Annotated in this window: 54 protein-coding genes, 2 tRNA genes, 1 other RNA gene and 1 pseudogene (1 of these 58 only partly in view); 37 read left to right on the plus strand and 21 right to left on the minus strand. The window is 70.7% G+C overall.

Features of this window, described 5'->3' with window-relative positions:
- Positions 1–107: 107 nt before the first annotated feature.
- The 4 genes from AB0I18_RS07460 to ffs all read right to left on the minus strand — a co-directional run bounded on the left by AB0I18_RS07460 (position 108) and on the right by ffs (position 6,683).
- The gene (locus tag AB0I18_RS07460; protein WP_363104566.1) at positions 108–2,000 is read right to left on the minus strand and encodes a hypothetical protein; all 1,893 of its coding nucleotides are present in this window, start codon (positions 1,998–2,000) and stop codon (positions 108–110) included.
- Positions 2,001–2,326: 326 nt separating this feature from the next.
- Positions 2,327–3,586 (minus strand): phosphoribosylamine--glycine ligase, encoded by a 1,260-nt coding sequence (gene purD, locus AB0I18_RS07465; RefSeq protein ID WP_363104429.1) that lies wholly within the window; start codon positions 3,584–3,586, stop codon positions 2,327–2,329.
- A gap of 582 nt (positions 3,587–4,168) precedes the next feature.
- Positions 4,169–6,490, minus strand: coding sequence for a DNA polymerase III subunit gamma and tau (locus tag AB0I18_RS07470; RefSeq protein WP_363104430.1), 2,322 nt, complete (start codon positions 6,488–6,490; stop codon positions 4,169–4,171).
- 94 nt (positions 6,491–6,584) lie between these two features.
- Positions 6,585–6,683, minus strand: an RNA gene (gene ffs, locus AB0I18_RS07475) — signal recognition particle sRNA small type.
- A 71-nt stretch (positions 6,684–6,754) separates the two neighbouring features.
- On the opposite strand from ffs, the gene AB0I18_RS07480 reads away from it, so the two are divergent.
- From AB0I18_RS07480 to AB0I18_RS07490, 3 genes are all read left to right on the plus strand, one after another.
- Positions 6,755–6,842: transfer RNA gene (locus AB0I18_RS07480), tRNA-Ser, on the plus strand.
- An 816-nt stretch (positions 6,843–7,658) separates the two neighbouring features.
- Positions 7,659–7,874: a type II toxin-antitoxin system VapB family antitoxin gene (locus AB0I18_RS07485; RefSeq protein ID WP_363104431.1), complete on the plus strand. Its 216-nt coding sequence runs from the start codon at positions 7,659–7,661 to the stop codon at positions 7,872–7,874.
- Positions 7,871–8,293 carry a PIN domain nuclease gene (locus tag AB0I18_RS07490; RefSeq protein ID WP_363104432.1) on the plus strand — a complete coding sequence of 141 codons (423 nt, stop codon included), beginning with the start codon at positions 7,871–7,873 and terminating at the stop codon, positions 8,291–8,293. Before AB0I18_RS07485 ends, AB0I18_RS07490 begins: the two co-directional genes overlap by 4 nt.
- 555 nt (positions 8,294–8,848) lie before the next feature.
- On the opposite strand, the gene AB0I18_RS07495 is transcribed toward AB0I18_RS07490, so the two are convergent.
- Complete coding sequence (locus AB0I18_RS07495) at positions 8,849–10,444, minus strand: NAD(P)/FAD-dependent oxidoreductase (protein ID WP_363104434.1); 1,596 nt, start codon at positions 10,442–10,444, stop codon at positions 8,849–8,851.
- A gap of 99 nt (positions 10,445–10,543) precedes the next feature.
- Between AB0I18_RS07495 and AB0I18_RS07500 the strand changes: the two genes are divergently transcribed.
- The 9 genes from AB0I18_RS07500 (at position 10,544) to AB0I18_RS07540 (ending at position 19,892) form a co-directional block, all read left to right on the plus strand.
- On the plus strand, positions 10,544–11,065 hold the full coding sequence (locus AB0I18_RS07500; protein ID WP_363104436.1) for a helix-turn-helix domain-containing protein: 522 nt from the start codon (positions 10,544–10,546) through the stop codon (positions 11,063–11,065).
- Between the two features lie 236 nt (positions 11,066–11,301).
- Positions 11,302–12,306, plus strand: coding sequence for a helix-turn-helix domain-containing protein (locus tag AB0I18_RS07505; protein WP_363104437.1), 1,005 nt, complete (start codon positions 11,302–11,304; stop codon positions 12,304–12,306).
- 76 nt (positions 12,307–12,382) lie between these two features.
- On the plus strand, positions 12,383–12,748 hold the full coding sequence (locus tag AB0I18_RS07510; RefSeq protein WP_363104438.1) for a hypothetical protein: 366 nt from the start codon (positions 12,383–12,385) through the stop codon (positions 12,746–12,748).
- A gap of 311 nt (positions 12,749–13,059) precedes the next feature.
- The gene (locus tag AB0I18_RS07515; RefSeq protein WP_363104439.1) at positions 13,060–13,599 is read left to right on the plus strand and encodes a DUF3592 domain-containing protein; all 540 of its coding nucleotides are present in this window, start codon (positions 13,060–13,062) and stop codon (positions 13,597–13,599) included.
- 286 nt (positions 13,600–13,885) lie between these two features.
- On the plus strand, positions 13,886–14,485 hold the full coding sequence (locus AB0I18_RS07520) for a hypothetical protein (RefSeq protein WP_363104440.1): 600 nt from the start codon (positions 13,886–13,888) through the stop codon (positions 14,483–14,485).
- A 137-nt stretch (positions 14,486–14,622) separates the two neighbouring features.
- On the plus strand, positions 14,623–15,864 hold the full coding sequence (locus tag AB0I18_RS07525; RefSeq protein WP_363104441.1) for a peptidoglycan-binding domain-containing protein: 1,242 nt from the start codon (positions 14,623–14,625) through the stop codon (positions 15,862–15,864).
- 32 nt (positions 15,865–15,896) lie between these two features.
- A complete protein-coding gene (locus AB0I18_RS07530; protein WP_363104567.1) occupies positions 15,897–16,652 on the plus strand; it encodes an ABC transporter ATP-binding protein in 756 nt (251 codons plus the stop codon).
- Between the two features lie 196 nt (positions 16,653–16,848).
- A complete protein-coding gene (locus AB0I18_RS07535; RefSeq protein WP_363104568.1) occupies positions 16,849–17,976 on the plus strand; it encodes an ABC transporter permease in 1,128 nt (375 codons plus the stop codon).
- A gap of 206 nt (positions 17,977–18,182) precedes the next feature.
- Positions 18,183–19,892: an ATP-binding protein gene (locus AB0I18_RS07540; RefSeq protein ID WP_363104442.1), complete on the plus strand. Its 1,710-nt coding sequence runs from the start codon at positions 18,183–18,185 to the stop codon at positions 19,890–19,892.
- Here the strand turns inward: AB0I18_RS07540 and AB0I18_RS07545 are convergent.
- On the minus strand, positions 19,878–20,603 hold the full coding sequence (locus AB0I18_RS07545; RefSeq protein ID WP_363104443.1) for a response regulator transcription factor: 726 nt from the start codon (positions 20,601–20,603) through the stop codon (positions 19,878–19,880). The genes AB0I18_RS07540 and AB0I18_RS07545 overlap by 15 nt on opposite strands.
- Before the next feature lie 161 nt (positions 20,604–20,764).
- On the opposite strand from AB0I18_RS07545, the gene AB0I18_RS07550 reads away from it, so the two are divergent.
- Positions 20,765–21,592, plus strand: coding sequence for an MOSC N-terminal beta barrel domain-containing protein (locus AB0I18_RS07550; RefSeq protein WP_363104444.1), 828 nt, complete (start codon positions 20,765–20,767; stop codon positions 21,590–21,592).
- 54 nt (positions 21,593–21,646) lie between these two features.
- Here AB0I18_RS07550 and AB0I18_RS07555 read toward each other — a convergent pair whose 3' ends face one another.
- Positions 21,647–22,579 (minus strand): AraC family transcriptional regulator, encoded by a 933-nt coding sequence (locus AB0I18_RS07555; protein WP_363104445.1) that lies wholly within the window; start codon positions 22,577–22,579, stop codon positions 21,647–21,649.
- A 112-nt stretch (positions 22,580–22,691) separates the two neighbouring features.
- On the opposite strand from AB0I18_RS07555, the gene AB0I18_RS07560 reads away from it, so the two are divergent.
- Entirely contained in the window at positions 22,692–23,741 is a 1,050-nt protein-coding gene (locus tag AB0I18_RS07560) for an aldo/keto reductase (protein WP_363104569.1), read from the plus strand.
- A gap of 35 nt (positions 23,742–23,776) precedes the next feature.
- Here AB0I18_RS07560 and AB0I18_RS07565 read toward each other — a convergent pair whose 3' ends face one another.
- From AB0I18_RS07565 to AB0I18_RS07575, 3 genes are all read right to left on the minus strand, one after another.
- Entirely contained in the window at positions 23,777–25,726 is a 1,950-nt protein-coding gene (locus AB0I18_RS07565; protein WP_363104446.1) for a copper resistance protein CopC, read from the minus strand.
- A 145-nt stretch (positions 25,727–25,871) separates the two neighbouring features.
- Positions 25,872–26,735 carry an SDR family oxidoreductase gene (locus AB0I18_RS07570; protein ID WP_363104447.1) on the minus strand — a complete coding sequence of 288 codons (864 nt, stop codon included), beginning with the start codon at positions 26,733–26,735 and terminating at the stop codon, positions 25,872–25,874.
- Positions 26,732–27,211, minus strand: coding sequence for a cupin domain-containing protein (locus tag AB0I18_RS07575; RefSeq protein WP_363104570.1), 480 nt, complete (start codon positions 27,209–27,211; stop codon positions 26,732–26,734). The genes AB0I18_RS07570 and AB0I18_RS07575 overlap by 4 nt, the downstream gene beginning before the upstream one ends.
- A 173-nt stretch (positions 27,212–27,384) precedes the next feature.
- On the opposite strand from AB0I18_RS07575, the gene AB0I18_RS07580 reads away from it, so the two are divergent.
- The 5 genes from AB0I18_RS07580 (at position 27,385) to AB0I18_RS07600 (ending at position 31,160) form a co-directional block, all read left to right on the plus strand.
- Positions 27,385–28,131, plus strand: coding sequence for a siderophore-interacting protein (locus AB0I18_RS07580; protein WP_363104448.1), 747 nt, complete (start codon positions 27,385–27,387; stop codon positions 28,129–28,131).
- Between the two features lie 78 nt (positions 28,132–28,209).
- Positions 28,210–28,803 carry an HhH-GPD-type base excision DNA repair protein gene (locus AB0I18_RS07585; RefSeq protein ID WP_363104449.1) on the plus strand — a complete coding sequence of 198 codons (594 nt, stop codon included), beginning with the start codon at positions 28,210–28,212 and terminating at the stop codon, positions 28,801–28,803.
- A 77-nt stretch (positions 28,804–28,880) separates the two neighbouring features.
- A complete protein-coding gene (locus tag AB0I18_RS07590; RefSeq protein ID WP_363104450.1) occupies positions 28,881–29,552 on the plus strand; it encodes an HdeD family acid-resistance protein in 672 nt (223 codons plus the stop codon).
- A gap of 525 nt (positions 29,553–30,077) precedes the next feature.
- Positions 30,078–30,374 carry a type II toxin-antitoxin system VapB family antitoxin gene (locus AB0I18_RS07595; RefSeq protein ID WP_003999914.1) on the plus strand — a complete coding sequence of 99 codons (297 nt, stop codon included), beginning with the start codon at positions 30,078–30,080 and terminating at the stop codon, positions 30,372–30,374.
- A gap of 132 nt (positions 30,375–30,506) precedes the next feature.
- Positions 30,507–31,160: a LytR C-terminal domain-containing protein gene (locus tag AB0I18_RS07600; protein WP_363104451.1), complete on the plus strand. Its 654-nt coding sequence runs from the start codon at positions 30,507–30,509 to the stop codon at positions 31,158–31,160.
- 77 nt (positions 31,161–31,237) lie between these two features.
- On the opposite strand, the gene upp is transcribed toward AB0I18_RS07600, so the two are convergent.
- Positions 31,238–31,873, minus strand: a complete 636-nt coding sequence (gene upp / locus AB0I18_RS07605) for a uracil phosphoribosyltransferase (protein WP_363104452.1) — start codon at positions 31,871–31,873, stop codon at positions 31,238–31,240.
- A gap of 192 nt (positions 31,874–32,065) precedes the next feature.
- Between upp and AB0I18_RS07610 the strand changes: the two genes are divergently transcribed.
- The 5 genes from AB0I18_RS07610 to AB0I18_RS07630 all read left to right on the plus strand — a co-directional run bounded on the left by AB0I18_RS07610 (position 32,066) and on the right by AB0I18_RS07630 (position 34,312).
- On the plus strand, positions 32,066–32,368 hold the full coding sequence (locus AB0I18_RS07610; RefSeq protein ID WP_363104453.1) for a hypothetical protein: 303 nt from the start codon (positions 32,066–32,068) through the stop codon (positions 32,366–32,368).
- A gap of 368 nt (positions 32,369–32,736) precedes the next feature.
- A complete protein-coding gene (locus AB0I18_RS07615) occupies positions 32,737–33,303 on the plus strand; it encodes a hypothetical protein (protein ID WP_363104454.1) in 567 nt (188 codons plus the stop codon).
- A gap of 113 nt (positions 33,304–33,416) precedes the next feature.
- Positions 33,417–33,848 carry a tRNA adenosine(34) deaminase TadA gene (gene tadA, locus AB0I18_RS07620; RefSeq protein WP_363104455.1) on the plus strand — a complete coding sequence of 144 codons (432 nt, stop codon included), beginning with the start codon at positions 33,417–33,419 and terminating at the stop codon, positions 33,846–33,848.
- Positions 33,849–33,933: 85 nt separating this feature from the next.
- A tRNA-Ser gene (locus AB0I18_RS07625) sits at positions 33,934–34,021 on the plus strand.
- Between the two features lie 165 nt (positions 34,022–34,186).
- A complete protein-coding gene (locus tag AB0I18_RS07630; protein ID WP_363104456.1) occupies positions 34,187–34,312 on the plus strand; it encodes a hypothetical protein in 126 nt (41 codons plus the stop codon).
- Between the two features lie 2 nt (positions 34,313–34,314).
- Here AB0I18_RS07630 and AB0I18_RS07635 read toward each other — a convergent pair whose 3' ends face one another.
- Together AB0I18_RS07635 and AB0I18_RS07640 are read right to left on the minus strand one after the other, a co-directional pair.
- Positions 34,315–35,184 carry a DUF2690 domain-containing protein gene (locus AB0I18_RS07635; RefSeq protein ID WP_363104457.1) on the minus strand — a complete coding sequence of 290 codons (870 nt, stop codon included), beginning with the start codon at positions 35,182–35,184 and terminating at the stop codon, positions 34,315–34,317.
- Positions 35,181–35,987, minus strand: a complete 807-nt coding sequence (locus tag AB0I18_RS07640; RefSeq protein ID WP_363104458.1) for a peptidoglycan-binding protein — start codon at positions 35,985–35,987, stop codon at positions 35,181–35,183. The genes AB0I18_RS07635 and AB0I18_RS07640 overlap by 4 nt, the downstream gene beginning before the upstream one ends.
- A 313-nt stretch (positions 35,988–36,300) precedes the next feature.
- Between AB0I18_RS07640 and AB0I18_RS07645 the strand changes: the two genes are divergently transcribed.
- The 7 genes from AB0I18_RS07645 (at position 36,301) to AB0I18_RS07675 (ending at position 41,191) form a co-directional block, all read left to right on the plus strand.
- The gene (locus tag AB0I18_RS07645) at positions 36,301–36,771 is read left to right on the plus strand and encodes a peptidoglycan-binding domain-containing protein (RefSeq protein WP_363104459.1); all 471 of its coding nucleotides are present in this window, start codon (positions 36,301–36,303) and stop codon (positions 36,769–36,771) included.
- Positions 36,772–36,882: 111 nt separating this feature from the next.
- Positions 36,883–37,308, plus strand: a complete 426-nt coding sequence (locus AB0I18_RS07650; RefSeq protein WP_363104460.1) for a peptidoglycan-binding domain-containing protein — start codon at positions 36,883–36,885, stop codon at positions 37,306–37,308.
- A 224-nt stretch (positions 37,309–37,532) separates the two neighbouring features.
- A complete protein-coding gene (locus AB0I18_RS07655) occupies positions 37,533–37,712 on the plus strand; it encodes a hypothetical protein (protein WP_363104461.1) in 180 nt (59 codons plus the stop codon).
- Positions 37,713–37,806: 94 nt separating this feature from the next.
- Complete coding sequence (locus tag AB0I18_RS07660; RefSeq protein WP_363104462.1) at positions 37,807–38,100, plus strand: Dabb family protein; 294 nt, start codon at positions 37,807–37,809, stop codon at positions 38,098–38,100.
- 239 nt (positions 38,101–38,339) lie between these two features.
- A complete protein-coding gene (locus AB0I18_RS07665; protein ID WP_363104463.1) occupies positions 38,340–39,209 on the plus strand; it encodes an RNA polymerase sigma factor SigF in 870 nt (289 codons plus the stop codon).
- Between the two features lie 244 nt (positions 39,210–39,453).
- Positions 39,454–40,353, plus strand: a complete 900-nt coding sequence (locus AB0I18_RS07670) for an RNA polymerase sigma factor SigF (RefSeq protein WP_363104464.1) — start codon at positions 39,454–39,456, stop codon at positions 40,351–40,353.
- Positions 40,354–40,468: 115 nt separating this feature from the next.
- On the plus strand, positions 40,469–41,191 hold the full coding sequence (locus AB0I18_RS07675; RefSeq protein WP_363104465.1) for a hypothetical protein: 723 nt from the start codon (positions 40,469–40,471) through the stop codon (positions 41,189–41,191).
- Positions 41,192–41,228: 37 nt separating this feature from the next.
- Here the strand turns inward: AB0I18_RS07675 and AB0I18_RS07680 are convergent.
- Positions 41,229–41,336: pseudogene (locus AB0I18_RS07680) on the minus strand (DUF397 domain-containing protein); the annotation flags it as partial.
- A 104-nt stretch (positions 41,337–41,440) separates the two neighbouring features.
- Between AB0I18_RS07680 and AB0I18_RS07685 the strand changes: the two are divergent.
- On the plus strand, positions 41,441–41,827 hold the full coding sequence (locus tag AB0I18_RS07685) for a hypothetical protein (protein ID WP_363104466.1): 387 nt from the start codon (positions 41,441–41,443) through the stop codon (positions 41,825–41,827).
- A 123-nt stretch (positions 41,828–41,950) separates the two neighbouring features.
- Here the strand turns inward: AB0I18_RS07685 and AB0I18_RS07690 are convergent, their stop codons facing one another.
- A complete protein-coding gene (locus AB0I18_RS07690) occupies positions 41,951–42,142 on the minus strand; it encodes a hypothetical protein (protein WP_363104467.1) in 192 nt (63 codons plus the stop codon).
- Positions 42,143–42,467: 325 nt separating this feature from the next.
- On the opposite strand from AB0I18_RS07690, the gene AB0I18_RS07695 reads away from it, so the two are divergent.
- The 4 genes from AB0I18_RS07695 (at position 42,468) to AB0I18_RS07710 (ending at position 47,076) form a co-directional block, all read left to right on the plus strand.
- The gene (locus tag AB0I18_RS07695) at positions 42,468–42,980 is read left to right on the plus strand and encodes a MarR family transcriptional regulator (protein ID WP_363104468.1); all 513 of its coding nucleotides are present in this window, start codon (positions 42,468–42,470) and stop codon (positions 42,978–42,980) included.
- Positions 42,981–43,003: 23 nt separating this feature from the next.
- Positions 43,004–45,601 carry an MFS transporter gene (locus tag AB0I18_RS07700; protein WP_363104469.1) on the plus strand — a complete coding sequence of 866 codons (2,598 nt, stop codon included), beginning with the start codon at positions 43,004–43,006 and terminating at the stop codon, positions 45,599–45,601.
- Between the two features lie 106 nt (positions 45,602–45,707).
- Positions 45,708–46,529: a YceI family protein gene (locus tag AB0I18_RS07705; RefSeq protein WP_363104470.1), complete on the plus strand. Its 822-nt coding sequence runs from the start codon at positions 45,708–45,710 to the stop codon at positions 46,527–46,529.
- A 76-nt stretch (positions 46,530–46,605) separates the two neighbouring features.
- The gene (locus AB0I18_RS07710; RefSeq protein ID WP_363104471.1) at positions 46,606–47,076 is read left to right on the plus strand and encodes a PPOX class F420-dependent oxidoreductase; all 471 of its coding nucleotides are present in this window, start codon (positions 46,606–46,608) and stop codon (positions 47,074–47,076) included.
- Between the two features lie 74 nt (positions 47,077–47,150).
- Here the strand turns inward: AB0I18_RS07710 and AB0I18_RS07715 are convergent, their stop codons facing one another.
- The 6 genes from AB0I18_RS07715 to AB0I18_RS07740 all read right to left on the minus strand — a co-directional run bounded on the left by AB0I18_RS07715 (position 47,151) and on the right by AB0I18_RS07740 (position 55,895).
- The gene (locus AB0I18_RS07715) at positions 47,151–47,951 is read right to left on the minus strand and encodes a TetR/AcrR family transcriptional regulator (protein ID WP_363104472.1); all 801 of its coding nucleotides are present in this window, start codon (positions 47,949–47,951) and stop codon (positions 47,151–47,153) included.
- 80 nt (positions 47,952–48,031) lie between these two features.
- Positions 48,032–49,564, minus strand: coding sequence for an MFS transporter (locus tag AB0I18_RS07720; RefSeq protein ID WP_363104571.1), 1,533 nt, complete (start codon positions 49,562–49,564; stop codon positions 48,032–48,034).
- A 115-nt stretch (positions 49,565–49,679) separates the two neighbouring features.
- Positions 49,680–51,938 (minus strand): glycosyltransferase family 39 protein, encoded by a 2,259-nt coding sequence (locus tag AB0I18_RS07725; protein WP_363104473.1) that lies wholly within the window; start codon positions 51,936–51,938, stop codon positions 49,680–49,682.
- A complete protein-coding gene (locus AB0I18_RS07730) occupies positions 51,935–53,461 on the minus strand; it encodes a bifunctional glycosyltransferase family 2/GtrA family protein (protein ID WP_363104474.1) in 1,527 nt (508 codons plus the stop codon). The genes AB0I18_RS07725 and AB0I18_RS07730 overlap by 4 nt, the downstream gene beginning before the upstream one ends.
- Before the next feature lie 80 nt (positions 53,462–53,541).
- A complete protein-coding gene (locus AB0I18_RS07735; protein WP_363104475.1) occupies positions 53,542–55,158 on the minus strand; it encodes a HAMP domain-containing sensor histidine kinase in 1,617 nt (538 codons plus the stop codon).
- On the minus strand, positions 55,155–55,895 hold the full coding sequence (locus AB0I18_RS07740) for a response regulator transcription factor (RefSeq protein WP_363104476.1): 741 nt from the start codon (positions 55,893–55,895) through the stop codon (positions 55,155–55,157). Before AB0I18_RS07740 ends, AB0I18_RS07735 begins: the two co-directional genes overlap by 4 nt.
- Positions 55,896–56,191: 296 nt before the next feature.
- On the opposite strand from AB0I18_RS07740, the gene AB0I18_RS07745 reads away from it, so the two are divergent.
- Positions 56,192–56,544, plus strand: the start of a protein-coding gene (locus AB0I18_RS07745) for a PQQ-binding-like beta-propeller repeat protein (RefSeq protein WP_363104477.1). 1,036 nt of this gene lie beyond the right edge of the window; 353 of the gene's 1,389 nt are visible here — the first part of the coding sequence; the start codon lies at positions 56,192–56,194; the stop codon falls past the right edge of the window.

Here is a 56,544-nt window from a genome sequence, read left to right on the forward strand (position 1 = left end):
CGTCCGGCGTTTGAGGACGAGGCCGTTCAGGCCGATAGGCGGGGGTCTGGGGGCGCAGCCCCCAGGGATGGGACGGGTAGGGGCGGCGGGGGCGAAGGGAGCCCGTGTCAGACGAGGCGTACTGGCTTTTCGGGGCGTATGCCCAGGTGGCGGAGCCAGGCTCGGAGGGGGGTGGGGTCGCCGTCCTCGATGAGGCTCAGTACTCGCGGGCCCAGGTCGACGGAGCGTTCGCCGTCGATCAGGAGGGACGGGCCGTCGAGCCAGTCGAGCCCCGGAGTCGCGCCCGCCGTGTCCATCGCCGCACAGCAGACCATCGCCGTCACATGGTCGGCCAGCAACTCGCGTCCGGTGCGCGGCGGTTGCAGAGGGAAGAGCGGCAACGTGCCGTCGTCCCAGAGAGCGGTGTCGGGACCACCCTGACCGGCGGACCCGGGCGGCGGCGTCGACGGCTCGGCCGGCACCGCGGCCTCCTCGCGCGCCAGCTCCGCACTGAGCCCGGCCGCCAACGCCGCACTCCGCTCGGTCTCGCGCCCACCGTCTTCCTCGTACTCGACCTCGGCCCCAGCCATGACCAGGGCGGCATCGGCGGCCGCAGCATCAGCCGTGACGGCAGCGGCAGCGGCAGCGGGGTCATCGTTCGCGGTCGAAGCTTCCCGGGCTTCCTCGTCCTCCCGGTCCGCCGGTTCGGCGCTCCCGTGGTCCCCCGGTCCCGTCAGGTGATCCAGTACCCGGGCCAGCGTCGGCCCGACCCGGTCCGAGTCCTCCCGGCCGGAACCGGAGGAACGGCTCACGCCCAGCGCGTCCAGCACCCGATGGAGCCGGGCCGCGTCCGTACGCCACTTCCGGTCGACGACCTCGTCCGGATACTCGTCCCAGTCGACCGGAGCCCAGTCGGGCCCGGACTCGGCCGGCCCGCCGTGGAAGAGGCGGGCCGCCAGCAGGGAGGCCGCTTCGTCGACCGCGCCGGGCTCCTCCAGGAGGTCGCAGGCGGGACGCTCGCCGAGCCGGGAGGCGAAGCCCTCGGCGAGGCGGTCGCGGCGGGAGAGTTCCGTGAGGGCCGCGACGACACCCGCGTCGAGGCGCGACGGCCACCGGCCCATCCGCCACGCGGGCAGCGCGACCCGGGTGAGGAGCCGGTCCCAGCCCGCGTACGCCAGCCCGACCTGCTCCTGGGCGACGATCCGCAGGCCGTAGTCCACAGCCTGTGCACGCTCCGCCGCCGCGGCGGCCACTCCCCGCTCCATCTCCGCCGCATGCCCCCGGCAGCTGCGCAGCAGGAGTCGCGCGACCCAGCCGACGGCTCCGAGCACCGTGCGGACCGGGCGACCGCGGGTGGGCGCCGACGTCACCGCCACCGCCGCGTCGAGCCCCCGTACGAAACGCCGGGCCGCGGCTATGTCGGGGTGCGCGGAGGGCCCCGTACCGGCGACGACCGGGGCGAGAACCGCGCGCAGTTCGCCGACCCGCATCCACCACAGGAAGGGCGAGCCGATGACGAGGACGGGCGCGGCGGGCGTACGACGGTGGGCCGGTCGCAGGCCCCGTACGCCCTGTACGCCCTCTATCTCGTCGCGGGACTCCGTCCGGGGCGGGCCGTGGGCCGGATGGGTGCGGTCCTCCAGCCAGCTGTCACAGTCCGGGGTGAGCGCTATCGCGGAGGGCGCGGGCACCTCCAGGCGGTCGGCCAGGTCCCGCACCATGCGGTACAGGTCCGGTGCCGACTCCTCGGCGATCGGGACCGTCGGGCTCAGCGCGGGCCGGGCGCGGGCCACCACCAGGGCGATGGCGGCCGCGAAGACGAGGACGAGCAGGGCGAAACCGGTCACGAATCTGCGTACGAGATCCCAGCTCCCGCCGTCGATCTGGCCCGTGGATCCGCCGACGAGCAGCACGACGGCGACGGCCGCGGGCAGCAGGGCGACGGCCAGCGCCCTGCTGCGGATGCGCAGCACGGCGAGAGCCCGGGAGCGCGCGGACTGCGCGCCCACCTCCACACCCATACCTGACACGACCGGTGCCACCCCCTTATTGCCCGCCCGGCGCGTGCATACCCAGCCACCGCCGGCAGACGTCCATGGCGTTGCTCACTCCCCCACTGTGGCACCCATGACTGACATCGCAATGCCGGTGGGCCAAGTGCCGGAACGCTTGCGCCGCACCCTAGTTGGGGCCCCGGCCGTCGTCAGCCGGATGGGGGATCGGTCACTCGATGGAATGGCTTTGGGGAGAGCTGGCTGACGAAAAGGCCCCGAATCCTGTGCTGGATTCGGGGCCCGAGGGTGCCGCGTGGTGGACGATGGCGCAGGTGGCGTGGCGTAACCGAGGGTTACGCCTGGGCTGCCTCCGCGACCTTGGCCGCGATGTCCGTACGGTGCTGGGAGCCGTCGAGGCGGATGCGGTTGACGGCCGTGTAGGCGCGTGCGCGGGCCTGGGTGAGATCCGTACCGCTGGCCGTGACGGAGAGTACGCGGCCGCCCGCGCTGACGATCGCGTCGCCGTCCCGCCTGGTGCCCGCGTGCAGGACGTACGTGTGCGGGGCGTCCTTCTCGGCCACCTTGTCGAGACCCTCGATGGGGTCTCCGGTGCGCGGGGTGCCGGGGTAGTTGTGCGAGGCGATGACCACCGTGACGGCCGCGTCGTCGCTCCAGCGGAGCGGTTCGAGGTGGGCGAGGGTGCCGTCCGCCGCCGCGAGGAGGAGGCCGGAGAGGGGGGTCTTCAGGCGGGCGAGGACGACCTGGGTCTCGGGGTCGCCGAAGCGGGCGTTGAACTCGATGACCCGTACGCCGCGCGAGGTGATCGCGAGACCGGCGTAGAGGAGGCCGGAGAAGGGGGTGCCGCGGCGGCGCATCTCGTCGACGGTCGGCTGGAGGACGGTCTGCATGACCTCCTCGACCAGCTTCGGGTCCGCCCACGGGAGGGGCGAGTACGCGCCCATGCCGCCGGTGTTCGGGCCCTCGTCGCCGTCGAGCGCCCGCTTGAAGTCCTGGGCGGGCTGCAGCGGGACGACCGTCACGCCGTCGGTGATCGCGAAGAGGGAGACCTCGGGGCCGTCGAGGAACTCCTCGATGACCACGCGGTCGCAGGCGTTGGCGTGGGCCCGCGCCGCTTCGAGGTCGCCGGTGACGACGACGCCCTTGCCTGCGGCGAGGCCGTCGTCCTTCACCACGTACGGGGCACCGAAGGCGTCGAGTGCCTCTTCGACCTCGGCGGGGGTCGTGCAGACGTATGAGCGGGAGGTGGGTACGCCCGCTGCCGCCATGACTTCCTTGGCGAAGGCCTTGGAGCCCTCCAGCTCGGCGGCCTCCTTCGACGGGCCGAACACCGGGATGCCCGCTTCGCGGACGGCGTCGGCAACGCCGGCGACGAGGGGGGCCTCCGGGCCGACGATCACCAGCTCGGCGCCGAGGTCCGTGGCCATGGCGGCCACCGCCTTGCCGTCGAGGGCGTCGACCTGGTGCAGCTCGGCGACCTCCGCGATTCCCGCGTTGCCTGGGGCACAGTGCAGCGCGGTGACGTCGGGGTCGAGGGAGAGGGAGCGGCACAGGGCGTGTTCGCGGGCACCGCTGCCGATGACGAGGACGTTCACGGGGGTCAGCCTAGCTTGGGGGTGCCTTTGGTGGTTGGGCGGCTGTTGGGTGCGGGGGTCTCCGGGGTTGAGCCGTTGTCGGGTGCGCGTTCGGTGGGGGCTGGGCCGTTGTTCAGTGCGGGTTCGGTGGGGGCTGGTCGCGCAGTTCCTCGCGCCCCTTAAAAGTGCGCCTGCCGGTTTGTGGGTGGGTGCGGGTTCGGTGGGGGTTGAGCGCGCCGTTCCTCGCGCCCCTTGAAGGTGCGGCTGCGGGTGGTGGGTGGGTGCGGGTTTGTGGGGGTTGAGCGCGCCGTTCCTCGCGCCCCTTTAAAGCGCGCCTGTCGGTTTGTGGGTGGGGCGGGGCCGCGACGGGACATCCGATCGCCGCTCTCGGGTCGTTGGGTGGGGGCAGCTTGCCGCGGCGATCGGACATCCCGACACGGCCCCTCGCGCCGGACCGCGGGTGCGGGTGGTGGGGGGGTTCGGTTGTGGGGTGGCGTACGGAGGGGGCCCGGCGTGTGGGCTGCCGCGTGTCGGGGCGCTCGAGGGCACCTCGCAAGGGGGGACCTCGCATGGGGGGACCTCGCATGGGGTGCGGCAGCTTCGCTACTCGTTTGAGAACTCCTCCAGCACCGTTGCTCCCAGTTCGCGGACGATCAGTTCGTGGCCCGAGAGTGCTGACTCGTCGAGGTCGGGGTCGTCGTCCTCCGGGGTGTCGTCCTCGGGGGAGATCGGGGGCGGTTCGGGAGCTGCGGGGCGGGGTGGGGGTGAGGGGGCCTGGGAGGAGGTGGGCGCGGGACCGTTCTGAGGGGTGGTGGCAGTGGACCGGGGGGCCGGAGCCGCGGGTTGCTGCGGGGCGGGGCGCGGGGCGGGCGGAGCGGCGGCGCCCCCCGTGCCGTAACCGCCCCCGAAGCCGGTCGTGGGCGGCGGTGCCGAACCGCCACCCGACGCGTCGACGATCGCCTCGACCTTCCACTGCACGTTGAACTGCTCGGACAGTGCCTGCCGCAGTACTTCCTCGCTGCCGCTGCTCGCGAAGTTGTCCCGCGCGCCCGCGTTGACGAAGCCGATCTGGAGGGTCGTGCCGTCGAAGCCGGTCACCTGCGCGTTCTGGCTGAGCAGGATCCAGGTGAAGCGGCGGCGGTTCTTCACCGCCTCCAGGATGTTCGGCCACAGCATGCGGGGGTCGGGCCCACCGCTCGGCGGGGCGGAGAGGGGGGCGGGGGCGGGCGCGGCATTGGCCGGAGGAGGGGAGGCGGGGGCGGGAGTGGGCGCCGGTGCGGAGGGGGTCGGTGAACCGGGTGCCGTCGGAGGCTGGGTCTGGCCGCCGCCCGCCGGGGTCGCGGTCGGCCATCCGCCGGGGCGGCGGCCGCTGCCCGCGGCTGTGGCGGTGGGCCAGGCGCCGGGGGCGGCCCCGGCCGCGGGGGCCGTCGGCGGGGCCGATGCGGGAGGAGTGGCCGGAGTCTGGGACTGGGCAGGAGCGGGTGGCTGCTGGGGGGCCTGGGCCTGGGCCTGGGCTTGAACAGGAGCGGGAGTGGTGGGGGGCGGCGCCGGCATGGCTGTGGGCGGGGGTTGGGCCGGGCCGGGGCCCGGGTCGGTGCCGGGGGCCCCTGCTCCCCGTACCGCGGCCCGAGCCGCAGCGGGTCCGTTGCCCGGCTGGACGGGCGGGACCGAGGCGGGGGGTGCCTGGCCGGCGCCCTGCGTCCCGGTGTGGGCTTCGGGCCCGGGTGCGTATCCCATGGCGGGTCCGGCCGCCGCACCCGCGAAGTTCACGCCTCGCTCGATGCGGTCGAGCCGGGCCATGACGGAACGCTCGTCGCCGTACGCCGCGGGCAGCAGCACGCGCGCGCAGATCAGCTCCAGCTGGAGCCGGGGCGAGGTGGCGCCCCGCATCTCGGTGAGCCCCTCGTTGACGAGGTCGGCGGCGCGGCTCAGCTCGGCCGCGCCGAACACGCCGGCCTGGGCCTGCATCCGCTCCACGACATCGGAGGGGGCGTCGATGAGCCCCTTCTCACCGGCGTCGGGCACCGCCGCCAGAATCACGAGGTCCCGCAACCGCTCCAGCAGGTCGGCGACGAAGCGCCGGGGATCGTTGCCGCCCTCGATGATCCGGTCGACGACCTCGAAGGCCGCGGCACCGTCACCCGCGGCGAAGGCCTCGACCACCGAGTCGAGCAGCGACCCGTCGGTGTAGCCGAGCAGCGAGGTGGCCATGGCATACGTCACGCCCTCCTCACCGGTCGCCGCCAGCAGCTGATCCATGACGGACATGGAGTCACGTACGGACCCCGCGCCGGCTCGTACGACGAGCGGCAGAACGCCGTCCGCGACGGGGGTGCCCTCGCGGCCGCACACCTCGGCCAGGTACTCCCTCAGGGTCCCCGGGGGCACGAGCCGGAACGGGTAGTGGTGCGTCCTCGACCGGATGGTCCCGATGACCTTCTCGGGCTCGGTGGTGGCGAAGATGAACTTGAGGTGCTCCGGCGGCTCTTCGACGACCTTCAGCAGTGCGTTGAAGCCCGCCGACGTGACCATGTGGGCCTCGTCGATGATGTAGATCTTGTACCGGCTGGAGGCGGGCCCGAAGAAGGCCTTCTCGCGCAGGTCACGGGCATCGTCCACACCACCGTGCGAGGCGGCGTCGATCTCGATGACGTCGATCGACCCCGGCCCGTTCCTCGCCAGGTCGCGGCACGACTGGCACTCGCCGCAAGGGGTCGGCGTCGGTCCCTGCTCGCAGTTCAGACACCGCGCCAGGATTCGCGCGCTGGTGGTCTTCCCGCAGCCACGCGGACCGCTGAACAGGTACGCGTGATTGACCCGGTTGTTCCGCAGCGCCTGCTGCAACGGGTCGGTGACATGCTCCTGCCCGATGACCTCGGCGAACGACTCCGGGCGATAACGGCGGTACAGCGCGAGAGACGACACGCATACGAGGTTATAGGCGCCCACTGACAACGAGGACCGCCCGCCGGGCCTTCCTTCGCCACCCCACCGCAGGACCGCCCCCCGACGCCCCGCAAACGCAAGCGCCCCCCACGCACCCGCCAGAGCCAACCTACCCTTGCTGCCTTCCGGCCCTGGGGGAGTTCAGTCAGATAGCGCCACGTGAGGGGCTGCGCACAGGCTACAGGATCTGAGCGGGAGGAACGAGTTCGCGAGCACTCCTCAACGTCTTGTATTGTTTGCGGCGGAGGATTCGCCTAGTGGCCTAGGGCGCACGCTTGGAAAGCGTGTTGGGGGCAACCCCTCACGAGTTCGAATCTCGTATCCTCCGCCAGTGCCTCACCGGGCACGATGTCGAAGGGCCCCACCGCTCGCGGTGGGGCCCTTCGACGGTTCCGCCGGCCTCCACCATGATCCGGTCGTCTTCAGCAGCGCCGTACTTCCCGGTGCCTTCGCAGCCGCGGCGGGTGAGCCGTCGATCTGGACAAGCCGTCGACGCCTCCCTGCCGGCGCTCACCGCCGGTCTGCACCACCAGCGCCAGGATCTGCTCTTCGTCGCCCTGCGCTTCATCCGCCGCTGACAGCCGCATCATCACCACCGAACACACCATCGAACGTCTCAACGACGTCTGAGCTGTCCTCAACGAACCCGGCATGTAGTGGATCTGCCTCAACGACCTCCACTCCGCCTCTCCCCTTCGACGGCCAAGGCGACCTGTCGCGAAGCCGCACCGAAGAAGCCATGCGCGACTACCCCCACCCACGTCTTCAAGTACCGCCTGACCTCAGATCAGCACATGCGCCAGGACCACGACGCGGCGCTCGACTGCATCGCCGGCGCTCTGCGTCACCTGCCCGCGCTCAGCAACCGCGGCAGCCACAAGTTCCGGCACGAGCAGTGCCTCAGCAAGTGCGACGTCATCGTCGAAGGTCGGCTATGGGTCAGCCTCGACACCGAGTACCGGTGCCGACTGGAAAAGCGGAAGCAGGACCGCAGCCGGTTCCGGTGGAGCGTCAGGACCTTTGGCGCGAGGTTGCTCCGGCGGTGCTTGGTGCCCGGGCCTCGTGGCCAGGTCGGGCGCCCGATGGCACCCCGTAAGGCACCTCACGAGATATACTTGACTCCACATTTGATATCAGGGAGGCGCACATGAGCCGGACGGTCATCGACCTGGACGACGACCTGGTCGCGGATGTGGCGAAAGCCCTCGGGACGAGCACCAAGAAGGAGACCGTCAACACCGCTCTTCGCGAGGTGTTGGAGAGCCGACGTCGTGCCCTGGCTCTCGCCCGGCTGCGGGCCACGGCGGGCGACGGCGCATTTGATCTGGAGCTGTTCGAGACCAAGGAGAACTACCGCCGGTGAACGCGGCCCAGTTCCTGATCGACACCAGCGCACTCGCGCGGTTCATGCGCGGGGACGCGGAGCAGTACGGCTGGGACCAGGCCGCCACAGCTGGACTGATCGCGACCTGCCCTGTCACCGAACTCGAGTTCTTCTACAGCGCACGGTCGGCCGCCGATCGGGCGCACGGCATCGAGGACATGCGGCTGATCTTCGGCTGGGTTCCCGTCGACGACCGCGCCTACGACCGCGCCTGGCAGGTCCAGGAAGCCCTCACCAAGCAGGGCAGACACCGAAGTGCCGGAGCAGTCGATCTGGTCGTCGCCGCGACCGCTGAGCTGCAGGGACTCACCCTGCTCCATCGCGATCACGACTTCGAGTGCATCGCCGCAGTGACCGGGCAAGCCCTCCAGTGGTACGGCCCGACACACGGCAAGTAGGTCAGCAGTGGTTGCAGTGCTGGTTGCGTTCGCCGCCGTACAGCATCGTTCAGAAGCCCCACCCGGGTCGGCTGCACCGCAGGTCAGGACGTTCCCGTACACCCCAGAACCCCCAGACGAACATTTGGGAAGCGTGTTGGGGGCAACCCCTCACGAGTTCGAATCTCGTATCCTCCGCCAGTGCCTCACTGGGCACGATGTCGAAGGGCCCCACCGTTCGACGGCTCCCAGAGCGCGTCTCCGACCTGGAGAAGACGCGCTCGTCCGCCGTCCGGCGCGGGGCTTGGTCTTCCGCCCGCAGGGGGCGTCTCTCCTGTACCGCTGGTGCCGCGAGAACACCCCTTCGCCCTGGCCACCGTGATCCGGGTCAGCGGCAGCGCATCCTTGCCACCGGGCACCGCACTTGGCCAGGACGCTCGTTCGATACACGTTCTTCTACGCCGAGCGATCCTCTCGGCGCGGCTTTCCAGGCCGGCCGGTGATCCCGGGCGAGGTGATGGCCGGAGCGGGGATCTTGCGACCTTCGGCGTGTTCGTCGGCCGGAGCATCCGAAGCTCACCCGGTGGCGAGGTCCCCCAGTGCGTCGCGTTCCAGGGCGGCGGAGGCCGCGACGACGCCGCCCATGATGGCGCCGCTGACGCCGGCCGACGCCACGTCCTGGCCGGTGAGGAGGAGGCCGGGGACGTGGGTGTGGGCGCCGAGGTCACGCAGGGCGAACCGCTGCGGGGTGTGGGCGAGGCTCATGAAGTCGCCCCTCTCCCTGCCGAGGAAGTGGTTGTAGCTGAGTGGCGTCGCCAGCTCGGTGTGGTCGATGCGGCCCTGCAACTGAGGGCAGAAGCGGAAGACCTGGCCCAGTAGTTCCTCGGTCAGCCTGTCCTTGAGTTGCTCGTAGTCGGCACCTCTGCGCATCCACGCGCTTCCCGCGTAGGGCTCGAACAACGACCAGGTGGTCAGCCCCGCGATGTCGATGGTGGTGCGTCCCGGGTACCGGCTTTCCCACGACGGGTCCCGCACGGACGGGAAGGTGAGGAAGTACGTCGGCATGGCGCGGTGCTCGGGGTCGGCCTCGAACGCGGCTATCCCGCCGTCGATGTCGGGGCCGGCGTGGGCCCAGATGTTGGCCGGATCCAGGTCGAGCCGGTCGCCGGATTCCCGGATGCCGATGTTGAGCATGGCGTACGTCTGCGAAGGGCCGATGGCGCGCAGGGAGTCGACGAGCCGGGCGGGGGCGGGACTCTGGTCCGGCAGCAGCCGGGTCAGGGTGTTGAGCGCACCGGCGTTGCTGATGACCAACGGCGCCCGGAAACCCCTTCCGTCCGCCATGAGGACTCCGCGGGCCGAGCCCTTGGCGTCCAGCTCGACGGTCGCGACGTCCGCGGAGATCAGGACGGCTCCGCCGGCCGCGGTGATGACATCGGTGGCCGTCTCCGCAAGTCGCGCGGAGCCTCCGACGGGGAAGTTCGCGCCGTCGATGTAGTGGCGGATGAGCATGGCGTGCATGCCGAACGAGGCGCGGCCGGGGGCGAGGGAGTAGTCGCCGTAGTGGCCGCTGAGCACCGCGCGCAGCTCCGCGTCGTCGGTGAGGTCGGTGAGTACCTCGGTGACCGTCCGGTCCGCGTACGAGCGGAAGGGTGCGGCCAGGTCGTCGTACAGGGCGTCTGCCGCGGAGGGCGGGAGGCTGCGGTGGGCCAGGTAGGGGCGGGCCGCGCGGTTCGCCGCGTGGACCATGTCGACGTACTGGTCGATGGCCCCGGACTCAAGGGGGAAGTACTCCTTCATCCGGTCCTTGAACCGCTGTACACCGGACCGGTACTCGTACTCCCGGTCCCCGATGAAGACCCGGTTGTACACGTCCGGCATGGGAGCCCACTCCAGCTTGCCGCCGCTGATGTGGTCGAAGATCCGGCGCAGGCCGCTGGTGGGCCGGTGTACGTCGCCCATGTAGTGGAGCCCGGCGTCCCATTCGTATCCGGCGCGTCGGAACGTCTGGGTGGCGCCGCCCGCCGTCGAGTGCTTCTCCAGCACGAGCACCCGTTGTCCGGCCCGGGCCAGGAAGGCGGCCGCGGTCAGACCGCCGATCCCCGATCCGACGACGATCGCGTCCCATGCCCGGCCGGCCGTACTGCGGTGGTAGCTCTCACCGATACTCACGCGGCACCTTTTCATCTGACTTCGGTAAACAGTAGTCAGCATAGGATGGCGGATAGACTCGAGCAACACACAGGGGAGGAACACACGGGAGAGGAACACGTGAGCGACGCAGCCGGAGCAGCGCCTGAGGGCCACCTGGAACGGTGGCAGCGGGGCGCGTGGGACATCGAACCCGACTCGATCAACCTCGCCCTGCAGTCCCTGAGCCCGCGGACCACGGGCGTGATCATCAGGGAGGCCTTCTACGGCACACGCCGCTTCGACGACTTCGAGCGCCACTGCGGCATCAGCCCGAGCGTGCTGTCCGCCCGCCTGAGGGACCTCGTCGCCGACGGCATCCTGGAGAAGACCCGCTACCGCGCCCCCGGTGCGCGCGGACGCGACGAGTACCGCCTCACCGACAAGGGCCGCAGCCTGGTGCCCATCCTGATCGCCCTGAACGACTGGGCCGAGCAGTGGATCGTCCCGGCCGGCGCCGCCACGGTCTCCTTGCTCCACCGCGACTGCGGTAGCCCGGTCCGGACGGTGGTGACCTGCGCCTCCGGGCACGAAATCACCGCGCCCGGCCAGGTCTCGGCGGTCCCGGGCCCCGGGGCGAAGCCCGCGTCCGTGACCGATTGACGACTGACTGACGACTGATTGACCGGCGCACGGCGGTGAGTAGGGGTGCGGGGAGATATCACGCCGAGCCGGGTCAAGGAGCAGTGGACGAGCCGGCGGGGCCGCGAGATCGAACCTCTCGCCCGGGAATCCCTCGCCGCCCTCTCCCACGCTGCGGGGCGCCTCGTTTATCCCGCATCAACCATTTGCGTATGCGGGGGTCCCAGTGTGCTCTTACGTAACCTCGGAGTCCGACCGTGGGGGACATTTTGCTGCGGATCCACTTCACCGGCCAGGACCTGGAGAACATCAGGATCGCGCGGAGCCCCGATCCGCTCTGGGAGATCGTCTGCAGCCTCTGCCGCCTGCAGACGAAGGAGGGCGCCCCCGTCTTCGATCCGTGGCGGCGGGAGGTCCGCGGACGGCTGAGACGCGATGGCCCGACCCGCCGGGCCGCGGTGGCGCTGCGCAGCCTGGTGCCGCACTCCGCGTACATCCCGGACTTCCTGACTCCGCCCGTCGAGGGCGAGAGCGTCAGCCTGCGGGACGGTATCGACCGGGTGCTGCTGACGCCACGACGCCAACTCCGCCACGAACTCGGCTTGTTGGCCTCATCGGGTACGAAGCCCTTCGCGGGTCCGGCGCTGGCACGAGGTGACGTGACGGCGCTGCGGCAGTTGGGAGGCTGGCTGCGCAGCTACCACGACGCGTTCCTGGAACCGGTGCGGAGCCGGATCGGCGCAGCCGTGAGCGCGGACGTCGCCTGGCGATCCCGCGCCCTGGTGACCGGTGGGACGCGAGCCCTGCTGGACACGTTCCGGCCGATGGCGGTGTGGCGGCCGCCGGTCCTCGAAGTGGACTACCCGGTCGAACGGGACCTGCACCTGGCGGGACGGGGCCTGCTGCTCGTGCCCTCGTACTTCTGCTGGCGGCGGCCGATCACCCTCGTCGACGTGTCCATGCGGCCGGTGCTGGTCTACCCGGTCGACAAGACGGTCGTCCCGGCATCGGCCACCGGCCCCGCGCCGCTCACCGGGCTGCTGGGCCCCACGAGAGCCGCGCTGCTCCACGAGGCGGCCGCGCGCGAATGCGGTACGACGTCCGAACTGGCGGCAGCGGTGGGCGTCTCCCTGCCCAGCGGGAGCCAGCAGTTGGCGGTGTTGCGGGAAGCGGGCCTGCTGACGAGCCGCCGGGCGGGCAAGCACGTACTGCACTCGGCGACGCCGCTGGGGCTCCGCCTGCTCGGGGGTCGATTTGGCTGAGGCCGAAGAGTGGTGCGCCGGCTGTGCCCGTGGCCCGAACCTACCGGTGCAGGGAAACCGCAACGGAGGGAATCCGATGAACCGCTTCAAGCGCACACTCGTAGGCAGCGCCGGGTCCATTGCTCTCGCATTCGGGCTGCTGGGCGTGGGTGCGGGGTCGGCGTCCGCGGCCCAGAGCGACTGCCCGGTCGGGGCCGTGTGCATCTACCCGCAGGGTCAGAGCGAAAAAACCAGCAAGCCGACCAACATCTACTACGCCCGCGGAGTCCACAAGCTCTACAACCAGCTGGGGTACCACTGGGTCTACAACAACCAGACCGACGGCTGGACCGTGAAGTTGTGCACGGGCAGCAACGGCACGGGATGCGGAACCGCTCTCCCGGCGGACCACCTCAAGTACGCGAACCTCACGCCGATCAACTCGATCCTCATCCAGCCCTAGCCGTATTGCCCTGACCTGAGAGGGCGGTTCGTGAGTCTGTGAGTGCCCGGTTCCGGAGGAGTTCGCGCGCCGATGCCATCCTCCGGAACCGGCGGCGCTGCAGGTCCACCGGCCTTCGTTGCCGACGGCGGGCAGCCTGGCCGTGCAGTGGTGTGCCGACGTCACACGTGATGTCGGCCGGTCTTGTTGCCTAGCCTGTTCGGCACCACTGATACGGGGTGCAGGCCGCATGCGAGACGTGGCACACCACTTCGGCACGAACCGAGACGGGGCCGAGAGACCTGGACGGCATATCGAAAGACCTGAACGGCATGTCGAACGCGGGCGACTCCGGCGACTCCAGCGCGCGTCGGCCGAGTACGGCCGAAGGCGGCCTGAGGCCTCGTACGTCCGCACTGATATTGCTGGTGCTCGCGCTGCTAGTGGGCGCGCTGTCGGTGCTGGTGATGCTTCCGGCGGCCCGGCATCTGCGCTCCCTCCAGGACGACGAGCGGGCTCAGGCGACGTTGCACACGAGCGGCTCGTGCATGCTGGGTCAGTGCCAGGTCAGGTTCGAGGCCGACGGGCGGACCGTGGTGGCGGATCTGCCGGTGGGCAGCGGCGGCGGCAAGGACTCTGTCGGCACTCGGCTCACCGTCCGGTACCAGGCGGACGATCCGCAGGTGGTCACCCGTGAGGAGGATGTCGGAGGCGGCGGGGCGGCCGCGATGGCGGTGCTGTCGGGCGGGGCCGCCCTGCTCTTCCTGGTGTTGTCGGTTGTGGCCGCGGTCTTCGCGGCGCGGCAGCGGCGCACGGACTCCGTGCCTGACCGGGCACTTCAGGATGGGCAGCGGCACGGCGACGACGACTAGGGCGGCGCCACATCCTGCCCGACCCGGCGGGCCTGGACCGGCTGAGGCAGTCCGAATGCTCCGGCACAGGCCAGTACACCTGCGGACATGCTGAACAACGTCAACGCCCGGCCCGCGTCTTACGGGTTCCTCGCAGCCGCTCTCAGTCCCGAGTGGTCAGCGACCGCGTGATCGGCGACCGCATGATCGGCTGACAGGTTCTTCAAAGGTTCTTCATCGTCTGCGTCCTACGGTCGGCCTGCCCGCCGCATTCGCGGACGGGTCCGACAGAAGAGCGGGAGAACCGATGAGGACGAATCGGGTACTGCTGACCGCGGCGGCCTCGCTCATGGCCTTCGCAGTGACCGGCTGCGGCAGCGACGACGGTGACTCGAAGGTCCCGACGGCGGGGAGTGGTGACTCGTCCGCCTCGGCCACGGCGACGGGCGGGCAGGGCGGCGGGGACGAAGTGGCCGCGTACGTGAAGGCGCAGCGGGACTGGGTGCGGTGCATGCGGGACAACGGCGTCGACGTGCCGGACCCGGACGCGAAGGGCCACGTCGACCTGGGCAGCGGTGGCGGAGTGCTTGCCCTGAAGAGGGATCCGAAGTTCCTCGACGCGTCGGAGAAGTGCGCCGACAAGAAGGCCACCGTTCCCGAGAGCATCGAGAACGCCGACCGGCCCGAGCTCACTCCCGCGCAGATCAAGGCCGCGCGCGACTTCGCCGCCTGTATGCAGGAGAACGGCGCCCCCGACTTTCCCGACCCCGGCCCCGACGGTTATCAGCGGAACAACAACTCGGGCGTCCCCGACTGGGACCAGAGCTCGGCCGGTGCGCGGCGCGCGACGCGTATCTGCGCACCGATCTCCGGCAACCCGACGAACCAGCCCCCGGCCAAGGGCTGAAGATGACGGAGACGGAGACGGGGACGGGACCAGAGCCGGAGCCGGAAACGGGGACGGGGGCCTGGATCGATGACGTGGACGGGGTGGCTGCCCCTCCGCCGCCGCCTCCGTCTGGGGGCCGGCACAGGCGGCGTACCGTGCTGATCGCCTCTGCCGTCGTCGTCGTGGTGGCGGTCGCCGTGGTCGGCGCGCTCGGGCTGGGCGGCGGCGGGGACGAGGGGCCGAGTGCCCCGCCCCGGACCGGCTCCGTCGTATCGGTGACGCGCGAGACACTGACCGAACGCACCACGGTGGACGGCCAGTTGGGCTACGGAACGGAGCTGCCGCTGCCGGTCAAGGCGACCGGGACCGTGACCTGGCTGCCCGAGCAGGGCGCGACGGTGGAGCGCGGCGACGAGCTGCTCCGGGCCGACGACCGGCCGGTGATCCTCATGTACGGATCGCTGCCGATGTACCGGAGCCTGGGGCTGGCTCCCCGGGAGGACGAGCAGGCCCCGGCGGACGGCCAGGACCCGGACGGCCAGGGCTCGGGCGAACAGGACCCGGGCGAGCAGCAGTTGGGCTCCGGGGGCGGCAAGTCCCCGGCGCTTGTGGGTCCCTCCGGTTCACCGGCGCCGGAGGGACCCGGAAGCGGAGAAGGCACCGACGCCTCCCGGACGCCGAGTGAGCCGCCCGAACTGTGGGGCATGGATGTCATGCAGTTCGAGACCAACCTGGCCGCCCTGGGCTACACCGGCTTCACGGTGGACGAGCGGTTCACCACCGGCACCGCCGCGGCGGTCAGGCGTTGGCAGCGGTCGCTCGGACTGGCCGAAACCGGCACGGTCGGCGTGGGCGACGTCATCTACGCCGCCGGGAAGGTACGGATCGGCTCCGCCGGCGCGCGGCTCGGCTCGGCGGTCGGGGAGAACACCCTCACGTACACGGGTACCGCCCGGAAAGTGATCGTCAACGCCTCGGCCGCGGACGCCTCCTGGGCCGTACGCGGGTCCGCCGTCACGGTCGGACTGCCCGACGGCTCACCCGTGCGAGGCGAGGTGGCGTCGGTGGGCAAGCGGGCGGCCACGCCCGAGGGGGACGGCGGCGAGGGCGGGACGGGGCAGCCCGCCACGATTCCCGTGACCGTCACCATCGAGGACCAGAAGTCCATAGGGCGGTTGGAGAGCGGCCCGGTGACGGTCGAGTACGTGGGCAACGAGGTCAAGGACGTGCTGGCCGTCCCGGTCGCCGCGCTGGTCGCCCTCGCCGAGGGCGGGCACGGCCTGGAGACCGCCGACGGCCGGTTCGTCGCCGCGAAGACCGGCCTCTTCGCCGACGGCGACGTGGAGGTCGGCGGTCCCGCGGTCCGCGAGGGCATGAAGGTGAGGATTCCGGAGTGACCAGAACGGCAGGAGTGGCCGGAACGGCCAACGTGACCGGAACGGCCGGCGTGACGGCGGTCGTGGAGTTCGACTCGGTCTCCAAGACCTATCCCGGCGGCGTGGCGGCCGTACGGGACGTGAGTCTGCGCATCGGACGGGGGGAACTGGTCGCGATCGTCGGCCCGTCGGGCTCCGGGAAGTCGAGCATGCTCAACCTCATGGGGAGCCTCGACCACCCCTCCACCGGCCGGGTCCTGGTCGACGGCCACGACGTGGCGAGTCTGTCGGACCGGGAGGTCTCCGCCCTGCGGGCCACCCGGATCGGCTTCGTCTTCCAGCAGTTCCACCTCTCGGTCGGCGTCTGCGTACTGGACACGGTGGCGGACGGCCTGCTCTACGCGGGCGTGCCGATACGCCGCCGCCGGGCCAGGGCGGCGGCCGCGCTCGCCCGGGTCGGGCTCAGCCACCGCGTGCACCACCTGCCGCACCAGCTGTCCGGCGGCGAGCGCCAGCGTGTCGCGGTCGCCCGGGCCGTGGTCGGCGGACCCTCGGTGCTGCTGGCCGACGAGCCGACCGGAAACCTCGACTCGGTGTCGGGCACGACCGTCCTCACCCTGCTGCGGGAGTTGAACGCCGCCGGCACGACCGTCGTCGTCATCACCCACGACCGCGACATCGCCGCCGGGCTGCCGCGCCGCATCGAGATGCGCGACGGCCGCCTGGTCACCGACACAGCCGGCCCGGCCGGCCCGGCACAGAGCACGGTGGCGCAGAGAACGGTGGCACAGAGCACGGTGACACGATGATCGGGGCACCTCGGTGACGGACCGTACGACGAACTCCTCCGGGCAGGACCCGAACTCCTCCGGGCAGGACCCGAACTCTTCCGGGCAGGACCCGGACCCTTCCGGACCCGGGCCGGACTCCTCCGGCCCCGAGCCGTCGCGGCCGCGCGCCGCGCGGCTCGGTCCCGCGGACGTCGCACGGCTCGGCGGTACCGGCCTGCGGACCCGTCCGCTGCGGGTCTTCCTCTCCGCGCTCGGCATCGCCATCGGTGTCGCCGCCATGATCGCGGTGGTCGGCGTCTCCGGTTCCGGGCAGGCGGAGGTCGACCGCCGGCTCGACGCCCTCGGCACGAATCTGCTGCGGGTCGCCCCCGGGCAGACCGTCGCCGGCGACCAGGCCGAGCTTCCCCCGGAGTCCGTGGCGATGATCCGCCGTGTTCCCCCGGTGCGGCAGGTCGCCGCCACCGGCGAGACCGGGGCCAACATCTACCGCAACGAACACGTCGCCGTCGGCCGCACCGGTTCCCTCCAGGTGCTGGCGGCCGGCGCCGATCTGCTGCCGGCCGTCGGCGGACAGGTCCGCGAGGGACGCTGGCTCGACTCCGCGACGGAGGAGTACCCGGCTGTCGTGCTCGGCTCAACAGCCGCCCAGCGGCTCGACGTGTACGCCCCGGGCACCCGGGTCCGGCTCGGCGACCGCTGGTTCTCGTTGATCGGGGTCCTCGATCCGGTACCGCTCGCGCCGGAGCTCGACAGTGCCGCGCTGGTCGGCTGGCCGGCCGCCGAGAGGTACCTCCGCTTCGACGGCCATCCCTCGACGGTGTACGTCCGCGCCGAGGACAGCCAGGTCACGTCCGTACGGGCGGTACTGGCGGCCACCGCGTACCCCGAGAAGCCCGGCGAAGTGCAGGTCTCCCGCCCCTCCGACGCTCTCGCGGCCCGCGAGGCCACCGAGTCGGCGCTGACCGGCCTGCTGCTCGGCCTCGGTGGCGTGGCACTCCTGGTCGGCGGGGTCGGGGTCGGAAACACCATGGTCATCTCGGTCCTGGAACGCCGCCCCGAGATCGGCCTGCGCCGGGCTCTGGGGGCGACCCGGGGGCAGATCCGCACGCAGTTCGTCACCGAGTCCCTGCTGCTGTCGCTGATCGGCGGGCTCGGCGGCACGGTGCTCGGGACGCTGATCACGGCCGGATACGCCCTCAGCCGCGACTGGCCGACGGTCGTCCCGGCGTGGGCGAGTGCGGCGGGCCTCGGCTCGACGCTCGTCATCGGCATGATGGCCGGCCTGTATCCGGCGGTCCGGGCCAGCAGGCTGGCACCGACGGAAGCGCTGTCCGGTACGTGAGCCGACCCGAGCCGGTGACCTTCCGTACGGTGACTTTCCGTGCAGCGACCTTCCGTACAGCGACTTTCCGTGCGGAAGGTCACCGCACGGACCGGGGCGGCCTCGACCAGCGGCGGCCTCGACCAGGGCCGCCCCCGGCCCGGCACGACTCAGATGACCCGGCACCACTCAGTTGACCTGGCACCACTCAGAAGGAGTCCCGTGCGATGAGCTTCCGGCTCCGGGTCCTGGCCCTGCTCATGCTGGTCGCGATGACCGCCACCGCCGCCACCGCGTGGCTGACCCTGCGTCAGGCGAACCGCCAGGTGCAGGAGACCCTCACGGCCGGCCGTCAGGAGGTCTCCCGGATCACCGGGGAACTCCGCGCGTACGGATTCGCGCACGGCACCTGGGAAGGGCTCTCGCCGACGGTGGCCGAGCTGGCGAAGGACACCGGCCAGCGCGTCCGGGTCGCCACGGAGTCCGGCGTGCTGCTCGCCGACTCCGACGCCCTCGCCGGCCGTGCGCCCCGCGCGCTGAGCGGCCAGCCATCGGTCCTGGTCGACCCGCGTCCCGTCCTGCTGTTGCCCGAGGGCCTGGCACCGCGACTCTCGCTGAAGCAGGCCGCCAACGCGATCGCCGATTACCGCGCCGCGGTGACGTACGCCGCCTGCCTCACGCGGGCGGGGGCCGCGCTGTCGGCTCGGCCGGACGCGTGGGGGGTACCCCGGATCAGCACCGACCGCCGGCCCACGCGGTGCGAGGAGCCGAACGGGGCAGTGGATCCGCGCATCCAGCAGGATCTCGACACGCTGCTGGTGTGCGAGTCCGAGCAGCGGTTCGCCGGCTGCGTGCAGCGGGTGTTCAACGAGCGGGTCGGTTCCACCGCCCCCGAGCGCCTGGAGATCCGCCTCGGTGTCCGGAACGAGTCGGCGCCCACCCTGGCCGCCGCGCCCACCGTGGCCGTCGCGGTGGGGGTCGCCCTCGCGGTCATCCTCGGCGCGCTGCTCCTGAGCAGGGCCGTACTGCGCCCCGTCCGTGCGATGACACTCGCGGCGAAGGGGCTGGGCGAGGGCGACCTGGGGCGGCGGGTCCCCGTATCGGGGCGGGACGAGATCGCGCAGCTCGGCGGCGCGTTCAACCGTATGGCCGACTCCATCCAGGCCGGCGAGGATCGCCAGCGCCGCCTCACCAGTGACATCGCGCACGAACTGCGCACACCGCTGGCCAATCTGCGCGGCTATCTGGAAGCCCTGCGGGACGGGGTCGTCGAGCCGACCCCCGAACTGCTCGACTCCCTGCACGAGGAAGCTCTGCTCCAGCAGCGGATCGTCGACGATCTCCAGGACCTCGCCCTCGCGGAGGCCGGCGCGCTCACCTACCACCGCACCGAGGTCGACCTGCGCGAGCTCCTGGAGACCAGCCGCAGGGCCCACCGCACCCAGGCCGAGGCGGCGGGCGTGGCGCTCGAACTGGAGGCGCCCCGACCCGTGTACGTGACCGCCGACCCGGACCGGCTGCGCCAGGTCCTCGGCAACCTGGTCGGCAACGCACTGCGGGCCACCGCGCCGGGCGGCAGCGTGACCCTGGCCCTGATCCCGCACCTCCCGCACCTCCCGCATTCCTCGGGTCGGGGCGAACCGGCCGTCGTGGAAGTACGGGACACCGGCAGGGGGATACCGGCGAAGGATCTGCCGCAGCTCTTCGACCGCTTCTGGCGGGCGGACGCGGCACGGGGCCGGGCGACCGGCGGCAGCGGCCTGGGTCTCTCCATCGCCCGCCAGTTCGTCACCGACCACGGCGGGTCGATCGATGTGCGCAGCACGGTCGGGGCAGGCACGACGATCACCGTCGTACTGCCCACGATCCCAAGAGAAAGCGGCACGTCAGGAGGCGACGGCGCGGCAGGAGGCGACAGCACTTCAGGAGGGCGCTGAGCCCGGACCGTCCGCGAGGCCCGGACCGTCCGCGAGGCGGTAGCCCCGCCCGTACACCGTCTCCAGGTGGCCGGCCCGGCCCGGGTCCACCGCCAGCTTCCGTCGCAGGTTCATCACGTGCGCGTCGACGGTCCGCTCCTGCACGTCCCGGTCGAACCCGAAGACGCGCTCGATGATCTGCGCCCGGGTGAAGACCCGGCCCGGTTCACGGGCCAGTGCCTCCAGGATGGCGAACTCCTTGGAGGTCAGCGCCACCGGCCGCCCCGCCGCCCGGACTTCGAAGCGTGCGGTGTCCAGTTCCACCTCGCCGACCCGCAGCACCGCGGGCTCCGCCGCGCCGCCGGACTTCTTGGACCGGCGCAGCAACGCCCGTACCCGCGCGGTCAGTTCGCGGGGGCTGTACGGCTTGGTGAGGTAGTCGTCGGCGCCCAGGTCGAGGCCGAGGAGCATGTCCTCCTCGGTCGTGCGGGCGGTGAGCAGCAGAATCGGGACGTCCGACTCGGTGCGCAGGATGCGGCACACGTCGAGCCCGTCGACCAACGGCAGCATCACATCGAGAACGATGAGATCCGGCTTCGCCGAACGCGCTCGTTCCAGCGCCGCGCGGCCGTCGGCCACGACCTGCACCGCGTTTCCTTCCCTTTCCAGGTAGATACGGATCAGTCGGGACTGTTTCGCGTCATCCTCGGCGACCAGAATCCGAGCGCTCAACGGCTCTCCCCCAGCAAGGTTCCGCGCATCCCGGAACCGTAATACAGGAGCAGTCGGTCGCGAAGTCCCATGGCGCAACCGTGAGTTGCGGCCTCGCGTCAGCAATGCTGAAGGCCACCGGAAGCAGGGACCGAGAGCAGGTACCGGAAGCGGGGACGGACATGGCGAGCGTCGTCGAGTTGTCGTACTACCCGGTCAAGGGGTGTGCCGGAGCGTCGGTGAACGAGGTGATGATGACGCCCGCCGGGCCGGCCCACGACCGCAGTTTCATGGTGGTCAGTGCGGAGGGCGTGTTCCGGACGCAGCGGCGGGACCCGCGGCTCGCGCTGATCCGGCCCGGGATCAGCGCCGACGGTGAGCGGCTGGCACTCGGCGCACCCGGCCACGGCACGGTGAGCGTCGACGTGGACATCTCCGGCACCCGGCGGAACGTGGATCTGTTCGGGGCCCCCTACCAGGGCATCGACCAGGGCGACACGGCGGCCGAATGGCTGTCGGACGTGCTCGGTACGCCCAGCAGACTCGTGCGCGTACCGCCGGAACATCACCGGGTGACCGACGGCAGAACACCGGGCACCTCCGGCTACGCCGACAGCTGCGCCCTGCACGTCCTCTCACGCTCCACCCTCGACCTGCTCAACAGGAAGATGGCCGACCGGGGCGCACCCCCGCTGCCCGTGGACCGCTTCCGTCCCAACATCGTGGTCGACGGCTGGGACGAGCCCCACACGGAGGACCGCTCCCACCGCATCACGATCGGCGACACCGAGCTGGGTTACGCGAAACTCGCCATCCGCTGCGCCGTCACTCTGGTCGAGCAGGAGTCAGGGGTACGGGCAGGACCCGAACCTCTCCGCACCCTCGCGAGCTACCGCCGGGCCGCCCAGGGCGGAGTCGCGTTCGGCGCCAAGTTCGCCGTGCTACGGACGGGCAAGGTCTCCGTCGGCGACGACGTGAACGTCCTTCGCTGGGGCGAGTCGGAACTCTGAACCGTACGAAACGCAAGGCCAGTCGCAGCTCATGAAACGTAAGCCCCGTCGCCCCTACCCTCTCCCTCTCCCACCCCCGCCCACGCCCACGCCCACGTCGGCCAACCGCCCCCGCAACCGAGCCGCGTCCTGGCCCGGAGGCAGCCCGTACGCGCGTCGGTACTCGCGGTTGAACTGGGTCGCGCTCACGTAGCCGATCTCCTCCGCCACCAGGGCCGCCGTGGTGTCCCCGGCGACCAGCCGGCGGCGGGCCTCCTGCAGACGGAGGTGTTTCTGGAAGCGCAGCGGGCTCATGCCGGTGGCGGTCTTGAAGTGGCGATGGAGGGTGGCGGTGCTCATGTGGGCCGCCGCCGCGAGCTCTTCGATGCGGAGCGGCTCGTTGTAGTGGGCGCAGATCCATCGGGCCGCCGCACGGATCCGGGCCGCCGCGGAGTCCGCCAGCGTGAAGTGGCGCAGGGTCGGGCCGAGCGGGCTGTTGAGCAGGCGGTAGAGGATCTCGCCCTCGATACGCGCCGCCAGCGGGCGGATGTCGTCCGGGGTGTCGAGCAGCCGTACCCATCGGGTGACCGCGTCGGCGAGTTCGGGGGTGATCGGTGTGGTGACCAGCCCACCGGGTTCGGGGCCCGGGAGCGTACGGGGGTCAGGACCTTCCAGTTCCAGCAGGAGGTCGGCGAGCATCCGGCCGTCGAGCCGCAGCACCGCCGAGCGGTACGGCACCTCCTTGAACGTGGCGGTGACCGGCAGCACGAGCGAGTTGAAGAAGATCTCCCCGCGCCCGGCCGACCAGCTCCGGTCTCCCGCGACGCTGTCCTTGGAGCCGTCGACGATGAAGCAGACCATCGGCTCGTAGAGCAGGTCGACGGGGGGCGCGGGCCCGACGGGGGTCGCGGGCTCGTCGAGCGCCACCAGCCTCATTCGTGGCACCGCGGTGTCGGACCACATGTCACCGCCGTGCCGGGTAATGGCCGTCGCGAGTTCGTCGAGCATGGAGCGCCACCTGCCCTGAGAGGATCAGGCAATCCTATGCGGTCCGGGCCCCATGCCTCCCGGCGCCCGCGCTCCTAGCGTTGACGACATGACGCAGCACGACAAGAACGAAATGAAGAACGAGAACAAGCACGAGAACAGCGAGAGCGGGAGCGGGAACAAGGACGTGAGCCTCGCCGCACGCACCCTCGGCACGCAGGGGCTGAAGGCCGGCGCGATCGGCCTCGGCACGATGGGCATGACCATGGCCTACGGCGCCGGTGACGAGACCGGCGGCATCGCCACCATCCGGCGGGCGTACGAACTCGGCGTCACCCTCTTCGACACCGCCGAGCTGTACGGGATGGGCACCGGGAGCAATGAGCAGCTGCTCGGCCGGGCGGTGAAGGACTTCCGCGACGAGGTGGTCATCGCCACCAAGTTCGGCTTCGACATGAGCGCCGCGCAGAACGCCGGGGGCTACGCGCTGAACAGCCGCCCCGACCACATCCGCGAGGTCACCGAGAACAGCCTCCGCCACCTCGGCACCGACCACATCGACGTGCTGTACCAGCACCGCGTGGACCCGGACGTACCGATCGAGGACGTGGCGGGCACGATCGGCGAGCTGATCGCCGAAGGCAAGGTGCGGTACCTGGGGCTCAGCGAGGCCGGTCCCGACATCCTGCGGCGGGCCCACGCCGTCCACCCGGTGTCGGTGCTGCAGACCGAGTACTCGGTGTTCGAGCGGGCCGTGGAGGCCGAGGTCCTGCCCGTGGTGCGGGAGTTGGGCATCGGATTCGTGCCGTACTCGCCGCTGGGCCGCGGTTTCCTCACCGGCACGGTCAAGCCGGCCGCCGAGTACCCCGCCGACGACATGCGCAGCTGGGACGACCGCTGGCAGCCCGGCAACTACGAGCAGAACCTGGCCGCCATCCGCGAGCTGACGGCCCTGGCCGACACAAAGGACATCTCGGTCACCCAACTGGCCCTCGCCTGGCTGCTGGCCCAGGGCGACGACATCGTGCCGATCCCGGGCACCCGCAGCCCGCGGCGCCTCGCCGAGAACGTCGCGGCCGCGGCCGTCACCCTCACTCCGGAGGACCTCGCCCGCGTCCAGGAGATCCTTCCGAAGGGCGCGGCCGGATCCCGCTACCCCGAGGCGATCATGCCGACCTGGTGACGCCGCCGGGCCCTCGGTTCAGCTGAGCCGCCGGCTCAGGGGGCGATCCGCACCTTCCGCTCCTCCGTCACCTGGTCGATCTCCGACGTACGGATGGTGACCTTCATCGTCCAGGTGCCGGGGAGGGGGAGATTGAGGGACTGTGTGCCCCAGTAGCCGCCCTGGTTGGTGAGTCGGGCGTCGAGCGGGCCGACCTTCTGGGACGCGAGGGTGAAGGTGAGCCGGATCTCGGGAACCGTGGCGATGCCTCCGTCGGGGCCGATGACGACCGCCTGGACGGTGTTCTCGCCGACGCTGCCGGGCTCCAGAACGATCTGGACCTTGCCGTGGCCGCCCGGCGTGCCGACGTCGAAGGGGATCAGGGTCGTGGACGCGGTCGGCCGGTCGGCGGCCGCGGCGGTTTCGGCCGCCGCGGTCTCCGTCTCCGCCCGGCCCGGCTGGGTGCCGGTGAGCATGGTCGTGATGACCAGGACCACCACACCGACGAGGACTTCGGCGAGCACCGAGCGACGCAGGACCCGCTGACGGGGGCCGGCTCCTCCGCCGGTTCCCCCGCCGGATTCCGGCTCGACCCCGGCCGGGGAGGGCGAGGAAGGCGGGGAGTCCCCAACGCCCGTATCAGTACTCCCACCCGTACCCGTACCCGCGGCCACATCCGTGCCCGCGCCCGAACCCGTACCCGTACCCGCGGCCGTACGCGCCACCGTCCCCACCGCCCCCACCGTCTCCAGCACCGGCAGCACGCTCAACGGCGCTTCCGCGGCCCGCAGTTCGGCCGTCGTCCAGCGGCGCGAGTAGCCCGCGGCCGCCAGCAACAGCACCACCGCGCACACCTTGGCGAACAGGAGCCTGCCGTACGAGGTCCCGAAGACCGCGTCCCACGAGCCGAGCCCCCGCCACGACTGGTAGACGCCGGTCAGCACCAGGACCGTCACCGAGGCGAACGCGAGACGTGAGAAGCGGATCACGGAGGCGGCCGGGAGCGGTGCCTCCGACCGGTTCAGCGTGGTGAGCAGGGCCGCGAGACCGCCCAGCCAGACCGCCATCGCCAGCAGGTGCAGTACGGAGGAGACCATCGCCGCCGGAACCTGGATCCCCGCGGACGCGTGCTCGGCGGCGGCCCAGGTGCCCGCAAGCCCCACGGCCAGCAGCCCACCGCCCGCGAGAACGGCCGGCTTCGGACCCGCGTCCGCCGGTTCTACCCGCGTGACCCGCACGACCCGTACGAGGAAGACCGCCGCCCCCGCGAGCAGCACAAGACGGGCCAGCAGGGCCCAGCCCGGCCTGCTGGTCAGCGTGTTCTGGAGGAGGGAGAGGTCGAAGACGGTGGCGGGGCCGGTTCCGCGGGCGTACGGACCGCGGATGAAGAGGAGCGCGACCGTGGACAGGAGAAGGGTCCACCAGCCGATACGGAGGAGGGGCCGCAGGAGCGTTGCGGCGGACGGGCGGCAGGCCAGGATGAAGGTGGCCGCGCCGATGAGCACGGCGACGGCGGCGTACGCGGCATAGCGGCCGATGTCGTAGAGCGCGCCCGAGGCGGGGTTCACGGCCGGTACGGCGGAGACGTCGGCCGTCGTCTCGGAGGGTTCGCCGATAGAGAAGGTGAAGGCGCCGGCGATGGGGTGGCTGTCCGCCGACACCACCCGCCAGGCCACGGTGTACGTGCCGTCGGGCAGGTCGTCGCCGAGCCGGACGCGCGCGGTGTCCGAGCGGCCGGCCACGTGCGCCGTGTCACCCTCGTTCACCCGAAGGTTGTCGGGGCTGAGGACGCGGAGCGAGTCGTCGGAGATACCGACCGACTCGGTGAAGGTCATGGTGACCTGCTTCGGCGCCGACTTGAGGACGGTTCCCTCACGGGGGTCAGTGTCACGCACCGCCGAGTGGGCGGCCGCGGACCCGCCGCCACCCAACAGGAACAGCGCGCCCAGCAGAGCGACAAGAGCCACGGCCCGCCGCGGCGCGGACACGCGAAGTACGCCCAGCACACCCAGTACTCGGTGTATTCGGCGAACCCGGCGAACTCGGCCCACGTCGCCTCTCCGTCTCCTTGTACGCATTCGTCATTCGTCTACGTATTCGTCCTCGGTGAGGTTACGGATGTACGCGGCACCTTGTTCACCTCGTCCGCCCTCACCACGTGGGCCGCGCCGACACCCCGCCGTCCACGACCAGGTCGTGCCCCGTGATCCACGAGGCCATCGGCGAGGCGAGGAACACACAGGCGTCACCCACGTCGTCCGGACGCCCCAGCCTCCCGGTGGGAGCGGCCTGCCGCCAGCGTCGTACGCCGTCCGGCCAGGCCTCCGCGAGACCCTCACGGTCGATCAGGCCCGGCGAAACGGTGTTCACGCGGATGCCGTACGGACCGTACTCCAGGGCCGCCGAGCGCGCGTGCATGACGACGGCTGCCTTGGACGCGGAGTAGTGGGCATGGAGGGGCGCGGGATGACCGGCCTCGATGGAGGCGATATGAGTGACGCTGCCCACACTCCTACCGGGCACCCCACTCCCACCACTCCCCCCACTCCCCCCACTCCGCTCCCGTCCTTCTCCTCCCCCTCCCCCTCCCCCTTCTCTCCCTTCTCGCATCAGCTCGGCCGCAGCCTGCGTACACGCGAAGACGCTCGACACATTGGCGTCGAACACCGCCCGCCAGTCCTCCGCGGTCATCCCGGGCAGTTCCTGGGTCGGCTGTACGCCCGCGTTGTTGACCAGGGCCGTCAGCAGACCGCCACCCCAGTCCGCCGCCTCGCGCACCACGCGCCGGCACTCGGACTCCGCGGTCAGGTCGGCGCGCAGGGCCACCGCGCGCCCGCCCGAGTCCGCGATGAGGCGGACGACTTCGCGGGCCGCCCCGGCGTTCGTACGGTAGTGAACGGCCACCGCCGCCCCCGCCCGCGCGAACCGCAGCGCGATCCCCCGCCCGATTCCGCCGCCGCCCCCGGTCACCAGCGCCACCTGGCCGTCGAGGAGCCCGCCCGGCACCCCGCTCACGGCCGGCTCAGCCCGGCGATCCGCGCGGCCTCCGCCGGGTAGCGGGCGATGAGATCCGCCGCGTCGCCGTGCTCGTACCCCTCGTACGTGAAGCCGAGTGCCATCGTGCACCCGAAGAACGACCAGCCCCCGTCGGCGGCGACCCGCGCCCCCATCCAGGTGCCGGCGGGCACGGTGAACTGGAGATGCTGGCCGCCGAGGACGTCGGGTCCGAGCACAGCCGTACGGGATGTGCCGTCGGGGGAGAGGAGCAGCAACTCCAGCGGATCCCCCAGGTAGAAGTGCCAGGTCTCGTCGGACGGGAGCCGGTGCAGCGCGGAGAAGTCGCCGGGTTTCGCGGTCAGGAGGACCACTATGGCGGTTCCCTCGGGGCGGCCGTCGGGACGTTCGGGGCCCGCCCAGGTGCGGCGGAACCGGCCGCCTTCCCTGGGGATGGGCTCCAACTCGTAGTGGGCGATCAGGGATTCGGGAGTGATGTCATGGACCACCTACGGACCATGCCCCAACAGGAGTCGCCGATGCGTCATCCCGGCCCCGGCGCGCGGAACGCCGAGCCCTTCGCGGGGCACCTCGCCGACCCTCTTGCCAGAATATAAGGTTAGGCTAACCTAACTAAGACTGCGACAGTGGTCGTACGGAAGGTGGGCGCATGGGACAGGGGCAGGGACGGGGACACGGCTGGGAGGGCGCGCTCCTCAAGCTGTTCCGCGGCAGGGACTTCCTCTTCACGGTCACGGGATCCGAGCAGGTCACCGAGCACTACCGGCGCCTGCACCTCACCGACGGCGGGATGCTCGCCGCGACCGGCGTCCACCCGACGATGTTCGTACGGCTGTGGTTCGACCACGCGGGCAAACCGCATCAGCGGTGCTACACGCTCGTCGACCCGGATCCGGCGGCCGGCACCTTCAGCCTTGAGTTCGCGCTCCACGAGGGGCGCGCCAGTGACTGGGCGCGGGCGGCGAAGCCCGGGGACACCATCGAGGCGACGGTCCAGGGTTCGAGCTTCCAATGGCCCGAGCCCGAACCCTCGCACGTCTTCGCGATCGGCGACCCGGCGTCGCTGCCCGCGCTCAACTCCCTCATCGACGCGGTGGGTTCGGCACCGGCCACAATCTGGCTGGAGACTGACCACGGCACGGACGGACTGCCCCTGCGCACCGACCCGTCCCGCCACGACCTGCGTACGGTGCCCAGGCTCGGCTCCGGCGCCCACCTCGTCTCCCAGGTGCGCGCGGCCCTCCCCGAGCTCCTGAAGGACCGGAACCCGGCGGAAACGTACGTCTGGATAGCCACGGACACGGCCACCACCCGGAACCTCGCCGGATACTTCCGCAAGGAGCTGTCGGTGCCGAAGCAGCGGATGAGCGCGCTGGGGTACTGGCGGGAGAAGTGAGAACCGACAACCGATAGCCGAGAACCGATGGCCGAGCCGCCGCGCGCGTACGCGTCCGCCCCGGGCGATCATCGAGGTATGGACGTGACCCTTCACCTCGCTCAGCAGCACGAAGCCGACGAACTCCTCGGCCGCAGTCCGCTGGCCGCACTCACCGGGATGCTGCTGGACCAGCAGGTCCCGATGGAGTGGGCGTTCGCGGGCCCGCACACCATCACCCAGCGCCTCGGCACGGACGACCTGGACGCGCACGAGATCGCGGCGTACGACCCCGAGGCCTTCGCCGCGCTGCTGTCCGCGAAGCCCGCCGTGCACCGCTATCCCGGTTCGATGGCCAAGCGGATCCAGCAGCTGTGCCAGTACCTCGTCGACCACTACGACGGGAACGCGGCCGCGGTCTGGGAGGGCGTGGCGACGGGCGAGGAGCTCCTCCGCCGCCTCAAGGAACTCCCCGGCTTCGGCACCCAGAAGGCCCAGATCTTCCTCGCCCTCCTCGGCAAACAGCTCGGCGTACGGCCGAAGGGCTGGCGCGAGGCCGCCGGCGCGTACGGCGAGGCGAAGTCCTTCCGCTCGGTCGCCGACATCACAGGCCCGGAGTCGCTGACGAAGGTACGGGCCCACAAACAGGAAATGAAGGCGGCAGCCAAGGCAACGAAAGCCTCCGGCAAGTAAGGGCGGCGTATGGGAGGAGGGTCAGCCTCCTCCCCGTCCCGAGTGGCAGGGCTGCCGCCGACGACCGAGCATGAGGCATGGCCGAGGTACCGAGCGGACCCCCCTGGGGACCCGAATACGACGACCGCCGGATCCACGCGACGCGCGCCCCCCACCGGCCCGACCGGACCGACCGGGCGGGCGGGCCCGAAGACCCCCTGAACCTCCTCACCCGCGCGGCCTGGCAGGCCGTCCTGGTGGCGGGAATCGCGGCCCTCGCGCTGGGCGTCATGGTGCTGGTGTGGCCGAAGGCGACGCTGCTCGCGACGGGCGTGCTCTTCGGCCTCTACCTGGTCTTCAGCGGCGTACTCCAACTGGTCTCCGCCTTCGGCACGCACACGGCGACATCTTTGCGCGTCATGGCCTTCATCAGCGGCGCGCTGTCGATCCTGCTGGGCCTGTTCTGCTTCCGCGGGGCAATGCAGTCGATCCTGCTGCTGGCGCTGTGGGTCGGCATCGGCTGGCTGTTCCGCGGCGTCACCCAGACCCTGGCCGCCGCGTCCGACCCCTCGATGCCGGCCCGCGGCTGGCAGATCCTGCTCGGCATCCTCAGTTTCCTCGCCGGCGTCGTCCTGATCGTCTCCCCCTTCGAGTCGATCGCCATCCTCACCACGGTCGGCGGCTGCTGGCTCCTCGCCCTCGGCCTGACCGAACTAATCACAGCCATCCAGCTGCGCAAACGTGCGCGGTACGTTCCACGGCCGCTCTGAGAGGCCGGGGGTTCGCGTTGGCTCGCAGCCTGCGGGCCCGGTGGGGGCCGATCGCGCAGTTCCCCGCGCCCCTGAAAAGACGAAAGACCGGGGGCCTTGGGACGGTGTGATCACTGCGGGCCCGGTGGGGGCTGGGTGCGCAGTTCCCCGCGCCCCTAAAAGACAAAAGACGAGGCCGGGGTCGGAACAGGTTCCCCCACCGGGCCGCTGTCGGCCTTCCGGCGTGAGGGGTCGTGTCGGGGTGTCCGATCGCCGCGGCAACATGCCATGACCGAATATCCCAGAGCGGCGATCGGATATCCCGTCGCGGCACCGCCCACCCACACACCCAGGGGCGCGAGGAACTGCGCGACCAGCCCCCACCCAACCCGCAGACAAACACACCGCACACAAACATCACCCAGGGTATTGTCACGCGCTTCACCCCACTTACTCCCAGTTAACCCACACTTGCGGCATAATTTCCCGCCCCACACTCCCCCACCTTGGCTGCGCCCAGAAGCACATGCCCGGTAGGCTTTCCGTGTGATCTTCAAGCGCATCGGAAACGGCCGGCCGTACCCCGACCACGGCCGGGAAAGCACCCGGCAGTGGGCGGACGTCGCACCGCGCCCGGTCCGCCTCGATCAACTCGTGACGACCAAGGGCCAGCTCGACCTGGAAACACTGCTCGCCGAGGACTCCACGTTCTACGGCGACCTCTTCGCGCACGTCGTGAAGTGGCAGGGCGACCTGTACCTGGAAGACGGCCTGCACCGAGCCGTCCGCGCCGCGCTCCAACAGCGCCAGGTCCTCCACGCCCGCGTACTAGAGCTGGACTGAGCCCACCAACAGCTCACCAGTAGCCCAGGGCTGCCCAGGAACACCCCACCGGTTGAGCCTTTCGGGTTGGACTGAGTCCCGGGCAATGATCATCTAGTAGGCATCGCCGCCCAGGCGCACTACGCTGCGCCCATGAGCATGCTCACTCCCCCTGGCATGGGCGGCCAGTATCGGATCACGGGGGACAAGTACCCACGGATGCGCAGAAACCGGGGGCGCCGCAGGATCGCGCTCGCGGTCGTCGCCTCCCTCACCGCACTCGGACTGATCGGCTGGGGAACGCTGCAGCTCATCGATGTCTTCACGGGCGGCGGCGACAAGGCCTCGGCAGCAGGCCCGGCACCGGACTGCAAAACCTCACCCTCCCCCTCGCCCTCCCCGTCCGCGAGCCCGGCCAAGGCCCTGCCCAAGCCCGGCCAGATCACCGTGAACGTCCTCAACGCCACCCCCCGCAGCGGCCTCGCCAAGGACACCGCGGACGAGCTGAAGAAACGCGGCTTCAAGGTCGGCGAAGTGGGCAACGCACCGAAGACGTACGACAAGAAGGTCCCAGGCCCCGGCATAGTGCTCGGCGCCAAGGCGGCAGCCGACGCCGCGCTGCCCGTCCTCGGCACACAGCTCACCGGGGCTGAGCTGAAGACCGACAACCGCACGAAGCCCGCCGAGGTCGACCTCGTCCTCGGCACCGCTTTCAAGGCACTGACAAAGAAAGAGGACGCCGACAAGGTCCTGACCACTTTGGCCAAGCCCAAACCGACGCCCTCAGCGACGAACAAGAGCTGCTAACGAGCCCGCCACACCAGCACCAGACTCCTGGCACAAGCAGCTACGAGCAACGAGCAGCAACGAGCAGCAGAAGATGCCTACTCGGCCGCCCCATACATCCGGTCGCCCGCATCCCCCAGCCCGGGAACGATGTACCCGTGCTCGTTGAGCCGCTCGTCGACCGATGCCGTCACGACCGTCACCGGCGTACCCGCCAGGTCACGCTCCATGACCTCGACGCCCTCCGGCGCGGCAAGGAGCACCACGGCCGTCACATCGTCGGCACCGCGCTTGATGAGCTCCTGGATCGCCGCGACGAGGGTGCCGCCGGTGGCGAGCATCGGGTCGAGGACGTACACCTGGCGGCCGGAGAGGTCCTCCGGCATCCGGGTCGCGTACGTGGACGCCTGAAGCGTCTCCTCGTCGCGGACCATGCCCATGAAACCGACCTCGGCGGTCGGCAGGAGGCGCATCATGCCGTCGAGCATGCCGAGCCCGGCCCGCAGGATCGGTACGACCAGGGGACGCGGGTAGGACAGCTTGACGCCCGTGGTGCCGGACACCGGGGTCTCGATGTCGACCTGTTCGGTGCGCACGTCCCGCGTGGCCTCGTAGGCGAGCAGGGTGACCAGTTCGTCGGCGAGCCGCCGGAAGGTCGAGGACTCGGTGCGGCGGTCGCGCAGCGTGGTGAGCTTATGAGCGACCAGAGGATGGTCGACGACGTGGAGGCGCATGCCGCCCAGGGTATCCGGGCTCTCCCCGCCCGCCCCGTCGCCCACCACCACCCCCTTGGAGAGGGATTCGCCCCGCCCCCATCACTCCGGATCACTCCAGATCACTCCGGCTAATACTCCGACCATTACTCCAACTGGCATCAAACCGCCCGTCAGAGGGAAAGTGGGAGGGACGGACTGGGGTGGTGACCTATGCGGCATACACATTCGAACGGCCCTCCTTGGCGGGGCCCCACCGCCCGCCCCACGGCCCGGGACTCGCCCGACCCGGCGACCACCCCACCCGCAGCCACCAGGCCCGATGCCACAGCCCCACAGCCGGAGCCCGACCGGCCCGCCGACTCCCAGGAGACCGACGCCGAGCGGCGCCGCCGGCGGGCCCAGTTCCTTCGGGAGCTCACGGAGGCGCGGGAACTGCGCGACCGGGTGCAGCCGCGGCGGGCCAAGGCGGCCCGGCTGCGCCACGCCATGCGTATGCGCACGTTCCGCTGGTAGCCACGTAAGGGCGCGGACCCGCACAGACCGCCGCGAACCAGCGCGCACGCCCGCCACCAGGCAACCTGCCCACCCCCACGTACAGCCGCGTCCGCACGACCGCCCGCATCCCACCGGACAGCCGCGCACGAACCGGAGGTCCCGGCGGCGTACGATCCCGCTGTCGGTGGGTGCGGAGCACCCAGGTGAGGCCATGCGGTGTCGTGACACGCGCCCCACGCGTACGGCCGCGGCGACGCGACCGGGACACAGCGAGCCGAAGACCTCTCCTGAACGCTCTGTTTCTGCCACGATTCCGAGTGGGCGGGGCTCGGCGCTGCACTCCCCGCCCACAACCTCCGCCGGGGGGACCCCCAACCGGCACGCCTATGACCAGTGGGAGAGTCACGGTGTACTTCGCCGCACTGCTCGCGCGCACCGAAGACGGGTGGGAAGCGAGCGACACAGAGCTCGACGATGTGGAGACCCTGTCGGATCTGACCGACCTGGCACGTGAGGCCGCGGTCGAGGACGACACGGTGCTCGTACTCATCGAGCAGGAGGACGCTTGGTTCGGCGTCGTCCGCTTGGACGGCGAGGAGGACCCTCGCATCTACGTCTCGGACGCCGCAGCCGCTGCCCGCAGCTCGTACGGCGAGATCCTGCTCACCGACGAACTGCTCGGAAGGGAGCCCGGCGACGACGTCGTCGCCGACCTGGACTCCCTCGACCTCGACGGCACGGAGGACGGTGAACCCGAGGAGGACGACGCCGACGACGAGGACGTCGTCGCCCCCACGGGCGAGGCCGTGCCGTCCGGACCCATCGGAGACCGCGAGGTCCTCGCCGACCTCGGCGTGAACGAGAAGGAGCTGCTGGCCCTGAACAGCACCGACGCGGTCAACGAGATCGCCGATTTCCTGGGGGCCGCGGAGGTCCTGGAGACCGTCCGCTGAACACTCCGGAGGCCCAGAACCAAGGCCAAGGCCAAGGCCAGAACCAAAGCCAAGGCCGGGACCAAGGCCAGGACCCGGACCAGGACCCCGTACGAGACCGCTGGCGGGCGGCGATGCGACTCGCCCTGGACGAAGCCGCACAGGCCGTCCTGGGCGGGGACGTCCCCGTCGGCGCCGTCGTGCTGTCCCCGGACGGCACGACGGTGCTCGCCACCGGTCACAACGAACGTGAGGCGACCGGCGATCCGACCGCGCACGCCGAGGTGCTCGCCATTCGCCGGGCCGCGGCCGAGCTCGGGGAGTGGCGGCTCACCGGCTGCACGCTCGTCGTGACCCTCGAACCCTGCACGATGTGCGCGGGCGCGATCGTGCAGTCCCGTCTCGACCGTGTCGTCTACGGCGCCCGCGACGAGAAGGCCGGCGCGGCCGGGTCCCTCTGGGACGTCGTACGCGACCGGCGGCTCAACCACCGGCCCGAGGTGATCACCGGCGTGCTCGACGAGGAGTGCGCCCGGCCGCTCACGGAGTTCTTCCGCGGCCGCTGACCCGGCCGGCCACTCACCCGGCCCCTGAACCAGCGGCCGAATACCGATTTCGAAGCACGGCCCAACGTGGGCTAGGATCTCTCTCGGTAGCGTGTCCGAGCGGCCGAAGGAGCTCGCCTCGAAAGCGAGTGTGGCGCAAGTCACCGAGGGTTCAAATCCCTCCGCTACCGCCAATAACACCCCTCTGAGCTACGGAAACGTGGTTTGGAGGGGTGTTTTGCATACGGCACACACCTCACCACCGTGCCGCACGGGAGACGCCGAGAGGACAACTGCCCCGCACGCCAAGCGCGTTACGCCCTCCCACGGAGGGATCTGCGAGCGCTGTCGCTACGGCCGTGGGCCCGAGAGAGGAGGCCTCTGCCCGCGCCTTCAGCACAGTCACCGAGCTGAAGCTGACGGACGAGGAGGAGGCCCGCCGCGTGCCGGCGGAGGACTTCGGCATCGAGGCGCCCAGGGCCTGACGCTACTGCGGTGAGGGCGGCCGGGTCGTGGTGGCGGCCTCGCCCACGCGGGCCTCGACGCACTCCCGTTCGCCGTCGGCCGACGCGGGCCGGAAGCAGGCCCGGACGGTGCTGCCGGGACGGACTTCGGTCATCTCGGTATAGATGAAGGTTGCCGCGTCGTCCTTGTTCTTGATGCGCACGTCGTGGGTCGGGCCGCCTGCCGTGACGTCCACCCGGTCGCCGATCTCGGTCCCCCAGGTCCGGGCCCAGCTCGCACCGCACTTCTTGCTGTGGCGCAGCTCGATGTGGGCGCCGGTGGCCGTGCGGTACGAGGCGAGGGTGTCGGGGCCGATGCCGCAGATCAGGCGCATCGGGTCCCGGCCCTCGCAGGCGGCTCCGTGGCACTGGGGAGCGAGGGAGAACGGGACGGAGGCCGGTAGCGGTTCGTCCTCCTGAGCCTTCGAGTCCGGCAGCAGGAGGAACAGCAGGACCGCAACACCACCGACGATCACGGTGTACGCCGATGCCAGCACCACCAGGAGCCTTCTCCCGCCAAGTCGCCGCCGCCCGGTCCCGGCGGGCGTTGGTGCCTCCTGAGGATGTGGCCGCGGCGACTCGTCCGTGGCAGGGGCGGGTGCGGGGGCCACCGCGCGTCCGCTCCAGTGCGCCTCGGCGATCTCCCACAGGGCCAGCAGCCGCCCGTCCGGTTCGTTGGCGAGCCGGCACAGTTCCCGTACGGCCTGGCGCGGAGGCAGGCTCTTGCCGTTGAGGTAACGCTCCCACGAGGACTTGCTGTACGGCGTCCGTTCCGCCAGCGCCGCCAGGCTCAGCCCCGCACCGGCCCGCAGCTCCCGCAGCGCCGCGGCCAGCCGGGTGTGTTCCGCGGTCACTTCGGGTCCGCCTCCCGCAGGGCCTGCCAGGTGGGCGGGTCGATGACTCCGTTCACGATCAGCCCGTTCTGCTTCTGCATGTGCTCGACCGCTCGCCGCGTCTTCGGGCCGAAGACGCCGTCGATCTCCCCTGGCGCAGTGCCCGCCCGGCGCAGCAGGCACTGCGCCTCGGCCACTTCGAGCCCCACATGGGTGTTGGACAGGAGGATGTCCGTGTTCCGGCTCAGGCCCGCGGACCAGCGGCCGTCACGCTGCTCAAGGCGGCAGGTGTAGATGACCGGCACCAGGGACTCCGACACGGTGGCCGGGGCTGTCACGAGAGCATCGCTGCGGTCGTGCGCGAGCTGGGCACGGGCCTCGGTGAGCCGCATGGCCAGCAGGAGTGCCGCGGAGACGGACAGCACCGTGACCACGGCTCCCGCCGTGACCGCGGCGCGCAGGTGGCGCCCGTACGGCTGCTGCTCCGCGGGCGTGTGTTCCGGTGTCGCGGCGAAGCCCTCGGGGGCGTCGGGGGTGTCGGTGGCGACCGCCCTTCCCTCCGCCCAGCGTTGGGCGGCGATCTCGTGCATCACCAGCAGCCGGGCCGGATCGTCACCGCCGATGCGGGCCATCGCTTCGACGGCCTCCCGGGGCGGCAGAGACCTGCCGTTCAGATACCGCTGCCACGACTTCGCGCTGTACCCGGTCTTCGCGGCCAGTTGCCGCGTGCTCAGTTCGCCGTGGTCCTTCAGCCTGCGCAGTCGCACGATCAACTGGTGGACGTGTGGATGCAGTTCTGCGGGCAGTTCCTTCCAGCGCGACACGCTTCCCCCCACTCGCGTTGGGGGCCGCGGTCCCGGCCCCTGTGTCCCGGTCTCATTCTGCACCAGCCGTCACGGGGACCCCGCCCTGCCGCGACCCCGCCCCGGCTCGGAACCAGCCATCCCCCCTCTCGTCACAGTCCCGCCGCAGGGACTCGGCGGGCGGCATCTCAGCAGGTCAGCGCGCGGGATGTCCCGGGATGAGGTCACTTCCGCGGCACCTGTGGCCGAACATCTCGCCGAGCCCGCAGTCTCGTTGCGGAACCGGCCGCTGCGGTCGGCTTCTTCACATCGCACGTCAAACGAGGGGAACAGCATGCGAGCTCTCACGAAGGCACTCGTCAGTGTCACGGCCGCGGTCGGGATCGCCGCCAGCGGCCTGGCGACCGCGGGCACGGCCATGGCGGCTCCCGCGTCGGCCCAGCAGCAGGCGGCGAGCGCCGAGGTCGGCACGCTCGCGGTGGTCAACCTGGGGCTGGACACCGCCCATGCGAAGAGCTGGCAGTGCTACCTGCGCACCGTGGGCGCCGAGTACAGCCCCGGCACGATCGACGGGGAGCTGGGCACGGACAGCTGGAAGGCGGCGCAGCGACTGTTCAGGGACCTCGACTACTACGACGATTCCATCGACGGAATCGTCGGACCCAACACGATCATGGGGCTGCAGAGCTTCCTGAACTGGATCGGCCAATACACCGGCGACGACTACAACCTTGACGTCGACGGGATCGCCGGACCGGCGACCAAGGCCGCGTTCTGGGACTTCGCCCGCACTGACCGCTGCTGAGCCGACCCGCCCACCGCGCACACGCCGCGGCCCGCCCTCCCCTGAGGGGAGGGCGGGCCGCGTGCCGTGTCCCGACGCCACTCACCATCACGCACGGAAAGTGAAGGAACCATGCGCTCTCGCCCGACCACGGCTCGTCTCGCCGCCACCGCCGGCGCACTCGCCACCGCCGTCCTTTCCGGTATGGCCCTTGCGCCCTCAGCCGCGGCGGCTGGCGCCTACCCGACCTGCAACACGTACAAGAACGTCAGTGGGCACAAGGTTCCCGCCTACGGACAGCCGACACCCATCCTGAACTGCAACCTCGTCCTCAACCCCAGCAAGTCCAACGAGGCCGTGAAAGTCCTCCAGACCAGCCTGAACAACTGCCACAACTTCAATCTTGCCGTCGACGGCTACTACGGCAGAGAGACCTTCCTCGCCGTCGAATCCATCCAGGTGACCTACCTCGGGGAAGCCGACGCCGACGGCTACTACGGCCCTCAGACCCGAGAGGTCATGAAGCACTGGGGCATCAGCGGCTGCAGCAGGATCTGACGCAGCCCGACGCCGGGCTGACTGCGGAAAGCCGACGCAAGGAGGGGCCGACTCCACCGAGCCGGCCTCTCCTTCGTGCGTTCCGCCCTCGGTCCTTCCGCCCTCGGTCCTTCCCGGTACGGCCGCGGTGGGGCTTGAAAAAAGGGTCGGACAAGTGATCGGGTTACACTCACCGCCGGCAACAGGGGCCCCAACGGGCATGACAGGCACAGGGGGAGGCCGCGATGGCGGTGAATTCGAAGAAGCTCGCCATGTACGTGGTCGTGGTCTTCGTGCTGTACGTGATCATCACCGACCCCGGCAAGGCCGCCGACTACGTCCAGATAGGGTTCGAGGGCATTTCGAATGCCGCTCAGGCCGTCGGTGACTTCATGACCTGGATCGCCAACGGGGCCAAGGACTAGTACCGAGGACTGGCACCGAGGACTGGCGCCGAAGCCCGGAACCAAGGACTGGAGCCGAGGTGAGCGGTCGCCGCCGCGTCCCCTGGGAGTGCCCTTGATCCGCCACCTGGTCCTCTTCAAGCTCAACGAGGGCGTCGAGCGCGACGATCCACGTGTCGTCGAGGGCGTCGCCGCCTTCCGCGCTCTCGACGGGCAGATTCCCGAACTGAAGTTCTGGGAGTGCGACTGGAACATCACCGACCGCCCCATCGCGTACGACTTCGCGATCAACTCGGCGGTCGAGGACACGGACGCGCTCAAGCGGTACATCGAGCACCCGGCGCACCAGGCGGGCGTCGCGCTGTGGCGGGAGTTCGCCACGTGGGTGATCGCCGACTACGAGTTCTGAGCCGCCCCACACGCTCTCCCGCGGCCCCTCGCCTGAACGGCGGGGGGCTGTTTCGCGCCTCGGACCCGCCTCCCCGGTCCCAACTCACGCTCAACACGGTGTTATGCGGTGCTTGCACACAGTGCACATGTCTTGTGATGCTATGACCGCTTTTGACAGATGAGTTGACGCTTTCGTTTGACGGATTTCGTACGGACCTGAATTTTGACGGGTTGACGGACCCAGAGGTGGAGTTGACCGTGCCGGCCAGTACTGCGCCTCAAGCACCGCCCCAGCAGCAGAAGCCACAGGAGGTCGAAAGGCTCGACGAGCCCGACGGCCCCCAGGAACCCGGCCCGCAGCGGCGCCGCGGCGCCGACACCCGGGCCCTGACGCAGGTGCTCTTCGGCAGGCTCAAGGACCTCGTGCCGGGCAGCCCCGAGCACGGCCGTGTGCGGGCCGCGCTGATCGAGGCCAACCTCCCGCTCGTCCGGTACGCCGCCGCCCGCTTCCGCAGCCGCAACGAGCCCATGGAGGACGTCGTCCAGGTCGGGACCATCGGGCTGATCAACGCCATCGACCGCTTCGACCCGGACCGGGGCGTGCAGTTCCCGACCTTCGCGATGCCCACGGTCATCGGCGAGATCAAGCGGTACTTCCGCGACAACGTCCGCACGGTCCACGTACCGCGCCGGCTGCACGAGTTGTGGGTGCAGGTGAACAGCGCGACCGAGGACCTGACGACGGCCTTCGGGCGGATCCCCACCACCGGTGAGATCGCCGAGCGGCTGCGGATCACCGAGGAGGAGGTCCTGACCTGCATCGAGGCCGGACGCTCCTACCACGCGACCTCACTGGAGGCCGCCCAGGAGGGCGACGGACTGCCCGGGCTGCTCGACCGGCTCGGCTTCGAGGACCCGGCGCTGGACGGCGTGGAGCACCGCGACCTCGTACGGCACCTCCTCGTCCAGCTGCCCGAACGGGAGCAGCGCATCCTGCTGCTGCGCTACTACAGCAATCTGACGCAGTCACAGATCAGTGCCGAACTGGGCGTCTCCCAGATGCATGTGTCAAGGCTGCTGGCCCGAAGCTTCGCCCGGCTGCGATCCGCAAACAGGATCGAGGCGTAGCTCGCGAGAGCGAATCGCTCCGAAGGCCATTTCCCGTCGTTTCTACGTCGAAAAACCGTCAGACCCCTGTTTTCCAGGGCCTATTCACCCTCTTCATGTCGACATGTCACTACAGCGTGTTGCCGACATGTGACATTCTTCCGGTGACGCGTTTGCCGCAGCCCCACCTCCGGTATTCAGGTGGAGGCTGCGTTCCTTCGACGGGAGCGTCCGCCGCGACCGTCCGCGACCCAAAGGGGGTGGCATGTCCGCAGACCAGGGCAGCTCGAAGGTGCTCACGCTCACGAAGAGCGACCAGGCGCCCGACGCGCTTCACGGTGTCGTTATCGATGGACCGGCCGTTCCGGTCCCGGAGGCTCCGGCCTTCCCGCCGACCCCGGAAGTCATCGACACCCGCACCCTGTCCCGCTCCCTGTTCCTGCGGCTCGCCGCACTCGACGTGAACAGCCCCGAGCGTGCCTATGTACGGGACACACTCATCGAGCTCAACCTCCCGCTGGTGCGTTACGCGTCCGCCCGTTTCCGGTCGCGCAACGAGCCGATGGAGGACATCGTCCAGGTCGGCACGATCGGCCTGATCAAGGCGATCGACCGCTTCGACTGCGAACGCGGGGTGGAGTTCCCGACGTTCGCGATGCCGACGATCGTGGGCGAGATCAAGCGGTTCTTCCGGGACACGTCGTGGTCGGTGCGTGTGCCGCGCCGCCTCCAGGAGCTGCGGCTCGCGCTGACCAAGGCCAGCGACGAGCTCTCGCAGAAGCTGGACCGCTCGCCCACGGTCGCCGAACTCGCGGTCGTGCTGGGCGTGTCCGAGGAGGACGTCGTCGACGGCCTCGCGGTCGGCAACGCGTACACGGCCTCGTCGCTGGACTCGCCGGCCCCCGAGGACGACGGCGGCGAGGGCTCCCTCGCGGACCGCCTCGGGTACGAGGACACCGCGCTGGACGGTGTCGAGTACCGCGAGTCCCTGAAGCCCCTGCTCGCCAAGCTGCCGCCCCGCGAGCGACAGATCATCATGCTCCGCTTCTTCGCGAACATGACGCAGTCGCAGATCGGCGAGGAGGTCGGCATCTCGCAGATGCACGTCTCCCGGCTGCTCACGCGGACGCTGTCCCAACTGCGGGAAGGCCTCATCTCCGACTGAGCGCTCCGCGGAGGGTTCATGACCAGGGGTTCATAATTGACGGGTCGTCAGCCACACTGGCGCGATGCGTCGACGGTTGAGCCGAGAGTCGATACGTGGTCGCCGAGGTGCCCTTGTGGGTGCCTCGGCGGCTGTGGTCTGTGTGGGTGGAGTGCTCGCCGCCTCCGGCAACGGGAGCGACGGGCCGCCCGGTTACGTCGCAGTGGAGCGCCCACTGCCCAGCGGAGCGGTGGCGCCCACGGGAGACGTCGCGCTGGTGCCGCTGAAGGAACCGTCGGCGACGCCAGCCCCGTCAGCACCCAATTCACCTGCGGAGTCCGGCAGTTCAGGGACGACCGACGCCCCCGGAAGCGGGAGCGGCTCATCGGCGTCCGGGGCGACCGCCGTACCGGAAGCCCCTGGCAGCGGTCGTACGACGTCTCCGAGCGGAGGCGACTCGGGCCCCACGAGCGGGAGTTCCGGCCCTGGATCAGGAGCCGGCACCGGCCCCGGGACCGGCACCCCAGCACGTCCCGCCGAGCCCGAGCCCGGGCCCGCCGCGCTCTCCGTCGGCGACCCGGAACGGAAGCCCGCCGACAAGCGCTGGTGCGAGAAGGTCACGGTCGGCTTCCACAACACCGGTGGCACGACGGTGCGTTCGGGCACGGTGACCTTCGGAACGCACATCATCGGCGCCCTCGGAATCGACTGGGCGACCATCAAGTCGACCGAGAAGCTTCCCGCGCCGATCGCCCCGGGCGCGAAGGAGAAGAAGACCTGGACGGTGTGCGTCGAGGCGTGGCGCGTACCGCTGGGCATGCACGTCGAGACTCAGGACGTCGAGGTGAAGTGGAAGTAGTCTCGCTGCCCGGCAGGCGGGGGTGGCCCCTCTCGGGTCACCCGGACTTCACCCGACGTATCAACCCGGCCAGCGCCTCGCGAGTGAGGGTGAGTATGTGGACGGGGGCTTCGCTCTCGCGGAGAAGCAGGGCGTCGCTGCGAGCGGCGACCTCGACGCAGTTGGGGGCGTCTCCCCCGTCGGAGAACGACGACTTCTGCCAACGAAAGCAGGAAGAACGCCGCCATACTGGAAACGCTGGCCCGCGGGTTGCTGTCGTTCGACAAGGCCACCGTCAAGTACTGGTTCGAGGTGTTGGAAGTCGGTCTGGAGAACACTCCGGCCAGGAAGAAATGGAGAGAGCTGATGTCGGTCATCACGAACTTCCCGGGCCGGGGAACCCTCTTCGAAGAGACGTACCTGGAGGGTAAGGCCGACGGCGAAGCCAAGGGGGAAGCTAAGGCAATCCTGCGCGTGCTGGAGAAGCGCGGCGTCCCGGTCCCGGATGAAATCCGCCAGCGCGTTTCCGACTGCACCGACTTCGACGCGCTGGGCCGCTGGCTCGACCAGGCCGTCACGGTCAGCAACGCCGAGGACCTGTTCTCCGAGGACCCGGAGGACTCCGAGGCCCCGGAGAGCGGCCCCGCCCAAGCCTGATCCGCTCGGCACGCGAACGCGACGACACCGAGGGCGCTCGGAAGGCGACAGCCTCCGGGCGCCCTGCGCTGCTCTCGGTACCGACGGCCGGCGTGGTGCCGGGTGGCCGGGTAGACCGCTGCGTCAGGCCAGCGCGAGCCAGGCCACCGCGGCCACGATCACGACGGCCACGATCACGCCGATGATCAGGCCCATGTTGGGACCCTTGGGGGCTGCCTGCTGCTGACGGCTCTGCGGGTCGTCGACGAACGCTCGGAACATCTGGGTGCTACCCGCGGGGTCGTTGGTGCCCTCGGGGCCCTGGGTGTTTGCCATGGGGCAGGACCCTAGCGAATGTTTGGGGGTCACCCAAGTGGCGGGGCCCCGGGCGAGGGTGCCCCTTCCCGGGGGATCCGCCCAGAGGCCGCCCGCCCCGGACCCCCGCTGTCGGGCTGAACGGCCTGGTCCTTGAGCTCCCCGGCTCCCGGCTGCCCACCAGCGCCCACCAGCGCCCACCAGCAGGTTTACATTCGCCAATACTTGCCTTTGCCAAGGTTTTAGGCCTAGGCGCCCCACTTTCATTTGCCTGCAACAACCAACAGTTTCTATGGTTGCCTGAAGCAACAAAGAGGACAGTGGAGCAGTGGAAGAGGGAGGTGCGATGGCCGCTCGGCGTCAGTACGAGGAGCTGGCTCGGCAGCTCAGTGCCATCGGCGCTGTGAAGCGGGGCCTGGGCCGGGTGCTCCCGCACGAGTGCCCCGCCGGGTCCGCCGCGGTGCTCACGCTGCTCGACCGGCACGGCGAGATGCGGATGAGCCGGCTCGCGGAGCTGCTCGCCATCGACATGTCCGTGACGAGCCGGCACGTGGCGCACGTCGCGGAGCGCGGCTGGATCGACCGGTCCCCCGACCCCGCCGACAAGCGGTCGCGCATCCTGCGGCTCACCCCCGCCGGACGGGACATGCTCGCCGAGCTCTCCGAGCGTTATATGAGCGCGCTCGCCCACTACTTGGCGGACTGGTCCGACGACGAGGTCGACCAGCTCAACACCCTGCTCGGACGGCTGCGCGACAGCTTCGGCGACTGCCGGCCCCTGCCGGCAGTACCGGCGCCGAAGCCCAAATCGGTACCTACGCCGACGCCGACCGAGCGGACCACCCGTACACCCGTATGAAGCAACACAGGAAAAGGAAGCCCATGGCTACGACCACACCAGCCGGTGTGCGGGGCTCACACGCCAAGCACGGAGGAGGCGCCCACGACGGCGCTCCCATGTCGCACCGGCAGATCATGGAGGCGCTGACCGGGCTGCTGCTCGGCATGTTCGTCGCGATCCTGTCGTCGACGATCGTGTCCAACGCCCTGCCCGACATCATCAACGACCTCGGCGGCGGGCAGAGCGCCTACACCTGGGTGGTGACCGCGTCACTCCTGACGATGACCGCGTCCACCCCGCTGTGGGGCAAGCTCGCCGACCTCTTCTCCAAGAAGCTGCTCGTCCAGCTGGCCCTGGTCATCTTCGTGGCCGGTTCGGCCGCGGCGGGCCTGTCCCAGAACACCGGCATGCTCATCGCGTGCCGCGCGATCCAGGGCATCGGCATGGGCGGTCTGACCGCGCTCGCCCAGATCATCATGGCGGCGATGATCTCCCCGCGTGAGCGCGGCCGGTACAGCGGCTACCTCGGCGCCACCTTCGCTACCGCAATGGTCGGCGGCCCGCTGATCGGCGGTGTCATCACCGACACCAGCTGGCTCGGCTGGCGCTGGACCTTCTACGTCGGCGTGCCCTTCGCCGTGATAGCCCTGATCGTGCTGCAGAAGACCCTGCACCTGCCGGTCCTCAAGCGCGAGGCCAAGGTCGACTGGGCCGGCGCCTTCTTCATCACCGCCGCGGTCTCCCTGCTGCTGGTCTGGGTGACCTTCGCCGGGGACAAGTACGACTGGGTGTCCACGCAGACCTACGCGATGGTCGGCGGCACGGTCGTGCTCTTCGCGGTCTTCGTCCTCGTCGAGACGAAGGCGCGCGAACCGATCATCCCGCTGCGGCTGTTCCGCAACCGCACCATCACGCTGGCCTCGATCGCCGCCCTCTTCGTCGGCATCGCCATGTACGTGGGCGTCATCTTCTTCAGCCAGTACTTCCAGCTGGCCCGCGACGAGTCGCCGACCATGTCCGGCGTCATGACCATCCCGATGATCGCCGGCCTCGCCATCGCCTCCACGGTCTCCGGCCAGTTCATCTCCCGGACCGGCCGGTGGAAGGGCTGGCTGCTCGCCGGCGGTGTGCTGCTGACGGCCGGGCTCGGGCTGCTGGGCACCATCCGGTACGACACCCCGTACTGGAGGGTCTCGATCTTCATGGCCCTGCTGGGCCTCGGCGTCGGCATGATGATGCAGAACCTGGTGCTGTGCACGCAGAACCAGGTGGAGCCCAGCGACCTGGGTGCCGCCAGCTCCACGGTGAACTTCTTCCGCTCGCTGGGCAGTGCGGTGGGCGTCTCCGCCTTCGGCGCGGTACTGGCCCACCGGATCACGGACTACGTCAAGGACGGGGCGTCCGCCCTCGACCCGAAGTCCGCCGCCGCGCTCACCGGTTCCAGCTCGTCCAGCAGCATCCCGGACATGAACTCGCTGCCGGGGCCGGTCCGCACGCTCGTGGAGAGCGCCTACGGCCACGGCATCGCGGACGTGTTCCTCTACGTCGCGCCGGCCGCGCTGCTCGCCCTTCTCGTCTGCCTCTTCATCAAGGAGGTCCCGCTGCGGACCAAGGGCGGACTGGCTCAGGCCGCGCAGGGCACGGAAGGCACAGCAGGGACTCCGGCGGCGGCCGCGGGCGCCGCCCCGGTCGAGGCTGCCGTCCCGGCCGGGCAGAAGGTGCCGAGCTGGGCCGCCGCCTCTTCGGTCTCTCCGGACTCGCACGCCTCTTCGGTCTCTTCGACGGAAGCCGGTCCCGAAGGCATCGGCACCGGCACGCAGCGGCTCGCCGCCGTCGCCACCGTGGCCGTCGACGAGTCCGCTCCCGGCGGCGGGAGCGGCGGGATCCCCGTGCACGGTTTCGTGCGCGGCGCCGAGAGCGCGCCCGTGCCCCGGGCCGCCGTCACGCTGATCTCCCTCGCGGGCCGTCAGCTGGGCCGCTCGGTCGCGCAGGGCGACGGTGCCTACGCGGTGGACGCGCCCGGCACGGGTTCGTACGTGCTGATCGCCTCCGCCGACGGGTTCCAGCCGCAGGCCTCGACGGTCGTCGTGAACGGTGAGCCGCTCGCGTACGACATCCTGCTGAGCGGCACGAGCGGGCTCAGCGGTCTGGTGAAGGACGCCGACAGCGGGAAGCCGGTCGTGGGTGCCATGGTCATCGTGACGGATGTGCGCGGTGATGTGCTGGCCACCGGGACCACCGGTGAGCAGGGCGAGTTCACCTTCGCCGAGCTGATTCCGGGTCCCGTGACCGTCGCGGTGAACGCCGCCGGGCACCGGCCCTCCGCCCTGATGGTGGAGGTCGGCGGCACCGGGGTCACCCGGGTCGAGGTCGAGCTCAGCTCCGGCGCACGGGTGCACGGCGTCGTACGGGCGCCGGGCGGGCCGCTGGGCGACGCCCGGGTCACGCTCGTCGACGCGGCGGGCAACGTGGTCGGCTCCGCCACCACCGGGGCGGACGGGGCGTACGCCTTCGCCGACCTGGACAGCGGGGAGTACACCGTCATCGCGACGGGGTACCCGCCGGTGGCCACGGCGCTGACCGTCAGCGGGCGTGGCGTCGACGGCCACGACATCGAACTCGCCCACCCCGGCGAGTAGTTCGGACCCCGGCCCGTGAAACGCGTCCAGAGCGGAGGCGCGCTTCACGGGCCGGTTTCATCGCGCATCGCATGGAGTTACGCGCAGTTACGAGGAGTTAGGTGAAATGGGACTGACCGCACGCATCCGTACGCGGGACGGCTGGGCCGTGTCGCACGCGGTCGTCACGATGACCGACATGACCGGCGCGCAGGTGGTGCGGGCCGAGGCCGACGGCGAAGGTGTCGTGCGGGACGCGACCGCCCTGGCGCCCGGCGCGTACACCGTGATCGTCACGGCGGTCGGGTACGCGCCCGTCGCCTCCAGCGCGATCGTCACGGCGAGCGGGCGGGCCGAGACCGGCACCGTGACCCTCGCCCGGCTGGGCGGCACCGAGCTGCCGCCGCCCGGCCCCTGGACCGTCGACCCGGCGCACTCCTCCGTGAGCGCCGTCGCCCAGCATCTGGGGATCTCCAGCGTGCACGGGCGGTTCACCGAGTTCGCGGCCTCGATCGAGATCGCGCCCGACGAGGTCGCCAAGTCCCGGGTGGAGGCGGTGATCCGGGCCGACTCGATCGACACGGGGAACGGGATGCGGGACACCCACCTCAAGTCGCCGGACTTCCTGGGCGTCGGGACGTACCCGGAGATCACCTACCGCTCGACGGGCCTGGCCCCGGCCGGTTCCGACCGCTGGACCGTGCACGGCGAACTGACCATGCACGGGGTCGTACGACCGGTCGACCTGGACCTCGCCTACCTCGGTACGGGACCCGACCCCTGGGGCGGGACGCGCGCGGCCTTCCGGGCCACCGCCGAGCTGCACCGCGAGGACTTCGCCATGAACTACAACCAGGTGGTGCAGGCGGGCATCGCGGCGATCGGTACGACGCTGAGGGTGGAGTTGGACATCCAGGCGGTGCAGGGGGAGTCCCTGCCGCAGGGGTAGGCGTGGCGTGGCCGGCCACAGGCGTAGGACCAGCGGGGTCAGGCTGATCGGGACGCCAGGACTCTAGGCTGGTGCCATGGCACCGAACATCGCAACGAACACCTCTGTATCGCTGGACGAACTGCTCGACTTCGTACGCCCCCGCCACCGCGCGATCCTGCTCACCCGCAGGGCCGACGGCAGCCCTCAGGGCTCACCCCTGACCTGCGGAGTCGACGACTCGGGCCGTATCTCCGTCTCGACCTACCCAGAGCGGGCCAAGACCCGCAATGCGAAGCGGGACGAGCGCGTCAGCCTCATCGTCCTGAGCGACGAGTGGAACGGGCCCTGGGTCCAGATCGACGGCACGGCCGAGGTCATCGACCCGCCGGACTCCGTCGAGCCGCTCGTCGAGTACTACCGGAACATCGCCGGTGAACACCCGGACTGGGACGAGTACCGGGAGGCGATGATCAAGCAGGGCAAGTCGATCATCAGGGTCACCCCGGAGAAGTGGGGCCCGGTGGCGACGGGCGGCTTCCCGGCAAGGCTGGCGCCACAGGATTAGCACCGTAAGGGGCCGCGCCCCCTTTAGGGGCGCGGGGAACTGCGCGCCCAGCCCCCACCGGGCCCGCACATAACTCACTGCCCTTCGCGAAGCACCATCGCCTCGATCCCCGAGATCACCAGGTCCAGGGCGAAGTGGAAGTCCCGCTCGTACATCTCCTCCACCGTGCGCCCGCCCCGGGCCTGCATCATCTCCTCGGAGTCCTGAAGGACGTCGTCCAGCCCGGGCGCCCCCTTGAGCGCACTCATGGCCTGCTGGAAGTACTCGTCCGGAGTCACCCCCGCGGCGGCCGACCGCTGGATGGAATGACCTTCGATCGTGCCGAACCCGTACACGAACTGGAAGACCGCCGCGATGGCCCCCGAAAGCCCGTGCGTGGGCAGCCCGGTCCTGCGGATCACCCGCTGCACGGTGCGTGAGAAGGCGACCGAGTTCGGCCCGATGTTGAGGAACGTGCCGACGAGCGGCGACACCCAGGGGTGCCGCACGAGCAGGTCCCGGTAGCCGGAGGCGAGTGTGCGGAGCTGGTCGCGCCAGTCCCCGGCCGACTCCGACTTCGGGTCCGGGTCCTGGTCCTGGTCCGGCAGGCCCAGTTCGCCGAAGACCGCGTCGAGGGCGAGCTCCAGGAGGTCGTCCTTCGTGTCGACGTACCAGTAGACGGACATCGCGGTCACGTTCAGCTCGGCGGCCAGCCGCCGCATGGAGAACCCGGCCAGCCCCTCGGCGTCGAGCAGCCGTACCGTGACCTCGGTGATCCGGTCGCGATCGAGAGACGACGGCTGGCCACCCCGGGCGGCCCCGCTCCGCCGGGCCTTGCCCTCCAGCCAGACACTGGTCCGCGCCGGACGCTCGGCCCGGTCGGCTGCCCTCACCATGGCGCACCTTCCTCGGAATTCCTACGGAGAGGGGTGCCCCGGAACACCGGGGTCCGCCCTTCCCTGATGCTAAGCGGGCCTCACGCCGACGCCGTCACCGCGGAGTCTGTCCGTTCGGCCCGTTCGGCCCGCCGCAGCAACTCCGCCGCCAGGAGTCCGCCGAGCAGCACGGCCACCGCGCCCACCAGCTGGCTGGTCTCCAGGCCGGAGGAGAACGCGTCCGTGATCCGCGCCCGCTCGTCCGCCGACTCCGCGGCGGCGAGCGCCGCCGGGAGGGAGGCCGCGGCGACCGGGATCAGCGCGGCGAACCGGGAGTTGAGGACCGCGCCGAGCACCGCCACGCCGAGGCCGTTGCCGAACTCGGCGAGCGTGCCGTTGACGCCCGCGCCGACGCCCGCCTTCTCCCGGGGGATCGCGCTCATGATGGCGTGCGCCATAGCGGGGTTGGCGACCGCGCAGCCCGCGCCGATGAGCAGCAGCCCGAGCAGGGTGCCGGCGTAACCGCTGCCGGCGAGGGTGGCGATCGCCACCAGGCCGCCCGACATCAGCACCATGCCGAGGGCGATCGACACCGGCGTGCCCAGCTTCACGGTCCACTTCGCCGACAGGCCGGTGAAGTTGAGGGCCACCACGGTCAGCGCGAGCGGCGCCGTGCGCAGACCCGCCTCCAACGGCCCGTATCCCAGGACGAATTGAAGGTGCTGGGTCAGCAGGAAGAGCGCGCCGCCCATGCCGAAGGTGATGAGGACCGCGCCCGCGACCGCACCCGTGAAGCGGCGGTCCCTGAAGAAGTGCAGGTCGAGCATGGGGTACGGGATCCGGCTCTCCCAGTACGCGAAGGCGCCGAGGACGGCGATGGCCATGGCCGCCGTCAGCAGTACGCGGCCGGAGGTCCAGCCGTGTTCCGGGCCCGAGATGATCGCGTACACGAGAGCCGTCATGCCGATCGTGGAGAGCAGGGCGCCGAGGAGGTCGGGGCGGTCGCCGCGGGGGTTCTTGGACTCGGGTACGAGGGCCACGACCGCGCACAGGGCCAAGGCCACCACCGGCAGGTTGATCAGGAAGATCGCGCCCCACCAGAAGTGGTCGAGCATGAAGCCGCCGAGCAGCGGTCCGGCCGCGAAGCCGAGTGCGTTGACCGCGCTCCAGATACCGATGGCCCGCGGCTGCTCCTCGGGCGTGAAGATCTGCATCGCGACGGCGAGCGTGGTGGTGAGCAGAAGTGCGCCGCCGACACCCATGCCCGCGCGGGCGGCGATCAACTGCCCGGTGGTGTCGGCGAGTCCGGCGATCAGCGAACCGATGCCGAACAGGACGAGACCGGAGACCAGCATCTTCTTGCGGCCGTAGCGGTCGGCCGCGCTGCCCGCGCTGAGCAGCAGGCCGGACTGCACGAGCGAGTACGCGTTGATCATCCACTGAATGTCGGCGGTGCCCGCGCCCAACTCCTCGGTGAGGGAGGGGATCGCGACGTTCAGCACGGTGTTGTCGAGCAGCACGGTGAGCTGCGCGAGACAGATGACACCGAGGATCAGCCAGCGCTGGGGATGGCCCTGGTGGTTCTGGCGGTCCTGGCGGTCCTGGCGGTCCTTGTGGCCTTGCGAAGAGGGCATGGGCGACGACATGACGTACAGCGTAGAACAGATCCTATACGGCGTACAACGCATCGCACAGGGCGGTGGCCCGGGCTTGAGTGCCCGGGCCACCGCCTTCACCAGGAGCCTTCGGCTAGCTCGTCGGCTGTGTCAGGTCGTAGAAGGTGGCCGAACCCGCCGTCACCTCCTTGAAGTTCTCCTGGACCCACTCGCTGATCTGGGACGAGGTGCCGGAGCTGTTGCCCCCGCCGCCCATGCCGCCGCCTGCGATGAAGTAGTGGATCTTCCCGTCCGTCACGTACTGCTTGAACTCGGCCAGGGTCGGTGACGGGTCGCTGCCGTTGAAGCCGCCGATCGCCATCACCGGGTCGCCGGTGGAGAGCTGGTAGCTCGCGGCGTTCTGGGCGCCGATGGCGGCGGCGGCCCAGGTGTAGTCACCGGCGTTCTTCTCCAGGAGCGCCTTGGCCTCGGAGTCGACGGTCGCGCCGTTGAGCAGACCGCCCATGCCGCCACCGCCGGCCATGCGTCCGCCGTCGGCCGTTCCGCCGCCGCGCTGCGTCTGGCCGTTCTGCCCGTTCTGGCCGGTCTGCCCGTTCTGGCCTGTCTGGCCGTTCTGGCCGCCGCCGGGGAAGCCGCCGGTCGGGGGCCGGCCCGTGCCGCCGCCAGGCTGGTTCTGGCCTGTGCCGCCCTGCTGGTTCTGGCCGGGCATTCCGCCGCCGGGGAAGCCACCGCCGCCACCGGGACCGCCGCCCCGGCCGCCCATGCCGCCCGAGACAGCCGGTCCTGCCGTCACGATCGAGCCGGTGTGGCCCTCGTTCAGCGTGGTGAGGGTGTACGCCGTCGGGCCCGCGAGGGACGCGACGAAGCTCAACCCGACCACGGCCAGGGCGAGTCGGCGCCCGAGTCGCGAGACGAAGACCAGGCCGAGGGCCGCGACCAGGCCGCCTACCAGGACCAGCCACTTCAGCCAGGGCAGGTAGTCGGAGGAGCGGTTGAGGAGGACGTACCCCCAGACCGCGGTGGCCGTCGTCGCGGCCGCCAGGGTGAGCGAGACCCACATCCGGTTGCGCTCTTCCCACAGCACGCTCGCGCCCATGCCGATCACGGCGGCGATGTACGGGGCCAGGGCCACGGTGTAGTAGTCGTGGAAGATGCCCTGCATGTAGCTGAAGATCACCATGGTGATGAGCAGCGAGCCGCCCCAGGCGAGGAACGCGGCACGGGCCGTGTCGGTCCGCTTGGCCTTCCAGGTGAGGACGACGGCGGCCACGAGCATGATCAGGGCCGTCGGGATCAGCCAGGAGATCTGGCCGCCGCTGGTGGAGCTGAACATCCGGTCCCAGCCGGTCTCGCCCCAGCCGCGGCCCGCGCCGCCGCCGACGCTGCCGGTCTCCTCGCCGTTGATACGGCCCAAGCCGTTGTAGCCGAAGGTCAGTTCAAGGAAGGAGTTGTTCTGCGAGCCGCCGATGTACGGGCGGGAGGAAGCGGGCCACAGTTCGACGACGGCCACCCACCAGCCGCCCGCGACGACCATCGCGAGGCCCGCGAGGAGGACCTGGCCGATGCGCTTGCGCAGGGTCGTCGGGGCGAAGACCACGTAGACGAGGGCGAGCGGCGGGAGGATCAGGAACGCCTGGAGCGTCTTCACCAGGAAGGCGAGGCCGATCGCGGCACCCGCCCACAGCAGCCACTTCGTCTCGGCCTTCTCCATCGCCCGCAGCACGCAGTAGACGGTGACGGCCATGAGCAGCGCGAGGGCCGCGTCCGGGTTGTTGAAGCGGAACATCAGCGCGGCGACGGGTGTGAGCGCGAAGACCGCCATCGTGATGAGCCCGGCCGCGGCGTTGAACCGGCGGCGCACGGCCCCGTACAGCACGCCCGCCGTGGCGACGGCCATCAGCACCTGCGGGAACAGGATCGCGAAGGAGTTCAGGCCGAGCAGCCGTACCGACAGCGCCATCGGCCACAGCGAGGCCGGGGGCTTGTCGACGGTGATGGCGTTGGCCGAGTCGAGCGAGCCGAAGAAGAAGGCCTTCCAGGACTGGCTGCCGGCCTGGACGGCCGCGGAGTAGAAGGAGTTGGCGTACCCGGAGGACGTGAGGTTCCAGGTGTACAGCGCGCCGATCAGCAGCAGCGTGCCGAGGAACGCGGGGCGCGTCCAGCGGTGGTCCTCGGGCCGCCCGCGCCACAGGCGCCGCGCGAGGGGCTGCTTGGGGCTGCCGTCCTCGGGGCCCACCGGCGGGGTGACCCCGGGCTCCTGTACGGCGGTTGAACCCTGTACGCCCAGTGCGCCCGGAGAGCCCGGTGAGCCCGGCGGTCCCCAGGTGGGACTCGCGCCCCCGGCGGGGCCGAAGTCCCCCTGATGGGTCGTGTCGGGCTGGGTCGTCGTCATCGTGCGTTCCTCGAATCGTGGTCGTTCGGGCGCACCGGCTGCATCCGCGTCGTCGCGTCTTCCCAGGTGCGGTCGTCGTCGTACGGGGACGGGGACGGGGACGGAGGCGGAGATGGAGACGGCGACTGAGGCGCCGTCGCGTAAACGGGCGCGGCGGAGGTGCGGGCGGCCGGGGCGTGAGTGACCGGGCCGTGAGTGACCGGGGTATGGGCGGTCGGGGTGTGGGAGGCCGGGGCATGGGCGGCCGGGGCGTGGGTGGCGACGACGGTCGAAGGTGTGTCGTCGGTCCGGTCCGGGAACACCCAGGCCCGGAAGAGCAGGAACCGCAGCACGGTGGCCGCGAGGTTGGCGGCGATCAGCACCGCCAGTTCGGTGGCGTGCGCCGGTTCGGCCGTCGCCGCGTTCAGGGCGGCGAGCGAACCGCTGGTGAGGGCGAGTCCGATGCCGAAGACGACCAGGCCCTGCGCCTGGTGCCGGACGGCGTCTCCCCGGCCGCGGACACCGAAGGTCAGGCGTCGGTTGGCCGCCGTGTTGGCGACCGCCGAGACGAGCAGGGCGAGCGCGTTGGCGATCTGCGAACCCGAGAACGTACGGAAGCCGCTGTAGAGCACCAGGTAGAACAGCGTGGACAGGACGCCCACGACACAGAAGCCGACGAGCTGGCGGGCCAGCCCCGTAGGTACGCCGCCGATCTCGCGGTCGCGCGGGTCGTCGCCGAAGGGCCGGGCGAGCCGGTCCAGCGGGAGTGAGCCGGTGGCGAGGGCACGTCCCACGCGCCACACGCCCTTCAGGTCGTCGGTCGCGGTCCGCACGATGTGGACGGTCGAGTCGGGGTCGTCGACCCAGTCGACCGGCACCTCGTGGATGCGCAGTCCGGCCCGTTCGGCGAGGACCAGCAACTCGGTGTCGAAGAACCAGCCGGAGTCCTCGACGAGCGGCAGCAGCACCTGCGCGACATCACGCCGGATCGCCTTGAAACCGCACTGCGCGTCGGAGAAGCGGGCCTGCAGCGAGCCCCGCAGGATCAGGTTGTAGCTGCGGGAGATGAACTCCCGCTTGGCGCCCCGCACCACGCGGGAGGACCGGGCGAGCCGGGAGCCGATCGCCAGGTCCGAGTGGCCGGAGATCAGCGGGGCGACCAGCGGGAGAAGAGCGTTGAGGTCGGTGGACAGGTCCACGTCCATGTAGGCGAGGACCGGCGCGTCGGACGTGGACCAGACGGTGCGCAGCGCCCGGCCGCGGCCCTTCTGCTCCAGCCGGTAGGCCCTGACCTCGGGGATGTCCGCCGCCAGCCGCGCCGCCACCAGCGGTGTGGTGTCCGTGGACGCGTTGTCCGCGATGGTGATGCGGAACGCGTACGGGAAGGTGCGGGCGAGGTGCTCGTGCAGTCTGAGCACACACGGCTGGAGGTCCTTCTCCTCGTTGTAGACGGGGATCACTACGTCCAGGACAGGCGTACCGGCAGTTCCGGCCGGGAGGTGCTCCCGCGCCGGCAGGTTGCCGGGAGAAGGTTCGGTTTGCATGACGACGACTGTCGTCAAGCGCCCTGTCGCACCCATGTGGTCGTGCTGTGGTGCGGCTGTGGGTACGGTTGGGAATTCGTTTACGGCATGAAGGACGCATGAGAGTCGCGCGCTTCGAAGGTGCCGAATGCGCCGGATACGCCGGATACGCCGAGTACGTCGAAGGCCTGGGACGCTTCGGGCCCGAGCGCGGGCAGGTGCACGGTGAAGACCGTGCGTCCGGGCACGCTGTCGACGGTCACGGCACCGTCGTGCGCGGCCACGACGGCCTGCACGATGGCGAGTCCGAGCCCGGTCGATCCTGAGACGCGCGAACGCGAGGAGTCGCCTCGCGCGAACCGTTCGAAGACGTGCGGCAGGAGGTCCGGCGGGATGCCCTGGCCGTCGTCCTGGACGTCCACGCAGATCCAGTGACCCTGCCGGCGCACGCGCGCGGTCACCGTCGTACCCGGTGGTGTGTGCGTACGCGCGTTCGCGAACAGGTTCACCATGACCTGCTGGACGCGGGCGGCGTCGGCCGACACGAGGGCTGGTTCGTCGGGCAGTTCGAGCCGCCAGTTGTGCTCCCGGCCGGCCGCGCGCGCGTCGCTCACGGCGTCCACGACCAGCGGGGAGAGGTCGGTGTGCTCGTAGCTCAGGGGCCGGCCGGCGTCCAGCCGCGCGAGCAGCAGCAGGTCCTCGACGAGGCCCGTCATCCGTCCGGCCTCGGACTCGATCCGGCCCAGCGCGTGCCGGGTGTCGGGCCCTGTCTGCTCTCTGCCGCGTCTGGTCAGCTCGGCGTATCCGCGGATGGAGGCCAGCGGCGTACGCAGCTCATGGCTGGCGTCCGCGACGAACTGCCGTACCCGCGTCTCGCTCTCCTGGCGTGAGTGCAGGGCACCGTGGACGTGGTCGAGCATGCGGTTGAGCGCGGCGCCGACCTGTCCGACCTCCGTGTGGGTGTCGGTCTCGGACTCCGGGACACGCTCGTTGAGGGTCACCTCGCCGCTGTGCAGCGGGAGTTCGGAGACGCGGGTGGCGGTGGCGGCGACCCGGCGCAGGGGGCGCAGGGCGACAGTGACCATGGCCGCGCCGGCCAGCGAGGCGGCGACCAGACCGGCCGCGGTGACACTGACCTCGACGATGATCAGGGTGCTGAGGGTCTCTTCGACGTCCTCGGTCGGCAGACCGACGTAGTACGACCCGTGCGCGCCCGAGGCGTACTGGACGCGGTACTCGCCCAGGCCCGGGATATCCACGGTGTGCGGCTTGCGGTCGGTCGGCACCTCGGCGAGCTTGGCCAGCTGCTCCTTGGTGAGCTGGTCGGCATCGGTCTGCCGCATGGCGCTGTCGCTGCTCGTGGTCTCCTTGCTGACCACCGCGCGTGAGACCTCGCCGTCGGTTCCGACGACGGCACCGATGGTGCCCAGCTGCTGCGGGCCCTTGGTGACGAAGGCGAGGGGGTCGTCGTCCCACTTGTCCTTCAACTCATCTGCGACACCGGCCGGGAGTCGGGGCGGCCCGGACGCACGGTCGGCCACGGCGGTGACCGAGTCGTCCAACTGGTCGTAGAGATGCGTCCGCAGCGCGATCGTCGTCACCGTGCCGATGACGGCGCACACCACCGCGATGAGCGCGACCGCGGAGACGACGAGCCGGGTGCGCAGGGTGCGCGGCTGTCGTCGCCTCTGCGCATGCGGCCGTCGTCGCCCGCTCATGACGCGGCGGGCTTGATCAGGTAACCGGCGCCGCGCCGAGTGTGGATCATGGGCTCGCGACCAGCGTCTATCTTCCGGCGCAGGTACGAGATGTAGAGCTCGACGACGTTGGCCTGGCCGCCGAAGTCGTACGACCACACGCGGTCGAGGATCTGCGCCTTGCTGAGCACCCGGCGCGGATTGCGCATCAGGAAGCGCAGCAGCTCGAACTCGGTCGCGGTGAGGTGGATGTTGTCGCCGGCCCGCGCCACCTCGTGACTGTCCTCGTCGAGGGTGAGGTCCCCGACTACGAGCGTGGAGTCGGAACGCCGGTCGGCGGCGCCGGAGCGGCGGATCAGGCCGCGCAGCCGCGCCACCACCTCTTCGAGGCTGAAGGGCTTGGTGACGTAGTCGTCGCCGCCGGCCGTGAGGCCCGCGATCCGGTCCTCGACCGCGTCCTTCGCGGTCAGGAAGAGAATGGGCACGTCGGGCAGGTCCCGGCGCAGCCGCCCGAGGACGGTCAGCCCATCCATGTCGGGCAGCATCATGTCGAGCACCACGGCGTCGGGCCGGAACTCGCGGGCGGTCTGCACCGCACCGGTTCCGTCACCCGCGCTGCGGATCTGCCAGCCTTCGTAGCGAAGGGCCATGGACAGCAGCTCGGTGATCGACAGCTCGTCGTCCACCACAAGCACGCGGACGGGGCTCCCGTCCGGCCTCAGCAGTTCGGTGCGCCCCTGGGGCGAGGTCGTGGTCATAGCCCACACATTGGTGGGCGGCTCTGAGAGCACGCTTTTGGGAAGCTGTGAATTTCCTGAGAAACGCACAGGCGCCTCTCAGGGGACGCCTGGGAACTTCTGGGAACGCCTGGAACGCCTGGGGATTCCTTGCCCCGGTGTGCGGCGGTGGGGGAGGATCCGTCAGCCGCCGGATCATGGTGATCAGGGGTTGGCCTGTGGGGGCTGCTGTGGCTGGTGGAAACAGTGGGGGCAGTAGAGGTCGTGAGAGCAGCAGTAGAGGTCGTGAGAGCAGTGGTGGCCGCGCTGACAGACCGGTGCGTCTGCGAAAGCCCGATCCGGAGGCGCCGGGCTGGGCGCTCCTGACCTTGGGGATCGCCTTGATCCTGGTGCTCTCACCGCGGATCCTGCCGACCCAGGACCGCGAGAACCATGACCGCCAGAACCAGGTCCAGGGCGATCTGATCACCGGCGCCCGTGGCCCCTTCCCCGCCGCGTTCGCCGCCGAGGCGCCGGTCGAGCCCGACCACGTCATACGCCGTACGGTGGCCGACGGCGACGTCCTGGTACACGGACTCGGCATCCGGTGGACGGAGTCCGGCGTGCGGGCGGTGAACCTGCGGACCGGCAAGGAGTACTGGCGCTACGAGCGCCGCGAAGCGGGCGCCGC

The sequence above is a fragment of the Streptomyces sp. NPDC050704 genome, assembly GCF_040654355.1.
Classification (GTDB): domain Bacteria; phylum Actinomycetota; class Actinomycetes; order Streptomycetales; family Streptomycetaceae; genus Streptomyces.

Bases quoted from the DNA above. Each gene is read 5' to 3' on its own strand.
- AB0I18_RS07710 (WP_363104471.1), top strand. From the start codon at position 46,606: ATGGCACCGAACATCGCAACGAACACCTCTGTATCGCTGGACGAACTG.
- AB0I18_RS07650 (WP_363104460.1), top strand. From the start codon at position 36,883: ATGCGCTCTCGCCCGACCACGGCTCGTCTCGCCGCCACCGCCGGCGCA.
- AB0I18_RS07510 (WP_363104438.1), top strand. From the start codon at position 12,383: ATGAACCGCTTCAAGCGCACACTCGTAGGCAGCGCCGGGTCCATTGCT.
- tadA (WP_363104455.1), top strand. From the start codon at position 33,417: ATGCGACTCGCCCTGGACGAAGCCGCACAGGCCGTCCTGGGCGGGGAC.
- AB0I18_RS07550 (WP_363104444.1), top strand. From the start codon at position 20,765: ATGGCGAGCGTCGTCGAGTTGTCGTACTACCCGGTCAAGGGGTGTGCC.
- AB0I18_RS07560 (WP_363104569.1), top strand. From the start codon at position 22,692: ATGAAGAACGAGAACAAGCACGAGAACAGCGAGAGCGGGAGCGGGAAC.
- AB0I18_RS07670 (WP_363104464.1), top strand. From the start codon at position 39,454: ATGTCCGCAGACCAGGGCAGCTCGAAGGTGCTCACGCTCACGAAGAGC.
- AB0I18_RS07715 (WP_363104472.1), bottom strand. From the start codon at position 47,951: ATGGTGAGGGCAGCCGACCGGGCCGAGCGTCCGGCGCGGACCAGTGTC.
- AB0I18_RS07655 (WP_363104461.1), top strand. From the start codon at position 37,533: ATGGCGGTGAATTCGAAGAAGCTCGCCATGTACGTGGTCGTGGTCTTC.
- upp (WP_363104452.1), bottom strand. From the start codon at position 31,873: ATGCGCCTCCACGTCGTCGACCATCCTCTGGTCGCTCATAAGCTCACC.
- AB0I18_RS07610 (WP_363104453.1), top strand. From the start codon at position 32,066: ATGCGGCATACACATTCGAACGGCCCTCCTTGGCGGGGCCCCACCGCC.
- AB0I18_RS07705 (WP_363104470.1), top strand. From the start codon at position 45,708: ATGGGACTGACCGCACGCATCCGTACGCGGGACGGCTGGGCCGTGTCG.
- AB0I18_RS07590 (WP_363104450.1), top strand. From the start codon at position 28,881: ATGGCCGAGGTACCGAGCGGACCCCCCTGGGGACCCGAATACGACGAC.
- AB0I18_RS07555 (WP_363104445.1), bottom strand. From the start codon at position 22,579: ATGCTCGACGAACTCGCGACGGCCATTACCCGGCACGGCGGTGACATG.
- AB0I18_RS07600 (WP_363104451.1), top strand. From the start codon at position 30,507: ATGAGCATGCTCACTCCCCCTGGCATGGGCGGCCAGTATCGGATCACG.
- AB0I18_RS07695 (WP_363104468.1), top strand. From the start codon at position 42,468: ATGGCCGCTCGGCGTCAGTACGAGGAGCTGGCTCGGCAGCTCAGTGCC.
- AB0I18_RS07485 (WP_363104431.1), top strand. From the start codon at position 7,659: ATGAGCCGGACGGTCATCGACCTGGACGACGACCTGGTCGCGGATGTG.
- AB0I18_RS07725 (WP_363104473.1), bottom strand. From the start codon at position 51,938: ATGACGACGACCCAGCCCGACACGACCCATCAGGGGGACTTCGGCCCC.
- AB0I18_RS07580 (WP_363104448.1), top strand. From the start codon at position 27,385: ATGGGACAGGGGCAGGGACGGGGACACGGCTGGGAGGGCGCGCTCCTC.
- AB0I18_RS07730 (WP_363104474.1), bottom strand. From the start codon at position 53,461: ATGCAAACCGAACCTTCTCCCGGCAACCTGCCGGCGCGGGAGCACCTC.
- AB0I18_RS07520 (WP_363104440.1), top strand. From the start codon at position 13,886: ATGAGGACGAATCGGGTACTGCTGACCGCGGCGGCCTCGCTCATGGCC.
- AB0I18_RS07460 (WP_363104566.1), bottom strand. From the start codon at position 2,000: ATGGGTGTGGAGGTGGGCGCGCAGTCCGCGCGCTCCCGGGCTCTCGCC.
- AB0I18_RS07740 (WP_363104476.1), bottom strand. From the start codon at position 55,895: ATGACCACGACCTCGCCCCAGGGGCGCACCGAACTGCTGAGGCCGGAC.
- AB0I18_RS07585 (WP_363104449.1), top strand. From the start codon at position 28,210: ATGGACGTGACCCTTCACCTCGCTCAGCAGCACGAAGCCGACGAACTC.
- AB0I18_RS07720 (WP_363104571.1), bottom strand. From the start codon at position 49,564: ATGCCCTCTTCGCAAGGCCACAAGGACCGCCAGGACCGCCAGGACCGC.
- AB0I18_RS07645 (WP_363104459.1), top strand. From the start codon at position 36,301: ATGCGAGCTCTCACGAAGGCACTCGTCAGTGTCACGGCCGCGGTCGGG.
- AB0I18_RS07540 (WP_363104442.1), top strand. From the start codon at position 18,183: ATGAGCTTCCGGCTCCGGGTCCTGGCCCTGCTCATGCTGGTCGCGATG.
- AB0I18_RS07700 (WP_363104469.1), top strand. From the start codon at position 43,004: ATGGCTACGACCACACCAGCCGGTGTGCGGGGCTCACACGCCAAGCAC.
- AB0I18_RS07690 (WP_363104467.1), bottom strand. From the start codon at position 42,142: ATGGCAAACACCCAGGGCCCCGAGGGCACCAACGACCCCGCGGGTAGC.
- AB0I18_RS07515 (WP_363104439.1), top strand. From the start codon at position 13,060: ATGTCGAACGCGGGCGACTCCGGCGACTCCAGCGCGCGTCGGCCGAGT.
- AB0I18_RS07615 (WP_363104454.1), top strand. From the start codon at position 32,737: ATGACCAGTGGGAGAGTCACGGTGTACTTCGCCGCACTGCTCGCGCGC.
- AB0I18_RS07735 (WP_363104475.1), bottom strand. From the start codon at position 55,158: ATGAGCGGGCGACGACGGCCGCATGCGCAGAGGCGACGACAGCCGCGC.